General features: G+C 62.6%; 57 protein-coding genes and 1 riboswitch (1 of these 58 running past the window's edge). Of the genes, 24 read left to right on the top strand and 33 right to left on the bottom strand.

Annotated features, from left to right (window positions below):
- The 3 genes in view from J2Y41_RS12540 to J2Y41_RS12530 are tightly spaced (each overlapping or abutting the next) and all read right to left on the bottom strand, a layout consistent with a single transcriptional unit that may run on beyond the window.
- On the bottom strand, positions 1-1,170 hold the 5' end (the start) of the coding sequence (locus J2Y41_RS12540; protein ID WP_309928731.1) for an ATP-dependent DNA helicase. The gene continues 2,361 nt to the left of window position 1, outside the view; only the first 1,170 of its 3,531 coding nucleotides appear in the window; the start codon lies at positions 1,168-1,170; its stop codon lies off the left edge, out of view.
- Positions 1,167-4,484 carry an ATP-dependent DNA helicase gene (locus tag J2Y41_RS12535; protein WP_309928727.1) on the bottom strand — a complete coding sequence of 1,106 codons (3,318 nt, stop codon included), beginning with the start codon at positions 4,482-4,484 and terminating at the stop codon, positions 1,167-1,169. The genes J2Y41_RS12540 and J2Y41_RS12535 overlap by 4 nt, the downstream gene beginning before the upstream one ends.
- Positions 4,481-4,897: an MGMT family protein gene (locus J2Y41_RS12530; RefSeq protein ID WP_309928724.1), complete on the bottom strand. Its 417-nt coding sequence runs from the start codon at positions 4,895-4,897 to the stop codon at positions 4,481-4,483. The genes J2Y41_RS12535 and J2Y41_RS12530 overlap by 4 nt, the downstream gene beginning before the upstream one ends.
- Before the next feature lie 66 nt (positions 4,898-4,963).
- On the opposite strand from J2Y41_RS12530, the gene J2Y41_RS12525 reads away from it, so the two are divergent.
- From J2Y41_RS12525 to J2Y41_RS12510, 4 genes are all read left to right on the top strand, one after another.
- A complete protein-coding gene (locus tag J2Y41_RS12525; protein ID WP_224164819.1) occupies positions 4,964-5,674 on the top strand; it encodes a 3'-5' exonuclease in 711 nt (236 codons plus the stop codon).
- Between the two features lie 323 nt (positions 5,675-5,997).
- Positions 5,998-6,948 (top strand): ABC transporter substrate-binding protein, encoded by a 951-nt coding sequence (locus J2Y41_RS12520; protein WP_224088146.1) that lies wholly within the window; start codon positions 5,998-6,000, stop codon positions 6,946-6,948.
- A 12-nt stretch (positions 6,949-6,960) separates the two neighbouring features.
- On the top strand, positions 6,961-7,725 hold the full coding sequence (locus J2Y41_RS12515) for an amino acid ABC transporter permease (RefSeq protein WP_224164821.1): 765 nt from the start codon (positions 6,961-6,963) through the stop codon (positions 7,723-7,725).
- Positions 7,722-8,459 (top strand): amino acid ABC transporter ATP-binding protein, encoded by a 738-nt coding sequence (locus J2Y41_RS12510; RefSeq protein WP_309928719.1) that lies wholly within the window; start codon positions 7,722-7,724, stop codon positions 8,457-8,459. The genes J2Y41_RS12515 and J2Y41_RS12510 overlap by 4 nt, the downstream gene beginning before the upstream one ends.
- A gap of 134 nt (positions 8,460-8,593) precedes the next feature.
- Here J2Y41_RS12510 and J2Y41_RS12505 read toward each other — a convergent pair whose 3' ends face one another.
- The 10 genes from J2Y41_RS12505 to hemE form a co-directional block, all read right to left on the bottom strand.
- Positions 8,594-9,874, bottom strand: coding sequence for a glycoside hydrolase family 3 N-terminal domain-containing protein (locus tag J2Y41_RS12505; RefSeq protein WP_309928717.1), 1,281 nt, complete (start codon positions 9,872-9,874; stop codon positions 8,594-8,596).
- A gap of 126 nt (positions 9,875-10,000) precedes the next feature.
- Positions 10,001-11,320, bottom strand: coding sequence for a glutamate-1-semialdehyde 2,1-aminomutase (gene hemL, locus J2Y41_RS12500; RefSeq protein WP_224088161.1), 1,320 nt, complete (start codon positions 11,318-11,320; stop codon positions 10,001-10,003).
- 54 nt (positions 11,321-11,374) lie between these two features.
- Entirely contained in the window at positions 11,375-12,490 is a 1,116-nt protein-coding gene (locus tag J2Y41_RS12495; protein ID WP_309928714.1) for an LLM class flavin-dependent oxidoreductase, read from the bottom strand.
- A complete protein-coding gene (gene hemB, locus J2Y41_RS12490; protein WP_224088163.1) occupies positions 12,490-13,470 on the bottom strand; it encodes a porphobilinogen synthase in 981 nt (326 codons plus the stop codon). The genes J2Y41_RS12495 and hemB overlap by 1 nt, the downstream gene beginning before the upstream one ends.
- Positions 13,467-14,360, bottom strand: coding sequence for a uroporphyrinogen-III synthase (locus J2Y41_RS12485; RefSeq protein WP_309928712.1), 894 nt, complete (start codon positions 14,358-14,360; stop codon positions 13,467-13,469). Before J2Y41_RS12485 ends, hemB begins: the two co-directional genes overlap by 4 nt.
- Position 14,361: 1 nt before the next feature.
- Entirely contained in the window at positions 14,362-15,348 is a 987-nt protein-coding gene (hemC, locus tag J2Y41_RS12480) for a hydroxymethylbilane synthase (RefSeq protein ID WP_224088165.1), read from the bottom strand.
- Entirely contained in the window at positions 15,345-16,568 is a 1,224-nt protein-coding gene (locus J2Y41_RS12475; protein WP_224088166.1) for a ferrochelatase, read from the bottom strand. Before J2Y41_RS12475 ends, hemC begins: the two co-directional genes overlap by 4 nt.
- Entirely contained in the window at positions 16,565-17,266 is a 702-nt protein-coding gene (hemQ, locus tag J2Y41_RS12470) for a hydrogen peroxide-dependent heme synthase (RefSeq protein WP_216924089.1), read from the bottom strand. The genes J2Y41_RS12475 and hemQ overlap by 4 nt, the downstream gene beginning before the upstream one ends.
- Positions 17,267-17,338: 72 nt before the next feature.
- Positions 17,339-18,832: a protoporphyrinogen oxidase gene (hemG, locus tag J2Y41_RS12465; protein WP_309928710.1), complete on the bottom strand. Its 1,494-nt coding sequence runs from the start codon at positions 18,830-18,832 to the stop codon at positions 17,339-17,341.
- Positions 18,833-18,837: 5 nt separating this feature from the next.
- Positions 18,838-19,965, bottom strand: coding sequence for a uroporphyrinogen decarboxylase (gene hemE, locus J2Y41_RS12460; protein ID WP_309928709.1), 1,128 nt, complete (start codon positions 19,963-19,965; stop codon positions 18,838-18,840).
- Positions 19,966-20,124: 159 nt separating this feature from the next.
- On the opposite strand from hemE, the gene J2Y41_RS12455 reads away from it, so the two are divergent.
- Positions 20,125-21,444 (top strand): glutamyl-tRNA reductase, encoded by a 1,320-nt coding sequence (locus tag J2Y41_RS12455; protein ID WP_309928708.1) that lies wholly within the window; start codon positions 20,125-20,127, stop codon positions 21,442-21,444.
- Between the two features lie 10 nt (positions 21,445-21,454).
- Here the strand turns inward: J2Y41_RS12455 and J2Y41_RS12450 are convergent, their stop codons facing one another.
- Positions 21,455-22,444 carry an SDR family NAD(P)-dependent oxidoreductase gene (locus tag J2Y41_RS12450; RefSeq protein ID WP_309928706.1) on the bottom strand — a complete coding sequence of 330 codons (990 nt, stop codon included), beginning with the start codon at positions 22,442-22,444 and terminating at the stop codon, positions 21,455-21,457.
- Between the two features lie 40 nt (positions 22,445-22,484).
- Positions 22,485-23,684: a molybdopterin-synthase adenylyltransferase MoeB gene (gene moeB / locus J2Y41_RS12445; RefSeq protein WP_224088174.1), complete on the bottom strand. Its 1,200-nt coding sequence runs from the start codon at positions 23,682-23,684 to the stop codon at positions 22,485-22,487.
- 6 nt (positions 23,685-23,690) lie between these two features.
- Here moeB and J2Y41_RS12440 point away from each other — a divergent pair, with 6 nt between their 5' ends.
- From J2Y41_RS12440 to J2Y41_RS12430, 3 genes are read left to right on the top strand one after another with little or no spacing between them, the layout of a single operon-like run.
- Entirely contained in the window at positions 23,691-24,425 is a 735-nt protein-coding gene (locus tag J2Y41_RS12440) for a TetR/AcrR family transcriptional regulator (RefSeq protein WP_223946458.1), read from the top strand.
- Between the two features lie 50 nt (positions 24,426-24,475).
- Positions 24,476-24,700, top strand: coding sequence for a DUF3107 domain-containing protein (locus J2Y41_RS12435; RefSeq protein ID WP_224088175.1), 225 nt, complete (start codon positions 24,476-24,478; stop codon positions 24,698-24,700).
- A 35-nt stretch (positions 24,701-24,735) separates the two neighbouring features.
- Complete coding sequence (locus J2Y41_RS12430; protein WP_224088176.1) at positions 24,736-25,038, top strand: hypothetical protein; 303 nt, start codon at positions 24,736-24,738, stop codon at positions 25,036-25,038.
- Between the two features lie 65 nt (positions 25,039-25,103).
- Here J2Y41_RS12430 and J2Y41_RS12425 read toward each other — a convergent pair whose 3' ends face one another.
- From J2Y41_RS12425 to thiO, 4 genes are all read right to left on the bottom strand, one after another.
- Complete coding sequence (locus J2Y41_RS12425) at positions 25,104-25,487, bottom strand: 4a-hydroxytetrahydrobiopterin dehydratase (RefSeq protein WP_309928702.1); 384 nt, start codon at positions 25,485-25,487, stop codon at positions 25,104-25,106.
- A 14-nt stretch (positions 25,488-25,501) separates the two neighbouring features.
- Positions 25,502-26,299, bottom strand: a complete 798-nt coding sequence (locus J2Y41_RS12420; protein WP_224164843.1) for a thiazole synthase — start codon at positions 26,297-26,299, stop codon at positions 25,502-25,504.
- A 3-nt stretch (positions 26,300-26,302) separates the two neighbouring features.
- Positions 26,303-26,539 carry a sulfur carrier protein ThiS gene (gene thiS, locus J2Y41_RS12415; RefSeq protein WP_224088178.1) on the bottom strand — a complete coding sequence of 79 codons (237 nt, stop codon included), beginning with the start codon at positions 26,537-26,539 and terminating at the stop codon, positions 26,303-26,305.
- Positions 26,536-27,792: a glycine oxidase ThiO gene (gene thiO / locus J2Y41_RS12410; protein WP_309928699.1), complete on the bottom strand. Its 1,257-nt coding sequence runs from the start codon at positions 27,790-27,792 to the stop codon at positions 26,536-26,538. Before thiO ends, thiS begins: the two co-directional genes overlap by 4 nt.
- Positions 27,785-27,902: riboswitch (TPP riboswitch) on the bottom strand. It overlaps the preceding gene by 8 nt.
- A gap of 27 nt (positions 27,903-27,929) precedes the next feature.
- Between thiO and thiE the strand changes: the two genes are divergently transcribed.
- Positions 27,930-28,613 (top strand): thiamine phosphate synthase, encoded by a 684-nt coding sequence (thiE, locus tag J2Y41_RS12405; RefSeq protein ID WP_309928697.1) that lies wholly within the window; start codon positions 27,930-27,932, stop codon positions 28,611-28,613.
- 44 nt (positions 28,614-28,657) lie between these two features.
- Here the strand turns inward: thiE and J2Y41_RS12400 are convergent, their stop codons facing one another.
- Positions 28,658-29,326 carry a ferritin-like fold-containing protein gene (locus tag J2Y41_RS12400; RefSeq protein WP_224088181.1) on the bottom strand — a complete coding sequence of 223 codons (669 nt, stop codon included), beginning with the start codon at positions 29,324-29,326 and terminating at the stop codon, positions 28,658-28,660.
- A gap of 41 nt (positions 29,327-29,367) precedes the next feature.
- Between J2Y41_RS12400 and J2Y41_RS12395 the strand changes: the two genes are divergently transcribed.
- The 3 genes from J2Y41_RS12395 to J2Y41_RS12385 all read left to right on the top strand — a co-directional run bounded on the left by J2Y41_RS12395 (position 29,368) and on the right by J2Y41_RS12385 (position 33,720).
- Positions 29,368-30,852 (top strand): RNB domain-containing ribonuclease, encoded by a 1,485-nt coding sequence (locus J2Y41_RS12395; RefSeq protein ID WP_224164849.1) that lies wholly within the window; start codon positions 29,368-29,370, stop codon positions 30,850-30,852.
- A gap of 286 nt (positions 30,853-31,138) precedes the next feature.
- Positions 31,139-32,848, top strand: coding sequence for a DEAD/DEAH box helicase (locus J2Y41_RS12390; protein WP_224088184.1), 1,710 nt, complete (start codon positions 31,139-31,141; stop codon positions 32,846-32,848).
- A gap of 8 nt (positions 32,849-32,856) precedes the next feature.
- Positions 32,857-33,720, top strand: coding sequence for a site-specific DNA-methyltransferase (locus J2Y41_RS12385; RefSeq protein WP_224088186.1), 864 nt, complete (start codon positions 32,857-32,859; stop codon positions 33,718-33,720).
- A 13-nt stretch (positions 33,721-33,733) separates the two neighbouring features.
- Here J2Y41_RS12385 and J2Y41_RS12380 read toward each other — a convergent pair whose 3' ends face one another.
- On the bottom strand, positions 33,734-34,096 hold the full coding sequence (locus J2Y41_RS12380; protein WP_224088188.1) for a hypothetical protein: 363 nt from the start codon (positions 34,094-34,096) through the stop codon (positions 33,734-33,736).
- A 153-nt stretch (positions 34,097-34,249) separates the two neighbouring features.
- The gene (locus J2Y41_RS12375) at positions 34,250-35,098 is read right to left on the bottom strand and encodes a PHP domain-containing protein (protein WP_309928693.1); all 849 of its coding nucleotides are present in this window, start codon (positions 35,096-35,098) and stop codon (positions 34,250-34,252) included.
- A gap of 80 nt (positions 35,099-35,178) precedes the next feature.
- Between J2Y41_RS12375 and J2Y41_RS12370 the strand changes: the two genes are divergently transcribed.
- Positions 35,179-36,762, top strand: a complete 1,584-nt coding sequence (locus tag J2Y41_RS12370; protein WP_224088191.1) for an aminopeptidase P family protein — start codon at positions 35,179-35,181, stop codon at positions 36,760-36,762.
- 112 nt (positions 36,763-36,874) lie between these two features.
- Here J2Y41_RS12370 and J2Y41_RS12365 read toward each other — a convergent pair whose 3' ends face one another.
- Positions 36,875-37,696, bottom strand: coding sequence for a general stress protein (locus J2Y41_RS12365; RefSeq protein WP_309928691.1), 822 nt, complete (start codon positions 37,694-37,696; stop codon positions 36,875-36,877).
- A 76-nt stretch (positions 37,697-37,772) separates the two neighbouring features.
- On the opposite strand from J2Y41_RS12365, the gene J2Y41_RS12360 reads away from it, so the two are divergent.
- Genes J2Y41_RS12360 through J2Y41_RS12350 form a run of 3 tightly spaced genes read left to right on the top strand, consistent with a single transcriptional unit; the run spans position 37,773 to position 40,902 of the window.
- Positions 37,773-39,053, top strand: coding sequence for a magnesium transporter MgtE N-terminal domain-containing protein (locus J2Y41_RS12360; protein WP_224164857.1), 1,281 nt, complete (start codon positions 37,773-37,775; stop codon positions 39,051-39,053).
- Positions 39,046-39,771: a DUF1003 domain-containing protein gene (locus J2Y41_RS12355; RefSeq protein WP_224088193.1), complete on the top strand. Its 726-nt coding sequence runs from the start codon at positions 39,046-39,048 to the stop codon at positions 39,769-39,771. Before J2Y41_RS12360 ends, J2Y41_RS12355 begins: the two co-directional genes overlap by 8 nt.
- Positions 39,772-39,774: 3 nt before the next feature.
- Positions 39,775-40,902 carry an Mrp/NBP35 family ATP-binding protein gene (locus J2Y41_RS12350; protein ID WP_309928688.1) on the top strand — a complete coding sequence of 376 codons (1,128 nt, stop codon included), beginning with the start codon at positions 39,775-39,777 and terminating at the stop codon, positions 40,900-40,902.
- A 31-nt stretch (positions 40,903-40,933) separates the two neighbouring features.
- Here the strand turns inward: J2Y41_RS12350 and J2Y41_RS12345 are convergent, their stop codons facing one another.
- From J2Y41_RS12345 to sigE, 3 genes are read right to left on the bottom strand one after another with little or no spacing between them, the layout of a single operon-like run.
- A complete protein-coding gene (locus J2Y41_RS12345) occupies positions 40,934-41,332 on the bottom strand; it encodes a Sec-independent protein translocase TatB (protein ID WP_224088194.1) in 399 nt (132 codons plus the stop codon).
- A 31-nt stretch (positions 41,333-41,363) separates the two neighbouring features.
- The gene (locus J2Y41_RS12340; RefSeq protein WP_309928686.1) at positions 41,364-42,320 is read right to left on the bottom strand and encodes a hypothetical protein; all 957 of its coding nucleotides are present in this window, start codon (positions 42,318-42,320) and stop codon (positions 41,364-41,366) included.
- Positions 42,321-42,327: 7 nt separating this feature from the next.
- Positions 42,328-42,951, bottom strand: coding sequence for an RNA polymerase sigma factor SigE (gene sigE / locus J2Y41_RS12335; protein WP_309928685.1), 624 nt, complete (start codon positions 42,949-42,951; stop codon positions 42,328-42,330).
- Positions 42,952-43,187: 236 nt separating this feature from the next.
- Here sigE and J2Y41_RS12330 point away from each other — a divergent pair, with 236 nt between their 5' ends.
- Positions 43,188-43,820, top strand: coding sequence for an O-methyltransferase (locus tag J2Y41_RS12330; protein ID WP_224088197.1), 633 nt, complete (start codon positions 43,188-43,190; stop codon positions 43,818-43,820).
- A 123-nt stretch (positions 43,821-43,943) separates the two neighbouring features.
- Here the strand turns inward: J2Y41_RS12330 and J2Y41_RS12325 are convergent, their stop codons facing one another.
- From J2Y41_RS12325 to J2Y41_RS12310, 4 genes are all read right to left on the bottom strand, one after another.
- Positions 43,944-44,111: a DUF3117 domain-containing protein gene (locus J2Y41_RS12325; protein ID WP_064721643.1), complete on the bottom strand. Its 168-nt coding sequence runs from the start codon at positions 44,109-44,111 to the stop codon at positions 43,944-43,946.
- Between the two features lie 229 nt (positions 44,112-44,340).
- Positions 44,341-45,531 carry a hypothetical protein gene (locus J2Y41_RS12320; protein WP_309929124.1) on the bottom strand — a complete coding sequence of 397 codons (1,191 nt, stop codon included), beginning with the start codon at positions 45,529-45,531 and terminating at the stop codon, positions 44,341-44,343.
- Positions 45,532-45,611: 80 nt separating this feature from the next.
- Positions 45,612-45,953, bottom strand: a complete 342-nt coding sequence (locus J2Y41_RS12315; RefSeq protein WP_309928683.1) for a DivIVA domain-containing protein — start codon at positions 45,951-45,953, stop codon at positions 45,612-45,614.
- Positions 45,954-45,971: 18 nt separating this feature from the next.
- Complete coding sequence (locus tag J2Y41_RS12310; RefSeq protein WP_309928682.1) at positions 45,972-46,811, bottom strand: TIGR00730 family Rossman fold protein; 840 nt, start codon at positions 46,809-46,811, stop codon at positions 45,972-45,974.
- Positions 46,812-46,974: 163 nt separating this feature from the next.
- On the opposite strand from J2Y41_RS12310, the gene J2Y41_RS12305 reads away from it, so the two are divergent.
- The 4 genes from J2Y41_RS12305 to J2Y41_RS12290 all read left to right on the top strand — a co-directional run bounded on the left by J2Y41_RS12305 (position 46,975) and on the right by J2Y41_RS12290 (position 50,295).
- Complete coding sequence (locus tag J2Y41_RS12305) at positions 46,975-47,730, top strand: amino acid ABC transporter ATP-binding protein (RefSeq protein WP_216924118.1); 756 nt, start codon at positions 46,975-46,977, stop codon at positions 47,728-47,730.
- 76 nt (positions 47,731-47,806) lie between these two features.
- Entirely contained in the window at positions 47,807-48,688 is an 882-nt protein-coding gene (locus J2Y41_RS12300; protein ID WP_224164861.1) for a glutamate ABC transporter substrate-binding protein, read from the top strand.
- Positions 48,689-48,784: 96 nt separating this feature from the next.
- Positions 48,785-49,435, top strand: coding sequence for an amino acid ABC transporter permease (locus J2Y41_RS12295; RefSeq protein ID WP_223933760.1), 651 nt, complete (start codon positions 48,785-48,787; stop codon positions 49,433-49,435).
- Complete coding sequence (locus tag J2Y41_RS12290) at positions 49,432-50,295, top strand: amino acid ABC transporter permease (protein WP_224164863.1); 864 nt, start codon at positions 49,432-49,434, stop codon at positions 50,293-50,295. Before J2Y41_RS12295 ends, J2Y41_RS12290 begins: the two co-directional genes overlap by 4 nt.
- A 96-nt stretch (positions 50,296-50,391) precedes the next feature.
- Here J2Y41_RS12290 and dapE read toward each other — a convergent pair whose 3' ends face one another.
- Entirely contained in the window at positions 50,392-51,516 is a 1,125-nt protein-coding gene (gene dapE, locus J2Y41_RS12285; RefSeq protein ID WP_309928681.1) for a succinyl-diaminopimelate desuccinylase, read from the bottom strand.
- A 107-nt stretch (positions 51,517-51,623) separates the two neighbouring features.
- Between dapE and dapD the strand changes: the two genes are divergently transcribed.
- Entirely contained in the window at positions 51,624-52,637 is a 1,014-nt protein-coding gene (gene dapD / locus J2Y41_RS12280; protein ID WP_224088202.1) for a 2,3,4,5-tetrahydropyridine-2,6-dicarboxylate N-succinyltransferase, read from the top strand.
- 13 nt (positions 52,638-52,650) lie between these two features.
- Positions 52,651-53,493, top strand: a complete 843-nt coding sequence (locus J2Y41_RS12275; protein WP_309928680.1) for a hypothetical protein — start codon at positions 52,651-52,653, stop codon at positions 53,491-53,493.
- A gap of 29 nt (positions 53,494-53,522) precedes the next feature.
- Here J2Y41_RS12275 and J2Y41_RS12270 read toward each other — a convergent pair whose 3' ends face one another.
- Together J2Y41_RS12270 and J2Y41_RS12265 are read right to left on the bottom strand one after the other, a co-directional pair.
- Positions 53,523-54,134 (bottom strand): hypothetical protein, encoded by a 612-nt coding sequence (locus J2Y41_RS12270; RefSeq protein ID WP_309928679.1) that lies wholly within the window; start codon positions 54,132-54,134, stop codon positions 53,523-53,525.
- A 177-nt stretch (positions 54,135-54,311) separates the two neighbouring features.
- Entirely contained in the window at positions 54,312-54,938 is a 627-nt protein-coding gene (locus J2Y41_RS12265) for a TetR family transcriptional regulator C-terminal domain-containing protein (protein WP_309928678.1), read from the bottom strand.
- An 80-nt stretch (positions 54,939-55,018) separates the two neighbouring features.
- Here J2Y41_RS12265 and galE point away from each other — a divergent pair, with 80 nt between their 5' ends.
- A complete protein-coding gene (gene galE, locus J2Y41_RS12260; protein WP_309928677.1) occupies positions 55,019-56,035 on the top strand; it encodes a UDP-glucose 4-epimerase GalE in 1,017 nt (338 codons plus the stop codon).
- Positions 56,036-56,240 lie beyond the last annotated feature (205 nt).

The raw sequence follows: 56,240 nt of genomic DNA, 5'->3' as shown, positions 1-56,240 counted from the left end.
GCCGTTGCGCCAAGCCGTGGTCAGGTACGACGTTGGCGCCACAGAATAGGAGTCTCCGCCAGATGCTTGATCGTTGTGCCTCACGGGGAACTCCTGCACAAAGTGGAAGAGCTGTCCTGCGGAAGCGCCGCGGAATCCGTAGATCGATTGGTTCGGGTCCCCTACCGCGGTGACGGCATGACCGTGGCCGAAAAGGCGCGAAAACAAGACAAGCTGGGCATGCGAAGTGTCTTGGAACTCGTCCAGCAGCACCACCTTGTAGCGTGCCCGCTCAGTGGCCGCAGCCAACGGTATTTCCCGGGAGATGCGGGCCGCAAGTGCCACGAGGTCCCCGAAATCCAGCACTCCCCTTTGACGTTTGGCATCCTGGTAGCGCAGAACCATATCTGCGACGCTGGCCCGGGTGCGCAGCATGGCAGCGAGCTCCCCTGCCGCCTGCGTGGGGCTCTTCTTTGCACCGGCCACATAAGGCAGTTGCTCGAAGGACTGAACGCGTTCCAGCACCCAGTCCCGGACGGTGGCGGGGTCCTGCAGGTGTTCCGCGCACTCGCCGGCCAGCTGGATGACGGCATTGACGAGCGTCGACTTTGCCGCGGTGAAATGCTCGTATTCGCCGTCGTAAGCCTCAACAACCTCGCTTGCCAACTGCCACGATTGGGCACCGCCGAGCAGGACGACGTCCCGCTCGATGCCCAACCTCAATCCATAGTCCGAAACAATTCCGCTCGCGTAAGAGTGGTAGGTGGACACTTTGGGCTCGAGGTCGTCGGCACCCAGAAGCCCTTCCGGGAAGCCGATGCTGCCATCGTCTTCGTTGGCTATGCGCTGGAGGGTGGCCAGTTTTGCCCGGATTCTGCTGGCCAACTCGCCGGCAGCTTTACGGGTAAATGTCACACCCAGGACTTCCTCGGGCCGGACCCAACCATTGGCCACGAGCCACACAACGCGGTCTGCCATGGTGGCCGTTTTTCCCGACCCCGCGCCGGCAATCACCAGCCGTGGCGTAAGGGAGGAAGCGATGATGCTTGCCTGCTCTGCGGTGGGGTGGTTCTTTTCGCCAAGGATGTCTGCCAGTTCCGACGGGGAGAACCTGGGAACGGGCAGCCCGGACTCCCCTTCCAGGATTCCGGCATCCCTGCTGCCGGATCCTTCAAGAAGATCGGTAGTCATTCAGTGACCTGCTTTCCTCTGGCGCACAGTGGGCAAATATCGGGCAGACGGCAGCCATGTCCGCCGTGTCCCGCTTTGCTCGGATCATGCCGGGCTTCGAACGTTGCGCCGGCCATGAGTTCCGCGGCCTCATGGACCAAAGCCTCTGCCCAGTTGTCGTCGGGCTCGAGTGGATCCTGCTGTTGAACCCCCGGGCTCTTGGTCTTGGTTCCCAGCTGTGCAAGGACGGCCCCACCTGGAACAGGGTGGCCGGACTCCCCAAGTGCGCCCGCATCCTCGAATGCACCTTTGAGCACCGCTGCCTGGTACGCCCCCAGCTGGGGGTGCCTGGCTACTTCGGCCTTGCCCGGCTGGCGTTTTCCGGTTTTGAGATCGACGATCACCAAACGGCCTGCGGCGTCGATTTCCAGGCGGTCAACCTGTCCGCGGAGCACAGCGTGCCGAGTGGCGGCCGAATCATCTGCATCCTCATTCAGACGTGCAGAACCCAGGTGGACGTCGGGAAGTTGGACTTCGAAGTCGTGCTCCACCGCCAGCAGGCTCCTGCCTTCGCTTCGCATGATGAGCACGTACTGGGCCAATTTGCGAACCATCTGTTCCGCACGCTGGTAATCGAGCTTTCCTTCCCAATTGTCTTTCATGCCAAGGGTGGGCCAGCGGCGAACGAGTTCCGCAACGTACTGCGTCCCTGAAGCGTCCGGAAGCTCCTGTGCAATGCTGTGCACCAGTGTGCCAAGGCTCCGTGCGAAGTCCGTGGCAGCTTCTCCCCCGGCCGCTTGCACAAACCAATCCAGTGGGGACTTGTGGACGGTCTCCACCTTGGATGGCGATACCGCAACAGTGCCTCCCGGTGGGACAACCGCTTCCTCGGAGCTCAAGGGCGCCAAGCCCCACCAGGTATCCGGATGGGCTCCGGCCACGGGTGGATCAACAGAAGCAAGACGAGCCAGCACACGTGCTGCCTCGCGCGCCGTGGGTGTTTCGCCGTTGGCGTCGTGGTCTTCAGCCTGGGCATGCTGCCTCAACTCGGCCACCAGCGCGCGAAGAGTCATGGGTCGATCCACCGGTGTGTAGTCGCGCCGGTACTCGCCGGAAGCCAACGGTGCGACATAATCCAGGAAGGCCGAAGGTTGTTCGTCCTCCGAAGAGACAGCCGTGCAGATGAGGACCTCCCTGGCGCGTGAGACCGCAGTGGAGAAACTCCTGAGTTCGTCGTAGCGGATGTCCCTGAGCCTGCTGAGGGGTCCGCGGCCCAACGCGTAGTCGACTCCATGCTCCACGGCGTCCGCAAACAGGGTGCTGCCCAGGAGTTCCCCGCGTAGACGGGTATTCGGCCAGACACCTTCCTGCAGGCCGGCCACGATCACCACAGGCCATTCGCGGCCAGCCGCACTGGCAGGAGTCATGATTTCCACGCATTCCTCAAGCTGGGCCCTGGCCGCAAGGGTGTCCATCGGAAGTTCCTGGTTCAACAAGTAATCGAGGAACTGTTCCGGGCCTGAGCCGGGCAGTTGATCCACAAAACGCTCCGCCGTGTGGAACAGCGCCATCATGGCGTCAAGGTCGCGGTCAGCGCGCGCCCCTGCACTCCCTCCTTCCAGCGCAGCGTCGGACCAGCGTGGCGCCAATCCCGTGGCGTGCCATAGCGCCCAGAGGACGGATTCCGCGTTGGCCCCGGGTTCGGCTGCTGCGGCAGTGCCGGCAGCAATCATCCGTGCAAGTCGTCGGGCAGGGTTTCCTTCAATTCCCAACGAAGCCAGCGCTCCCGGTTCAAGCAACGCTTCCACCAGCAAAGCGTCACTGGAACGTCCGCCGCCGCCAAGTAGCTCCTCGCGCCGGAGAGATTGACGGAGGCGGCGGAGCTCAATGGCAGACGCTCCACCAATGCGCGAAGTCAGGAGAGAAACAGCGGTTTCGGGAGTGAGCTTGGCCGGATCAAGGATGACAGCGAAGACTTCCAGGAGGGGCCGGACGGCCACCTCATCCCGGACTGCGGAATCAGCCACAGGAACGCGCACGGGAATTCCCTGTCCATTGAGGTACCGCTGGAGTTGCGAGATCAATCCACCATTTCGGACAATGACGGCAATATCACTGAAGTCCCGGCCCTCACGCAACTGCGCTTCCAGAATCCGCTGTGCAACGTATCGGAGCTCATGGACAGGCGAAGGCAGCACGTGTCCTTCCACCCGCCCGTCGTTGCTGATTTCCTGGGCGCCTTCGATGGACTCCGGCTGTTCGAGTCGCCTCGCCTTTTGGCCCCCCGATCGTTGTGAGATACGTGCGGCAACCCTTGTCCAGGCCCGCGCCACCTCGGGGCGATGACGATGCGTGGTCCACAGTGGCCGCTCAAGAACCCCGTGGCTTCCCTCGAGAAGCACGGGCAGCTCCGCGACAAGGTCCGGCCGCGCTCCACGAAAGCCCTGCACCACCGTGTCAGGCGAATAGGTAACTATGGCGTCCTTGCCCTCGGCAATATCCGCCAGGAGTTCAAACACGGCAGGATTGGATTCCTGGGCATCGTCCACGAGAATCAGCTGCAGCCGGTCACGCTCAGCGGCCAGGAAAGCCGGCGAGTCCTGGAAAATCTGGCGCGCCGTGGTGATGATCCCTGCGGGATCGAAGGCCTCGGGCATGCGGAGGTCCAAAACATCCCGATACTCGCTGTAGAGCTGGGCGGCCGCCATCCAATCCGGACGCCCACATTCATAAGCGAGCCCCACCAGGTCCTCTGCAGTGCGGCCGGACTCGATAATGCGATCAAACAATTGGCGGATCTCGTGGCGGAAGCCGCGGGTGGGCAGTGCTGCGGAGAGGTCCTCCGGCCAAGGCAACTGATGCCCTGGGCGGGAATGGCCTTCCAGCAGCTCCTTGATGATCAGATCCTGTTCCGGTCCGGAAAGGAGCTTCGGCGGACGGGGCAACGGCAGGACGCCTTCCGCTTTGGCTCGCCGGATGACGTCGAAGGCGTACGACGCCCAGGTGCGCGCCGGCGTCGTACTGAGGCTTCTGTCCAGGCGACCGGTGAAGGTGTCCCGCAAGGCGGCTGCGGCGTGTCGGCCAGGAGCGAGAATAAGTATCCGTTCGGGATCCACGCCGTCTTCATTAACACGGCGGACCGCCGATTCGACCAGCACCGTGGACTTTCCGGTGCCCGGACCCCCAGGGACCAGGACAGGTCCGCCTCCTTGCCTGACTGACACAACCGCACGCTGGTCCGGAGACAGGTCAGGCGCCGCGTAGTGAATCTCGCGCGGCGGAAGCAGGCGGAGGGCTGCCGGGGCTTGGCGGGTTTTGGTAGCTGTTGCGGTCACACAGTCATTTCATCATCGGGCACCGACAAATTATGGAGCTGACGCTCCAACTGGTCCGAGATCACATCAATACGATCGAATTCAGCATCAGTTGGCGCCCATCGTGCAGCTCCAAGGTCCACGCGCCATCGCCCCTCGCCTGTCCGCAGGAATTCCTCAAAAGCGCCGTGCAGGGGTGTGGACTCCTGCACATAATGGCGCAGGGCCTCTGCCTCGTGGCCGGGCGGGGCATCCCCGCTTGCCCGTAGGACACGCCACCAAGGTACGGAACTGCCGTAGTGGCTCATCACCGCGCCCACCTGCCTGGGTCCGCCGGCTCCAAGGAGTTCTGCGACGTCACCATATGACAGGGCCGTGCCGGGCGGAACAAGGTCCACGACAGCCAGCACCGCCGTCACATACTCCATCCGCATGTGCTCCAGCGTAGCCGCAGGAGTGTCGCGCCCAGTACTGTCAGTGCCAGCCGGTAGCGTGAAAACATGAGCTCCTGGAACACCCTCCCCCGCGCTGCCTTCGACCTCGAAACCACAGGTAAGAATTCCCGTTCCGCCCGCATCGTCACGGCTTCAATCACTGTGGTGGATGCGCACGGACAACTCATCAAAGAGCATGAATGGCTGGCGGACCCCGGGGTGGAAATTCCCCTGGAGGCCAGCGAGGTCCACGGAGTAACTACGGAGAAAGCCCGCGCGGAGGGCCGCCCGGCGGCCGAGGTCACGCGCGAGGTGGCAGCGGTTCTTCAGGAATTGTTCGACGACGACACCCCGGTCATTGCATTCAACGCCAGCTACGACTTCACGGTGCTCGCTGCAGAGTCGGCACGGCATGGTGTCCCGCAACTGACCCGTTTCCCCGTTTTGGACCCCTACGTGATGAACAAGCAGGTGGACCGGTACCGCAAGGGCAAGCGGACCCTGACCGCTTTATGCGAGGAATATGGCGTGATCCTGGACAACGCCCACACCTCCGCTGCGGACGCCTTGGCCACCCTGCGCGTTCTGGATGCCATGGCTGGCAAATTCCCCAAGTTGCAAATGCCTGCCTCCAAGCTGCACCATTTGCAGGTGGACTGGGCCGCTTCCCAAGCGGCTGACTTCCAGCAGTATCTGCGGCGGAGCAAACCCACCGCTGTCATCGAAGGCGAGTGGCCCGTACTGCCACCCGAGGATGCCAGCCGAGGCGGCTTCTGAGGCAGGTTTCGGCCCGGACGGCCCACAGTTGGGACGCAAGTCACAAGAATTTCGAAGGTCCCCGCGCACCAGCGTGGTGCGCAGGGATTTCATCACTCAGGCCATCACCGGAACACTTCGGGGAAGACAGGGCTCAAGGTAGGAACTTTCTTCGGAAAAAACGAGCCAAGGCAATCACTTGTTCGATTCACCAGCCGTTCGGGGGCTGGTGACATAATTAAGTTTGGCGGGTTGAAGTCTGCTAGGGCAGCCATCCCCATACTTGCTGCCACGTTCCCCGCCCACCGCGAACGTCTCTGTGACCCGACGAAAGTGATTTCTTCATGAAATTCAAAGCCCTCAAGTGGCTGTCTGCTGCTCCCGTAGCAGCGGCCCTGGTGATCTCCTTGGCAGCATGCGGCGGAGGAACCTCCCAGCCCAGCGGCTCGCCCACCGATGCCCTCGCCGGCAGTGACCAGCAGACCCTGGACAAGTACACCACCGCGGACGTCACGGCGCTGGACAAAATCGACAAGTCGAAGCTCGGACTCATCACGGACGGCACCCTGCGCGTTGGAACCCTGTCCGATGCACCGCCGAACATCTTCATCGACCCTTCGGGCAAGTTCACGGGTTATGACAACGAACTCCTTCGCGCAATCGGCGACAAGCTTGGCCTGAAGGTGGAGTTTGCATCGACTGACTTCTCCGCCCTGCTGTCGCAGGTAGCAAACAAGCAGTTCGACGTCGGATCCTCCTCGATCTCCACCACGGATGCCCGTCGAAAGACCGTCGGCTTCACCAACGGCTACGACTTTGGCTACATGGCCGTCGTGACCAAGAACGACGCCAAGGTCACCGGCTTCGCCGACCTCAAGGAAGGCGTCCGGATCGGCGTCGTTCAGGGCACCGTTCAGGATGACTACGTCACGAACACCCTCAAGCTGGAGCCCGTTCGCTTCCCTGACTACAACACTGTTTATGGCAACGTGAAGAACGGTCAGATCGACGCTTGGGTTGCTCCGTCCCAGCAGGCTTCGGGCCAGGTCAAGGACGGCGACGGTACCAAGATCGCCGAAAAGGTTGTCAACACGCAGAACTTCACGGCCTACGCCGTGAACAAGGACAACCAGCCCCTCCTCGATGCACTGAACGCCGGCCTGGATGCCGTTATCGCTGACGGTACGTGGACCAAGCTCACCTCCCAGTGGTACACCGACCGCCCCACCGCGGCCGAGCAGACTCCCCAGGGCTGGAAGCCGGGCAGCAAGGCCGTCCAGATCCCGGCCAAGTAACCCGGGCGTTCCATGGATATCCTCAAGCAACTGGCTGACACCTTCCTTGACTGGGAGGCGATGGGCGAAGTCATTCCCAAGATGTTCGCCGTCGGCCTGCCAAACACACTGGTGCTCGCTGTCATTTCGGGCATTATCGGGACCCTGCTGGGCATGGCCCTGGCCCTGATGGGGATTTCCCGGAACGCCGCGGCCCGGTGGATTGCACGCATTTACACGGACGTCCTGCGCGGACTTCCGCCCGTGCTGACCATTCTGGTCATCGGATTCGGCTTTGGCCCCATCATCCGTGAACTGACCGGTTCCACGAGCCCCTACCCAATGGCCATCGCAGCACTGTCTTTGATGTCGGGGGCGTACATCGGCGAGATCTTCCGCTCCGGTATCCAGAGCGTGGACAAGGGACAGCTCGAAGCGTCCCGCGCCCTGGGGTTCGGCTACGGCGCTTCCATGCGCCTGGTGGTGGTTCCCCAGGGCATCCGCCGGGTGCTTCCTGCGTTGGTCAACCAGTTCATCGCCCTGATCAAGGAATCCTCCCTCGTCTTCCTCCTGGGCCTGCTGGCCACGGAACGCGAGATCTTCCAGATCGGCAAGGACGCGGCTGCGACCAGCGGCAACCTCTCGCCCTATGTGGCTGCGGCCGTCTTCTACCTGGTACTCACGATTCCGCTCACGCACTTCGTGAACTGGATTGATGCCCGCTTCCGTTCAGGCAGGCCTGAAAAGAAAGAACCGGACGATGCTGCGGCGGTCGTCGGGAAGGGAGCTCACGCATGAGTGAATTCACATCCGGCACGTTGACGGCAAAGAACATCCATTTGTCGTTCGGCACCAACCACGTCCTGCGGGGAATTGACCTGCACGTTGAGAAGGGCACCACGGCTTCGGTCATCGGACCCTCGGGTTCAGGCAAGTCAACGCTGCTCCGCGTGATGAACCGGCTCATCGAACCGGACCAGGGCGACATCCTGTTGGATGGCCGTTCCGTCCTCAAGGACAACCCCGACGAGCTCCGGCGCCGGATCGGAATGGTGTTCCAGCAGTTCAATCTCTTCCCCCACAAGACGGTGGCCGAGAACATCTCCCTGGCGCTGCGTAAGATTCGCGGAATGTCCAAGGAACAGGCGCGTGAGGAGGCCTTGGCCCAACTGGACCTGGTCGGCCTCAAGCACAGGGCCGATGCCCGCCCTGCCAACCTTTCAGGTGGCCAGCAACAGCGCGTAGCCATTGCCCGTGCGCTTGCCATGAAGCCCGAGGTCATGTTCTTCGATGAAGCCACCTCCGCGCTGGACCCGGAACTCGTCAAGGGCGTACTTGCCCTGATGACCGATCTCGCGCAGGGAGGCATGACCATGGTGGTGGTTACCCATGAGATGGGCTTCTCGCGCAACGTCTCAGACGTCGTGACGTTCATGGACGCTGGCGTGGTTGTGGAATCCGGTCCACCGGAGCAGCTTTTCAACAGCCCCCGGACAAAGCGGCTCCAGGGTTTCCTCTCGGACGTCCTCTAGTCCGCGTAGGGCAGCCAAACAGCAGACCCCGCCTCCGGACGATCGCCCTAGTGGTGAAAGTCAGGAAGCGGGGTTTCCTGCATTAAGCGCAACTGCGGTTGGGCACCAGCCAGTCCCTTGTCTTGTTTCCAGCATTACTTCCCGAGTTTCACAGACAACACTGTCAACGCCGCTGCGTCCACCTTGTTGCGGAAATCCGGCTCGGATTGCGCCTTCTGGAGTACGGCGTCATACATGGCGGGGATGCTTCCCGGGTCCGCGCAAACCAGCATCGTGCCGCCCGCTGCGAAGAAGTTGGTGGCGCGGTCCGCAGGGGTCCACGGCTTCAGCTGTGCTGCACTACAGACGTCATCCGAGAGGATAATGCCTTTGAAGCCAGCGTCCCCGCGAAGCATCTGCCCCATCACCACGGGCGAGAACGGCGCGATGTTGGCGGGGTCGATTTGGTCGTAGTAGGCATTGGACACCATGACCCATTGCACGCCGTTCGCAATGGCTGTGCGGAACGGTTCCAAGGCAGGATCATTCCGCGTGGTTTCAGTGTCCCTGACGTTCTGGCTGACATCGGTGTTGGGAACTACCCTGCCGAGGCCTGGGAAGTGCTTGACGACGGGTGCAACGCCCGCCTCCTTCATGCCTTGGGCAAAAGCGTTTCCGAGGTTGGACACCTGCCCTGGTACGTATCCGTACTCGCGTTGGAATTGTCCGATGGGTGCATTGGACGGCGCGAACCCAGGGCTCGTCACAGTATCCAGGACCGGAGCCAGATTGACGTTGACGCCGGCGCTACGGAGTTCCTTCCCCCAAACTGTGGCGTCTGCCTTAAGCTTCGCGGGACCAGCTCCGGCTTGCACCAATGCGGCAGGGATGGTGGAGAAATCCGGGCCGGCCAGGACCTGGACGTATCCACCTTCCTGGTCCGTGGCCACGAAGAGAGGGAGCCCACCGGTAGTTTCGGCGGAAACTGTCCCGGTAAGGGAGGCCACAACGGCAGCTGTGGCAGCAGTCCCGGCCTTGCTGCGACCGCTCAAGTAGACGTTGCCTGCGTGGTATTTGGTGAGTGCTTCCATGGTGCCCGGCTCCGCACCCGTCGCCTTCGCGGCAATCATGAAGAGTTGCCCGACACGTTGCTCCAGGCTTAGCCCGGCAAGCTGTTGTTGCGCCGCGGACAGTGCTTCACGGGTAGGTGGTGTGGAAGGTGGCTGGGAGACCTTGGGCTCGGTTGAAGCCCCGGAAGTGGACTTGCCCGGAACAGGGGTGGTCGTCGGCGAAGGGGTAGTTACAGGCGGCGAAACCGGTGCAGTTGTTGGGCCAGCGGTTTCATTTCCACTTGAGCAACCAGGAACCATTGTGACCAGGATTCCGGCCGCCGCGGCCCTCACGCCAAGGGATGCAATTGACTGGATCTTGCGCATGGTAAACCGTGAATTCGTTGGGGTTGGGTTTCCCTTACGAGCCTACCCCGGGAAGTCGCAGTGCCCCAGACTGCTTCGACCAGCCGGCTGGGGCACTGCGTTGTCCTTGACCTCGGGATCGCGGACCTAGGCGATTGCGGCGGCCGCTGCCTTCGCAGCAGCCGGGAGTGCGTCAATGATCCTGTTCATGGCAGCGTCGTCATGCGCCGCGGACAGGAACCAGGCCTCGAAGACCGACGGCGGCAAGTAGACGCCGGAATCCAGCATCGAGTGGAAGAACGGTGCGTAGCGGTAAGCTTGCTGGCCCTGGGCGTCGTCGTAGTTGTGCACGCCGTGGGTGGAAGTACCGAACGCAACCGAGAACAGGTTGCCTGCACGCTGGATGGAGTGGTCCACGCCTTCGGCATCAAGTGCGGAGGAAAGAGCTGCGGACAGCTCCAGCGAACGGGCGTCCACATAGGCGTAAACGTCAGGCGTGGCATGGGTAAGCGTTGCGACGCCGGCAGCCATGGCCACAGGGTTTCCTGACAGCGTGCCTGCCTGGTACACCGGGCCAACGGGTGCGAGGTAATCCATGACGTCGGCGCGTCCGCCGAGGGCCGCCGTCGGCATTCCGCCTCCAATAACCTTGCCGAAGGTGAGCAGGTCCGGGGCCCATCCTTCCTGACGGCCTGTGAGCCCCCAGTAGCCGGCGTAACCGGTCCTGAAACCGGTGAGGACTTCGTCGAGGATGAGGAGCGCCCCGTGGTCCTTGGTGATGCGGGACAGCCCGGCATTGAAGCCCTCGCCCGGGGTGACGACACCCATGTTTGCCGGGGCAGCTTCGGTAATCACGGCCGCGATGTTGTTGCCGTGCTTGGCGAAGGCAGCTTCGACAGCTGCGAGGTCGTTGTAAGGCAAAACAAGTGTCTCAGCTGCGGTGGCTGCCGTGACGCCGGCCGACCCGGGGAGGGCCAACGTCGCGAGGCCGGAACCTGCGGCTGCCAACAGGCCGTCCAGGTGACCGTGGTAGCAGCCGGCAAACTTGATGATCAGGTTGCGGCCGGTAAAGCCGCGGGCGAGGCGAACCGCCGTCATGGTGGCCTCGGTGCCCGTGGACACCATCCGCAGGCGTTCGACGGCGGACACGCGCTCCTTCACGATCTGGGCGAGGTTGGCCTCATCCGGGGTGGATGCTCCGAAGGACAGACCGCGGTCCACGGCAGCGTGCACGGCATCGAGCACGGCGGGGTGGGCATGGCCGAGCAGGGCCGGGCCCCACGAGCAGACAAGATCTACGTATTCCTTGCCATCAGCGTCAGTGAGGTAGGCGCCCTTGGCCGAAACCATGAATTTCGGTGTGCCGCCAACGGACCCGAACGCACGCACGGGCGAGTTCACTCCGCCGGGCATGAGGGACCGGGCTCGATCGAAAAGCTGGTCGGACACAGGGGTGTTTGAAGTCATGGTTCCTATTCTTTCAGTCATTCAGAAGCGTCTTTCGGTGATTCAGCATCGCAGCTATGAAGCGTCCGCCAGCAGCTCCGCGACCCGTGGGGCCACTTCAGTGCCGTACAACTCGATGCAACGCATCATGGATCCGTGCGGGAGGGTGCCGTTGCTGTATTTGAGGTCGAAGCGGTCCACGCCGAGGTTGCGCTTGAGCAGGACGATTTTGCGGGCCACCGTCTCGGGAGAACCCACATAGAGAGCGCCCTCCGGGCCGCACATTGCGTCGAATTCCCCGCGGTTTCCCGGACCCCAGCCGCGCTCTGCCCCGATTCTGTTGCGCTGCTCCAGCCAATGCGGAAACAGTTCTTCCCGGGCATGCTGGTCAGTGTCTGCAATGAAGCCGGGCGAGTGCGTTGCGATCTGTCGCATGGAGTGACCGTATTTGGCCATTGCGTCGCGATAAAGATTTACCAACGGAGCGAAACGGCGGGGCTCTCCCCCGATGATCGCGAAGATAATCGGATAGCCATATTCCGCGCACCGCAACACGGATTCAGGTGTACCGCCCACGCCTATCCATGCCGGCAGCAAATGGTGCTGCAAACGCGGGTAGACCTGGAGTCCGTTCACGTTGGGGCGGGTGCGCCCTTCCCAATGAATCGGTTTTTGGGCCCGCACTTTGTCAAACAGCTCAAGCTTTTCTTCGAACAGGACGTCGTAGTCCGCCAGGTCCAGTCCGAACAACGGGAAGGACTCAATGAATGAGCCCCTGCCCAACATGACCTCCGCCCGGCCATTGGAGATTGCGTCTACAGTGGCGAAACGTTGGAAGACCCGGATCGGATCATCCGAACTAAGTACCGTCACGGCCGATCCGAGCCGGATCCGGGATGTCACTGCGGCAGCTGCCGCGAGGAAGACCTCGGGAGCAGATACAGCAAAATCGCGGCGGTGATGCTCTCCCACGCCAAAAGCATGGATGCCCAGGGCGTCAGCCAGCTTTGCTTCCTCAAGCAACTCCCGCAGGGCCTGGGCGTGCTCCTTGGGATTGCCGTCGGCATCGAGGCCCGCGTCCCCGAAAGTGTTCAGGCCGAGCAGGATTTCGGCGGCGCCCACCGGTGCGGTGGGGTCGGATTCAGCCCTGGATGCAGACGGAAATCCCGGTTCGGAAGGCACTGCGGTCATCAGGACTCCTTCAGCCAGCCTGCCAGTTCGGAGGCCCAGTAGGTCAGGACAGTATCGGCTCCGGCCCTTTTGATGCCCAGCACTGACTCGGTGATGGCGCCCCGCCGATCGATCCAGCCGTTGGCAGCGGCGGCTTCGATCATGGCGTACTCCCCGGAGATTTGGTAGGCCGAGACGGGTACGGGGCTCATGGCCGCAATATCCGCGAGGATGTCGAGGTAACTCATGGCCGGCTTGACCATGACCATGTCGGCGCCTTCTTCAAGGTCCAATTCAACTTCGAGAATGGCTTCGCGACGGTTGGCTGCATCCATTTGGTAGGTCCGGCGGTCACCCTTCAGCTGGGAGTCCACGGCTTCACGGAAAGGACCGTAGAAAGCTGAGGCGTACTTGGCGGCATAGGCCAGGACAACGGTGTTCTTGTGGCCCGAATCCTCCAACGCCTGGCGGATGACGGCGATTTGTCCGTCCATCATGCCCGAAGGTCCCAACACATGGGCGCCCGCCTCGGCCTGGGCAACCGCCATCTGGCCGTAGATCTCCAAAGTGGCATCGTTGTCCACGTATCCTTCGGCATCCAGAACGCCGCAATGTCCGTGGTCAGTGAATTCGTCCAGGCACACATCGCCCATGATCACGAGGTCATCGCCCACCTCGGCCTTGACGTCCCGGATGGCCTTGTTCAGGACACCTTCCGGGTCCAAGGATGCGGTGCCCCGTGCGTCCCGGACCTCTGGTACGCCGAACAGCATCATGCCGCCCACGCCAAGTTCCACGGCTTCCGCAGCCGCGCGCTTGAGAGTGTCGGTGGTGTGCTGGACGACGCCGGGCATTGAACTGATCGGGCTGGGCTCGCTGAGGCCTTCACGGATGAAGGCCGGAAGTATGAGGTCTGCGGGGGCCAGGCGTGTTTCTGCCGTGAGCCTGCGCATCGCCGGGGTGGTGCGCAAGCGGCGGGGACGGTGGTTCGGAAAGCTCATCTGGGGTTCCCTTCGTTGACGAATACTGTTTCCAAGGCGGCCGCGATGCCGTCCGAGGTAGGTTCTTTGGCGGTGGCTGCGACGGTGATTCCGAGGTGGGTGGCCTCTTCCGCCGTCGGACGCCCAATGGCTATGAAGCGGCACCCGCCCAAGGGCAGAAGGGTCTCCGCAATACGTCGCGCGGCGCTCGGGGAAGCGGCCACAACGGCGTCGAGAATCCCGGCGTCAATGGCCGCACGAGCTTCCGAGGGAGTCATTTCCTGCGGCTGTCCGGTACGGGAACCCGCACTGCCGGAGGCAGCACTGCCGGAATGCACGACGACGGCGGGTAGTTCCGCTTTCAGGCGCAGTCCCGTCCGGGCCGGGTAGTCCACCGTGTGATAGGCGGTCACCGATGTTACCTCTGCGCCCTTGGAGGCCAATCCGTCCCGCAGGCCGGGGCCCGCGATATCGGCTTGCGGGAGGAGAACCCGTGCAGGTTCCGGTTCCCATAGGGTGACGAGGCCTTCGGCAGATTGAAGGTCCGTGGGTGCCAGTGAGACGGTCAGGCCGATAGCTTCCAGGATCCGCTGTGACGATGGACCGATCGTTGCCACCCGCGTCCGTGATGGCACGAGGTTTGCCGGAAGCGTGCCACGCTCGGCAGCCTTTTCGAGCAGGACGCGCACGGTGGTGATGCTGCTGACCACCATCCAGTCAAAATATCCAGCGGCGAGCTGATCCAGGGCGGCGTTGAGGGAAGCCTGGTCCTCCGCCCGTTCGAAATCGATGAGGGGAAGCACCAAGGGCTCCGCTCCGAGCGTGTGCAGGAGCGAAGCAAGTGGCCGGGCACGGTCGGCGCTCCTGGTAATCAGGACCCGCCGACCGACCAAAGCCGATGTTTGAGTCACATCAGGACGCTGCAAGGTCCGCGATCTCCGCGGCACCGGCAGCGAGCAGGAGCTCCGCAACTTCGATGCCGAGCAACGTCGCCCCTACTTCGGTCAGCCCATCGGTGGCCTTCTTCTCGCGCACGGTCTTGGTACCGTCAACGGCGCAGACAACGGCTTCAAGGTGCAGCATGCTGCCCTTCCTGAACGCGTAGGCACCTACCGGCGCGGCGCAACCAGCTTCGAGCCGGGCCAGGACGGCACGTTCGGCTGTCACGGCAAGCCGGGTGTCGGCGTCGTTTAATGCGGCGAGAGCCTGGGCGAGAACGCCTTGGGAGCCTTCCAACTGCGGGGCGTCCTCCGTACGGCATTCGATGGCTAGCGCGCCTTGGCCCGGGGCAGGCAACATGACATCCGTCTCGAAGAACTCGCTCACAGTGTCCAGCCGGTCCATCCGTTCCAGCCCGGCCGCAGCGAGCACTACGGCGTCCAGGTCGCAGGACTTGCCGGGAACAACTTCGTCGGTGACGTTGCCGGGAAGCCCGGGGACGCGTCCCAGGCGCGTGTCCACGTTGCCACGGATATCCAGCACCTCAATGTCAGGCCGGGCCGCCCTTAGCTGTGCAGCACGACGAGGTGAACCCGTACCTACCTTGGCACCACCGGGCAATTCGGCAAGGGTTAGTCCATCCCGTGCACACAGGACGTCCCTGACATCCACGCGCTTGGGGGTAGCGGCGATGCTCAGTCCAACTGCAGCCCCCGTGGGCAGATCCTTCAAAGAATGGACAGCGACATCGCAGGTTTCGGCAAGCAAGGCATCCCGCAGGGCCGCCACGAAGACACCCGTGCCACCCATCTGCGACAGCGAGCCGGTCTTGACGTCGCCCTCGGTCTTGATGTGCACCAGCTCCACCGGGAAGCCACCAACAGCCGCCAGCTGATCGGCCGTCTGCTGGGTCTGGGTCAGCGCGAGCTTGCTGGCCCGGGTGCCAATGCGAATGGTCACTTGCTGGCCTCCGTGGAGGAGTAAGCGTCATGGCCAACACCGATAGTGGAACCGACCTCGGCAATAGCCGGCTTTGCTCCCCGGAAGTTTTCGCAGCAATTGGGGCGGCAGACATCGTACCAAGGACCAAGGTCCGTTACGTGGGGGCGATCGGCGATGTTGTTATCCACCGTGCGTTCACAGATCAGGTCAACCAGCCCGGAAACAAAGGCAGCGTGCGTTCCCGGGGTGGGGACGCGGGTGGCTTCCATCTCCAGGTTCCTGCAGGTCTCCAGGGCCTCGGTGTCCAGGTCCCAAGCAACCTCCATATGGTCACTGACAAAGCCAAGGGGAACGATCACGACGCCGCGTACGCCTTCGGGGGCGATTTCTTCGAGGTGATCGTTGATGTCCGGTTCCAGCCAAGGAATGTGCGGCGCGCCGGAGCGGGATTGGTACACGAGGTCCCAGGCCACATTCGGGGCAACGGCATCCATGATGGCCTGGGCATTTGCCAGGTGCTGTGCCGCGTAGGCCGATCCTTCCGCGAATTCGCGCGGCTCGTCCTCGGACCGGCCGGCTGCTTCGGCGTCGCGCGTGGGGATGGAGTGGGTAGCAAACAAGACCCGGATTTTTGAATCGGGATCGGATTCACCGGCGGCTGCCAACTTGCCGCGGATCTCTTCCAGCCCGGCGGCGGTCCCCTCAAGAAAGGGCTGGACAACACCGGGGTGGTCGAAGTACTGGCGGATCTTGTCCACCTCGAGCTTGCCGTCCAGTCCTGTTTCGGTCAGGGCGATGCCAATGTCTTCACGGTACTGGCGGCAGCTGGAGTAGCAGGAGTAGATGCTGGTGGTGAGCATCAGGATGCGGCGGTGGCCGGCGTCGTAGGCGTCCTGCAGGACCGGAGCGATGTACGGGTCCCAGTTCCGGTTGCCCCACAGGACCGGAAGCTCGATGCCGCGTTTGGCCAATTCGGCTTCGATTGCGGCCTTCAGTTCGCGGTTCTGCTGGTTGATGGGGCTGATGCCCCCAAACGCGCGGTAGTGGTGTGAGACCTCTTCAAGGCGCTCATCCGGGATGCCACGGCCCCGGGTGACGTTGCGAAGGAAGGGAATGACATCTTCCTGGCCTTCAGGACCACCAAAGGACGCAAGAAGCACGGCATCGTACTGCTTTGCTTCCTGACGGCCACGCCCGGTGACTTCGTTGGGGGTGGTGGAGACGGCAAGGCCACTCATGCGAGGACCTCTGCAATCTCGGCAGCAGTCACGCGGCGGCCGGTGTAGAACGGAATTTCTTCGCGGACATGGTTGCGGGCGTCGGTTGCGCGCAGGTGGCGCATGAGGTCAACGAGGTCAACGAGTTCAGGTGCCTCCAGGCCCAGGATCCATTCCCAGTCACCCAGCGCGAACGAGGAAACAGTGTTGGAGATGACCTGCGGGAACTCCCGGCCCAGCATTCCATGGTCACGCAGCATCTTTCCGCGTTCTTCCGCGGGAAGCAGGTACCACTCGTAGGAGCGGACGAACGGGTAGACGCACAGCCAGGTGCTGGGCTCAACGCCCCGTGCGTAGGCCGGAACGTGGCTCTTGGCAAACTCGGCTTCCCTGTGGACGCCCATGGCGGACCAGACGATCTCAGTGCCGGCAAAGAGCTTGCTGCGGCGAATGGAACGGACGGCTGACTGGAGGTCTTCCGGCTTGGATCCGTGGAGCCACACCATGATGTCGGCATCCGAGCGCATGGCCGAAACGTCGTAACTGCCCCGCAGGGTCACGCCTTCTTCGGCGAGCTTCCCTTCAAGGGCTTCGAATTCCTGGGCAGCATCGCCGCTGCGCAGGACATCGGCCGAGCGTTTGAAGACGGTCCAGAGCGTAAAGAACTGCTCTTCGGTTCCAGCAGTTTTAGTGACAGATTCGGCAGAAGTGTGGCTCATGGTTCAAGTTTGCCCCGTGCCAGCCACTAAGTCGAAACGGATCACTTCTACAAGGCGTAGAAGTGACATAAATCACGAAATGGGGCGAATATCGCCGATGCCCTGGGCGAGCTGCGAGCGGGTATCCGCCACCACGGCGGCAAGGCCATTACCTGCCAACCAGCCACCAACGACCATTAGGCCATCGGCTGCGGCGCACAGTTCCCGCACCCGGGCTACGCGCTGTTTATGACCGACGGCGGCAAACGGCAGGGCGCCTGCCCAGCGCACCACATCCCAATCAACAATGTCTGCGCGCGTAACGGGCACAGTCAACAACGCGGAAGCATCATCAAGTGCTGCGGCCAGCAACTCTTCATCGTCCATGACAACATCCGGCACTCCCCCATCGGCGTCCTCACGGCGGCCATAGGAAAGGCGCAGGACGTGCGTTCCCGGTCCGGCCTCCTCTGCCAGCCAATCCCATTTGGCAGTGGCGTGCGTCAGTGCCTTCGCCCGGATGCCCGGGGTCTGGGGGGCCACCAGGATTCCGGTGCCGCGGGGCCGTCCATCCAGTTCGGGAAGATCAACAACCAGTGTCACCAAGCTCACCAAGGGTCCGGGCGCGGGGCGCAGGCCGGACAGTTCCGGTAAAGCCCTTTCCAGGAGCCCCACGGCAGCGGGACCGTCCAGCGCTACTACCAGCCGGCCGGCGTCGTACGTGGTTTCTCCGGCGGCGACCCGCCACCCCGTGGCGGTTTTAGAAACGGTGTCAGCGCTCTTTCCACTCAGCATGTCCACGCCCCGGCGGCGCAGGTCGTTAACCAGCGCCGTGACCAGTGTGTTCATGCCGCCCTTCAAACCCGCGACGGCGGAACCCGCCTTGGCGGACCCGGAACCAGGACCGGGGGCTGCCTTGCGCTGGGCAGCAACAGCCGCAGCCAGGGACCCGTGTTTCTTCAGGCCGGAGCGGAGGCCCGGAGCCACCATATCGACGTCCAAGAGCCCGGGATCGGCGGAGTGCACACCGCCCACCACAGGAGCAACCAGCCGTTCCAGGACCTTCTTCCCCATGCGGGCGCGGACCAGTGAGGACACGCTTGTGACCTCGGATGTTGTGCCAATCGAAGCGGGCAGCCAGCGGTCCAGGGATGCACGCAGGGCGCCGGAGAGCCCAAGCGATCGCATGACCTCGGGGTCCCAAGGATTGGCCGGGATACCAAGAATTCCAGTCTTGGGCAGCTCTTGCGGTCCATTCGGTAGCTGCACCCAGGCGCCGCCAGGGTGCGGGGAAACGATCTGGCCCTCCAGCCCGAGTTCGCGCGCCAGATCGGCCACGGCCGTGGACCGCGTAGCAAAGGACTCGGCCCCGCTGTCCAATGACAGGCCGGCCACCACGTGCCTTCCGACGCAACCACCCCAGGCTTCGCCCGCCTCAAGGATCGTCACCGAGGTACCCGCCATGGCCAGTTCCCTCGCAGCCAGAAGGCCGGAAATGCCGCCACCGATCACAACAGCGGTAGGCCCAGGCGATGGTTGCGTTGTGGCTGCTTCCTTCGCCTTGCCATGGACGTGTCCCCCGCGCATGCGTCCTACTCTGCCGGGATCGAGTGGATGAGCTCCACAACCCGCGTCAGGACAGCCGGGTCCGTCTCCGGGGGCACGCCGTGGCCCAGGTTCAGGACGTGGCCTGGAGCGTGCGAGCCCGCGGCTATGACGTCGCGGACATGGGCCTCCAGGACCTCCCACGGAGCCGGGAGGAGGGCGGGATCGATGTTGCCCTGGAGCGGCACCGTGCCACCCAGGCGGCGGTTGGCCTCATCCAGTGGCAGCCTGTAGTCCACCCCAACAACGTCCACGCCGACGTCGCGCATGGCGACAAGGAGCTCCGACGTGCCGGTACCGAAATGCACCAGCGGAGCACCCAGCCCGCGCACATGGTCCAGCGCCCGCGCTGACGCAGGAGCGACGTACTTGGTGTAATCAGCCAGGCCCAAGGAACCGGCCCAGGAGTCAAAGAGCTGTCCGGCTGACGCCCCGGCCTCAAGCTGTGCCTGAAGGAACATTCCGGAAGCATCCGCTGCCCAGTTGGCGAGGGCGGTCCAGGTTTCGGGGTCCGCGTGCATCATGGTCCGGGGGCCGAGGTGGTCCCGCGAAGGCTTCCCCTCGACCATGTACGCGGCGAGCGTGAACGGCGCACCGGCGAACCCGATGAGTGGAGTCTTGCCCAGTTCCGCAACCGTCAGGCGGACGGCTTCGCGGATGGGCTCAAGTGCTTCCCAGGTCAGCTTGGGGAGGGCAGCGACATCGGCGGCCGTCCGGACCGGCTTGTCCAGGACCGGACCCACGCCCGGAACGATGTCCACGCCAACGCCTGCGAGCTTCAGCGGGATAACGATGTCGGAGAAGAAGATGGCTGCATCCACATCATGGCGGCGAACCGGCTGCAGGGTGATCTCCGCGGCCAGCTCGGGACGCAGGCACGAGTCCAGCATGGCAACGCCCTCGCGGACCTTCAGGTATTCCGGCAGGGACCGGCCGGCCTGGCGCATGAACCACACCGGCCTGCGCGAGGGCTTGCCGCCCCGGTAGGCGGTGATGAGCGGGGAGTCCGACGTACGGCCGTCCATCAACGGGTGATCCGCGCCAAGTTTGCCGGCAGGTTCGCCTGCAGTGGCGTTGGTGGCCGTACTTTTGGATGCTGCCGCGCTAGAAGTCATGCCTTTGATTGTGCCGAAAATCCCGGCCAAAAGATAACGACAGGCTGTCACGTCCCACCCCTCCAACCGGTGGCGTGGCGGGGATCACGTAACCGCGTGTGAATTCCCACTGCGCCGCATTGTTCTACCGGCCTGCGAAAAAGCTATGATTGGGGTGCTGTGGTTCTTTTCTCATTGGTGGCTACACACGCCGACATCGATCTCGAAACCGTTGCTCAGCTGAGCAACGGTTCCTCTGAGCTTGCCTCTTCGGCCCTCTCCGGATCCCCGCTGGTCTCCGGCGCCGTCGTCCTGGCAACCTGCAACCGCTATGAGATCTACGGCGAAACAGCCAACGGAGCAGGCCTCGAAGCTGCCCGATCGGCCCTTGTCTCGCAGATCAGCGAATTGAGCGGCCTCAACGAACAACTCGTGTCCCGCTCTTTCAGCACGCACACGGGACCTGACGTCACCCGGCACCTCTTCGCTGTAAGCGCCGGCCTGGACTCTGCGGTGGTGGGCGAACGCGAAATAGCGGGCCAGGTCCGCCGGGCCCTGATCACCGCGCAGCAGGAAGGCACTGCAAGTTCCGGACTCGTCCGCCTGTTCCAGGCTGCATCCAAGACCGCAAAAGACGTTGGCGCCCAGACGGCCCTCGGCTCCCGCGGCCTTTCCATCGTCTCTGTAGCCCTGGATCTGGCAACGGACCTCTCTGACAGTGACGATTGGTCTGCCAAGAAGGTAGTTGTCTTCGGAACGGGCGCCTATGCCGGGGCCACCATGTCCCTGCTCCGCGAACGCGGATGCACCGATGTTTCCGTCTACTCCTCCTCCGGCCGCGCCGAGGGTTTCGTCGCTACCCGGGGTGGGACAGCACTCGACACCGACAGCCTTCCGGCGGCGGTTGCCGCAGCCGACGTCATGATCGGGTGCAGCGGTTCGGACACGCGCGTTGAAGCCGATGATCTTGCGCGGGTCAGGGCAAATTCAGGTAAGCCACTAATCGCGATCGATCTTGCGCTAACCCACGACTTCGACCCCGCAGTAGGCGAGCTCGACGGCGTCGAGCTCCTCACGCTTGAATCCGTACGTCTCGCTGCACCCCAGGAACAGGCAGAATCCCTGTCCCATGCCAGCGAGATCGTCAATGGGGCTGCGTCCGCATTCGAAGCGGAACGCGAATCCCGCTCCGTCGACTCCGCGATCGTAGCCCTGCGCCGCCACACCATGAACGTACTGGATGCGGAGATGGAAAAAGTCCGCGCCCGCCACGGATGCACCGCTGCCGCCGAAGAGGTGGAATTTGCGCTCCGCCGGATGGTCAAGCAACTCCTCCACATTCCAACGGTGCGCGCCCGCGAACTTGCAGCCAACGGGCAGCAGGACGACTACGTGGCCGCACTGGAAGCCTTGTACGGCATCCAGGTGGAGCAGCCCCAGGCTCCTGCTGCTGCAGAATGCCCCGTGGACCACGAGCAACTCCGCTCCGAAAGCGCCTAGCCAACCGGAATCAGCTGAAGGCGTTCACGCCCGTCAGCTCGGCCGATAGTTCCCACAACTTCCGCGCATCTGCCCTGTCAATCGCGTGCGCATCGACTCCCCTGTACCTTGCCAGGGGCGAATCCTTGTCCGTGGGTTCGGCAATGTCACAATCCTCGCAGTAGACACCACCCATACCGGCCAAAGCCGGAGACGTTGCAGCCCAGACAGACGTCGCGGCGCCTTGCTCCGGCGTCTTGAAACCCTCACGGAGGTTTCCTTCCGCGTCCATCCATCCCGCAGCCACCATTTCTTCCTGAGGCAGGTGGCGTTGAAGTTCGGTCATGATTCCGCCGGGGTGGACCGCGAAAGCACGGACGCCCGATTCCCGGCCCAGGCGGTCCAGCTCCACGGCGAAGAGCGAATTCGCGGTTTTGGCCTGCCCATAGGCGCGCCATTTGTCATAGCCGGACGTGAAATTGATGTCGTCAAAGCGGATGGGTGAGAGCTTGTGGCCGGTGGAGGAAAGGGACACAACCCTCGCGTTACCGGAGGCGGCCAGTGCAGGCCACAACAGGTTGACCAGCGTGTAATGCCCCAAGTGGTTCGTGGCGAACTGCGCCTCCCAGCCCGGCCCAACGCGATGCTCCGGGCTTGCCATGATCGCCGCGTTGTTGATCAGGATGTCCAGGGTGTCGTGCTGGTCCAGGTAGCGAGCTGAGAACGCCTTGACGGCCGCCAAGTCGGCGAGGTCCAGGGCGTCCGCTTCCACGGTGTCCGCCAAACCTGCCTCTGCCAGCACCTTCCGTGCGTGTTCGAGCCTGCGCGCCGGAACGGTAACCGCCGCCCCGGCCGAGGCCAAAGCCCGCACTGTCTCCAGTCCAAGCCCGGAGTAACCACCGGTGACAATTGCCGTCTTACCCGTCAGGTCAAGGCCTTCTACCACTTCCATGGCGGTTGAGCCGTGCCCAAAACCGGAGCCGATGGGGCGTTGGGGCGTTGCTGTGGATTCTTCGCTCATGCTTGAGCTTTGCACAGATCAGGACCGATGCAGGCAACGACTAGTAGACAGGCTTTTCGGGCTCGACGTCGCGGACCCAGGCGAGGATACCGCCGTCGAGATGGCTGACGCGCTTGTAGCCTGCCTTCTGCGCGGCCTCCAGGACCGCAGCAGAGCGCGTCCCGGCCTTGCAGTGGAACACGATGTCCTTGTCCTGCGGCAAGTCGACCCAGGCCTCGCCTGAAAGAATCCTGCCCTGCGGGATAAGGACCGATCCATCGATGTTCACGATGCTGTGCTCGCCGGACTCGCGGACATCCACCAGCTCAAAGTCGCGTTCACCCGCCTCCCGCTCGGCCAACATCCGCGCGAGGTCCTTGGCAGTGACCGTGTGCTCCTGGTCAGTGGCCGCAGCCGGAGTCACCCCACAGAATGCCTCATAATCCACGAGTTCAGTGATGGGCTCCGCCTCAGGATCCTTGGAGACCTTGATTTCGCGCCAGCTGCCACCAAGCGCATCGAACAGCGCAACCCGGCCAAGCAAGGAACGGCCGACGCCGGTAATCAGCTTGACTGCCTCAGTCACCATGAGGGATCCAACGGCAGCACACAACATACCGAAGACTCCGCCCTCACCGCATGAAGGCACTGAGCCGGCAGGCGGGGCTTCAGGGTAGAGGTCGCGATAGGTGGGGCCGTGCTCGGCCCAGAAGACGCTGACTTGCCCGTCGAAGCGGAAGATGGAGCCCCAGACGTACGGCTTGCCGAGAATCGCGGCGGCGTCGTTGACCAGGTAACGGGTGGCAAAGTTGTCCGCACCGTCCAGGATGAGATCGTAATCCGCGAACAGCTCCAGGGCATTCGAGGAGTCAAGGCGGACGTTGTGGAGGACAACATCCACCAAAGGGTTCAGCTCCGCAATGGCCTTCCGCGCAGATTCGATTTTGGGCGTGCCCACATCGCTGACGCCGTGGATGACCTGCCGCTGCAAATTGCTGAGGTCTACGTCGTCATCGTCGACGATTCCCAGGGTTCCAACGCCCGCCGCGGCGAGGTACAGCAATGCCGGAGATCCCAGCCCGCCGGCACCTATGACAAGAACTTTCGCATTCTTAAGCCTGCGTTGGCCCAGAGCGCCGATTTCCGGAATGATGAGATGCCGGGAGTACCGTTCCACCTCGGCCGACGTTAGTTCGGCGGCCGGTTCAACGAGGGGCGGCAGGACGGCGGGCGCGGGGCGGGCAGCAAGAATTGAGGCCATACCCCAATGTATGCCTGCCGATGCCGCCCGGTCATATTACCCACCGGTACAGTGGTCATAACTGCAAAGGAAAGGCGGCAGACTGTGGCTGACGGCACACGGGCAAACGATGGAGCACCAGCGAAGCAAGAACGGACTGGTTCGACGCGTTCAGCAAGGTTGCCCCGGGACGAGCGCCGCGCGCAGTTGCTGAACGCCGCCTTGGAAGTTTTCGTATCCAACGGCTTCCACGGTGCGGCCATGGACGAAATTGCCGAGACAGCACATGTGAGCAAGCCGGTCCTGTATCAGCACTTCCCTTCCAAGCGCGAGCTGTACATGGCACTGCTGGACAGCCACCTGGCCGCCCTGACCGATTTGATGCTCAATGCCCTGAACTCCACCACGGATAACAAAGAGCGCGTGAAGGCAGTCATGCGGGCCTACTACAGGTTCATCGCCGACGACGACCAAGCCCACCGCCTGGTTTTCGAGTCTGACCTCATCAATGACCCCGATGTCAGCTCGCGCTTGGAAACGTTCAACAAAACGTTCGCCGACGCCGTGGCCCACGTCATCGCCGAGGACACCAAGTTGCCCCCTCTGGAGGCGCAGCTCCTTGGCCGCGGACTGGCAGGAATGGCGCAGGTCAGCGCCCGCTACTGGCTCGAAACCGATGGAAATCTCGACCTCGATGTAGCCAGTGATCTGATCTATCGTTTAGCTTGGCGCGGAATCAGTCGATTCCCCAAAGAGTCCTAGGCTACAAATAGAGGACTGACTTAAAACTTGATTGGCTTGGAGGCCTTGCTGTGGAAGTAAAGATCGGCATTCAGAATGTTGGCCGTGAAATTGTGCTCGAATCCGCACTCGATGCTGATGCTGTCGCCAAGATTGTCGGAGAGGCCATCTCCAAGGGATCGGATCTGCGGCTCACGGATGAGAAGGGCCGCCAGATCATCGTTCCCGGCAATGTGCTGGGCTACGTTGAAATTGGTGCCGAGGAAGTGCGCCGCGTCGGTTTCGGCGCACTCTAGCGGTTCCCGGTTACAGCTGCCGCTAAGGAGTCTCCATGCTTTCACTCGTTGTGGTGGTTCTTGCCACGATCGCTACAGGATTCATCGTGTGGGCAAATGACAAGCGACACGGCAAGTACGGGATCGCATTGCCGGCGGGCGTTTCGGCAACCGTCGGCGTGCTCAGCTGGATAGCTTTCATCATGGCAGGCTTTGGTTACCAGCCCGGCCTGACCTGGATCCCCTGGGTCCTCCCCATCGTGTTGGGGACGGTCATCGCGATTGCCGTTGTGGTCTTTCTGGGCCGCAAACGCACCCAGCATGACACCGCCGCCCTCACCAAAGCCCTGAGGCTCTAGGCACTGTTCACTCAATAAACGTCGCTGGCCATCACCCGTGGGTGATGGCCAGCGAAGTTTAACGTTCAATCCCGTTCAAGCCCCTGGGTAGCGATCCGGCTGCTGGGTAGCGATCCGGCTGCTGGGTAGCGATCCGGCTGCGCCAAGGCACCGGATGCCGCTGCCGCCTCGCTCACGGCAGCCGCAGCGGCGATGTCGCGCTGGGTCACCTGGCCCCCGGCGTCATGGGAAACGTACCGCAGGAACACCTTGTTGTAACGCCAGTCAAGATCCGGATGGTGGTTCTGTTCCTCGGCGATCCGGCCAATGGCGGCGATAAGCGCCAAGGCGTCGGCCGCCGTCGAGGTTTTGAACACCGTCACGAGGCCGTCCTGGAGCCTCCAGTCCGGGAGGTCCTTGAGGGCGGCCTCCATGGCGACCTGGGTCAATTGCTCTTTCCTGTCAGCCACCACGGCTCCTTCATTCAGAGGAACTCTGCCCGGCCTTCCATGGCCGACGACGCGAGGGCGTGCTCCCGGCGCGGAATACGGCCAGCCTGCTTGGCCAGCCTACCGGCGATCACCGCGTGTTTGAAGGCTTCGCCCATCTGCACCGGATTCTGCGCACGGGTCACGGCTGTTGCCAGCAGGACAGCATCGCAGCCCAGCTCCATCGCAAGCGCGGCATCGGAGGCGGTCCCGATGCCGGCGTCGAGCACTACCGGTACGGAGGCCCGGGACACGATCAGTTCGATGTTGTGCGGGTTCAGGATGCCCAGCCCCGTTCCAATAGGCGAACCGAGGGGCATGACAGCTGTGGCGCCCAGGTTTTCCAGGCGCAGCGCCAGAACGGGATCGTCATTGGTGTAAGCGAAAACCTTGAAGCCGCGGTTCACCAGCTGTTCCGTGGCCTCAACGAGTTCCACCGCGTCCGGAAGAAGCGTGTGTTCATCGGCAATGACTTCCAATTTCACCCAGTCCGTCTCCAGGGCCTCCCGGGCGAGCTCCGCGGTCATCACGGCGTCCTTGGCAGTAAAACAGCCAGCCGTGTTCGGCAGGACGCGGATGTTGTGGTCCACCAGGAGCTGGAACAATGAACCTGTCTCGGCCGGTGAGTATCGGCGCATCGCAACAGTGGTCAATTCCGTTCCTGAAGCCAGGAGGGCTGCTCCCAACCCGTCCAGGCTCGGCGCACCACCGGTACCCATGATCAGGCGGGAGCCGAATTCGACGCCGTCGATCACCAAAGCGTCAGTGCTCACGTCAGTTTTTGCTGCGGTCATTTTTCAGCCTCCCTGGACTGCGGTTACGAGTTCGAGTTCGTCTCCATCGGCGAGCGCAGTCGCTGCCCATTGGCTGCGCGGCACAACCTCGGAATTACGTGCGACGGCGACACCCAGCTTGCCGCCGTCGGCTGCCTGTCCCCGGTGGTCCAGCGCGCGGCCTGTGATGGCACTGACGAGTGTGCTCACGGACGCGTCGTCCGCCACGGCGTGTTCGGAGCCGTTGAGTTTGATGTTCATGGTGTGTCCTTGATTGCTGGTTGGAGGAGGTGATCCTGAGTTGCCGTAAATCGATCAGGCCGGAAAATGGACCATCGGGGGTCGGCTGGGCCGCTGATCAGTCCGCCTACGATTTTGGCGGCCACAGGCGTCAAGAGAACGCCGTGGCGGAAGAACCCGGTGGCGATCACGAGACCGTCGATGGTGCCCCCGGGCCCGGTAACTCGTCCAAGTAGGGGTGCGTTGTCCGGTGTGCCTGGCCGTGCACGGGCTGTCGCTTCCAACAGTTCCAGCTCCGCCACGGCAGGAACCAACACTTGGGCGTCACGCAGGAGTTGATAGACGCCCCCGGCGGACACTGCGTTGCTGGACGCAGACAACCCGTCCTCCCGCTGGGTGGCTCCAATCACCACCGTTCCGTCGTCGCGGGGGACGATGTAGACCGGCACCCCGCGGACCATGCCCCGGATGGTGGATGTGAGCAGCGGCTGGAGGTGTTGGGGAACGCGCAGCCTGAGAATGTCGCCGTAAACGGGCCGCAGGGGCAGGTTGAGACCCTCGGGGAGACCGCCGATCCTGGCTGCATCCAGCCCGCAGGCGAGCACAGTCTCTGAGGCCCAAACAACGCGCCCGGCGCCCGAATCGAGCTGGACCCCGCAGACGCGTTCCCCGTCCCAGAGCAAACGGGACGCTTGGAACGGCAGGGCGAAACCGTCCTCCGCTCCGGAAACCCAGGTTGCGTCACTTGGTCCGTGGGCTGATAACCCGTCCAGGAGGCATCGTGCAAGGCGCCGCGGATCCACTTGGTGATCGGCCGGTATGTCGAAGGCACAGGAAATCCCGGGGCTGAGCAAAGGCTCGCGCTCGCGCGCTTCACGCAAAGACAGTGGCTCCACGCGCAGCCCCGCGGCCTGCTGGACTGTGCGGAGGTCTGCCAGCGCACGGCGGTCGGCGGCGTCGGCACCAACGGCGATGGTCGACGTCGTGCGGTATCCGGCGGCTGATTCGCTGCCGTGGACGCTCCGGACGAAAGCCGGCCACAGTTGGGAGGATTCCAACATGAGTTCCAGGAGGTCTTCCTCCTGGTAGTGGAGTTCACTGACTGGAGCCAGCATTCCGGCGGCAGCGAACGTCGCACCCACTGCGGGGGTGGGATCAATGAGGACCACAGAGCGGCCCTGACGGCGGACTTCGTGGGCGATGCCAAGGCCGATGACGCCGCCACCAATGACCGCAACGTCTGCCTGCAAGGGGTTTTGGCGGGATTCTGCCATATGTTTCCTTCCCTACGCCGGTATTAGCCGGATCAGGTCAAGCGGTCGGCGCTGAAGCCCTCTCAGCCGGACGGTCATATGACGCTGTCACGGCTCCCGCAGTACGTGCCCAGTTTAGAGGAACTACTCTGGTTTCCATGACCCAGCATGATGTCCACACCACTGCCCGCCTTTACTTGTGCACTGATGCCCGCAAACGCCAGGGCGATTTCGAAGACTTCGTCGACGCCGCGTTTGAGGGCGGCGTCGACATCATCCAGCTTCGCGACAAGACGCTCGAGGCCGCCGAGGAGCTTGAGGTCCTGGAGGTCCTGCACAACGTTGCCCAACGGCACGGAAGGCTGTGGGCCGTCAACGACCGCGCCGATGTTGCCAGTATTTCCGGGGCTCCGGTGTTCCATATCGGCCAAAAAGACATCCCGTTACGCGCTGCACGGCACCTCCTCCACGACCGCACGGTCATCGGCCTGTCCACCCATACACTGGACCAGGTTGACGCCGCGATAGCTGCCTCCCCCGGCAGGAGCGGACTGGATTATTTCTGTGTTGGCCCGGTGTGGGCAACACCGACAAAGCCAGGCCGTGAAGCAGTTGGGCTGGACCTGGTCACATATGCCGCGGAAGCCGTAAAGCGCGCGGATGAGGAGACCGTAGGCGGCGTCCTCCTCCCCTGGTTCGCCATCGGCGGCATAGACCTCACCAATGTTGAACAGGTGGTTGCGGCCGGAGCCAGCCGGATCGTGGTGGTACGTGCCATCACTGAGGCGGAGGACCCGACGGCGGCGGCCAAGACTTTGCTGGAAGCGCTCGACGCCGGATAACCACCCCGGCGCCCTGGCTGCTGCGGAGGATATTCGAAAGTGTCCTAAGCCGTGAGCCCCAGCCCGGACATGCGTCGCCCATGCCGCTCCGCCAGCTCAGCGGTGAGGGCCTTGACTGCATTGCGCGCGTCCCCGCCGCCCTTGAGCAGCGGTCCCAGCTGGGGATGTTCCATGCCTACGCGTTGTGCTTGCGTCAGGGCTTCACCGACCAGGCGGCGGCCCCACAAAGCCAGGCGCGACGCCAGGCGGGGGTCGTCAGCCAGGGCCCTGCGCAGGAGGATGCGTAAAACTTCCGTGGCTTGGTCGGCGGAGGCCACCTTCTGGACAAAGAGTTGCGTCCCGCCGTCAAGGAACGACGCGACCATGCGGTAGAAGTCCGATGACACGGTGTCGATCACATAGGCCTTCATGACGGATTCAAACCAGTCCGCTGGCTTTGTTCGCTCGTGGAAGTGGTCAAACGAGCGCTGGAACGGAAGCATGGCTTCTTCGGCATCGAGTCCCATCTCCGAGAGCCGGCTGCTGATCAAGGCGAAGTTTCCGTAAGCGCCGACGGCGATCTTTGCCAGCACTGCCCTGTCATGGAGGTTGGGAGCGTACCGCGAGTCGAAAGACAGCCGGCCAAACGCGGAGAGCTCGCCGTACGCCATGGCCCCCAGCAGCTCCGAAGAGAGTCGCTGGATGCGAGCATTATCGTCCAAGGAAGTGCTCATGGTCCAAGACTATCCAGCGATTTCGGGCTAACCTGATTTTCGTGTCACATCATCGGATTTCGCCCAACGTCGACGACTCGTCGGACCAGCTCGCGGCGGCATTTGCAGCCCTCCGGACCGAACTGGAGCTCCCGGGCGAGTATCCGGCCGAAGCCGTGGCGGAAGCCCGCAAAGCGGTGGAAAACCATACGCTGCCGGACCGCGACCTCAGGGACATTCCCTTTGTGACCATTGATCCCGCCACGTCCACCGACCTGGACCAAGCAGTGTTCATTGAACGTGCCGGCGACGGTTACAAAGTCCTCTACGCAATCGCGGACGTGCCATCCTTCGTTGCTCCCGGCGGGGCGCTCGATGCCGAAACCCGGCAACGGGGACAAACGTTTTACGCTCCTGACGGGAGGATCCCGCTGCACCCGGAGGTCATCAGCGAAAACGCCGGCAGCCTGCTGGCCGGTCAGGACTGCAGCGCCTTCGTGTGGGACTTCGAACTGGACCGCAATGCGGAGGTAACCGCCACGTCCGTGGCCCGTGGCACTGTCCGTAGCCGCACGAAGCTCAGTTACAAAGGTGCCCAGGAGCAGATCGATGCCGGCACAGCCCCGGAGGTCCTTGAGCTCCTCAAAGAGGTTGGCCTGAAGCGGGTGGAGCTGGAACGACTCCGCGGTGGCGCCAACCTGAACATGCCGGAGCAGGAAATCGTCCAGGCGACAGGTGGCGGAGGCTACAGGATTGTGGCCGCGCCGTCCTTGCCTGTGGAGGACTGGAATGCGCAGATATCCCTCATGACCGGGATGGCGGCCGCCCAACTGATGCTTGACGGAAAAGTGGGCATCCTGCGCACCATGCCGGCACCGGATGAGCGGTCACTGCTCCATTTCAAACGCCAGACAAAGGCCCTCGGGAAACCCTGGGACGGCGAGATCACCTACGGTGAGTACCTTCGGACACTTGACGCTTCGGATCCCAAACAACTTGCGATCCTGCACTCGGCAGGCACACTCTTCCGCGGCGCTGGATACACGCCTTTCGATGGCGAACTTCCCCCCAACATCATCCAGTCAGCCATCGGCGCACCCTATGCCCACACCACTGCCCCTTTGCGTCGCCTCATCGACCGCTTTGTCCTGGTGATCTGCGAGGCCCTCAGCAACGGCCACCAGATCCCCGCCTGGGCGCGGGAAGCACTTCCATCCCTGCCTGAGATCATGGCCTCATCCGACCAACTGGCCGGCCGGCTTGAGCGTCTGGCCATGGACACAGTGGAAGCTGCACTCGTGGCCAACCACATCGGCGAGGAGTTCGACGCGGTCGTCATCTCCGGTTCCAAGCCGTCCAATGGCACGATCAATGGCAATGGAAGGGCAAACGGAAACGGCAATGGGCCGTTCGGCATCATCCAGATAGCCGAACCCGCGGTGACAGCCCGATGTGACGGCGAAATGGAATCAGGCACCAAGGTCCGGGTGCAACTCCTGAAGGCCGATATCGCCAGCCGCGAGATCCGCTTTACGCTGCTCCCCTAAGTCCCCGCAGGACCCGAACTGCCGCCGATCCGGGCTTTAGCGCTCCCAGAGGATAGACTGACCCTGTAGTAATGGATGCCCGGTCGTTGATTCAGTTAATTTTTGAACTCAACAAGCCCGCCCCTACGCGATCTTGAGATGTGCCCGCTGGTCACCAGTGCCAGTACTTAGATAGCCCGCGATCGGCTTCCACTGGATTAGCTTGCGCGCCGGTTCGTGCTCCGGTACGGCTCCGCCACCCGTTGAGCATGCAGCGCCAATGCCCAAATGAATAAGGAAACTCCCTGTGAGTGAATTGCACACCCATGAAGTCCTGACGGACGCCACCGGCACCGAATCCATCGAGCCCGAGGAAACGATCATCTCTGATGAGACGCCCCACGAGATCGAAGAGAAATCGTTCGCTGACTACAACGTCCGCGCCGACATCGTCGAATCCCTCGCCGATGCCGGTATCACCCATCCCTTCCCCATCCAGGCCATGACGCTGCCCGTAGCCCTTAGCGGCCACGACATCATCGGCCAGGCCAAGACCGGTACAGGCAAGACCCTCGGTTTCGGTATTCCGGCACTGCAGCGCGTGGAAGGCCGCGATGACCCCGGCTACGCCAAGCTGGCCGTCCCCGGTGCCCCGCAGGCCCTGGTCATCGTTCCTACCCGTGAGCTTGCGGTCCAGGTAGCCAACGATCTCCAGACGGCATCCCGCAAGCGCAACGCACGCATCGCCACGATCTACGGTGGCCGTGCGTATGAGCCGCAGATTGACGCCCTTCAGAAGGGCGTCGAGGTAGTGGTTGGCACCCCGGGCCGTTTGATCGACCTCTACAAGCAGAAGCACCTCAGCCTGAAGAACGTCAAAATGGTGATTCTGGACGAGGCCGACGAAATGCTGGACCTCGGCTTCCTGCCGGACGTGGAAACACTGATCGCCGGCACGCCGGCCGTTCGCCAGACCCTGCTCTTCTCCGCCACAATGCCCGGCCCGGTCATCGCGATGGCCCGCCGATACATGACGCAGCCCACCCACATCCGCGCGGCCGACCCGAACGACGAAGGCCTCACCAAGCGCGACATCCGCCAGCTCATCTACCGTGCCCACAGCATGGACAAGACCGAGGTAGTGGCCCGCATCCTGCAGGCCCGCGGACGTGGACGCACCATTATCTTCACCAAAACCAAGCGCACCGCGGCCAAGGTCGCGGAGGAACTGGTGGACCGCGGATTTGCCGCTGCTGCAATCCACGGCGACCTCGGCCAGGGCGCGCGCGAGCAGGCTCTCCGCGCGTTCCGCAACAACAAGGTGGATGTACTGGTTGCCACGGACGTTGCCGCCCGGGGCATCGACGTTGATGACGTTACGCACGTCATCAACTACCAGTGCGTGGAAGACGAAAAGATCTACCTGCACCGCGTGGGCCGTACCGGCCGCGCCGGCAACAAGGGAACAGCCGTCACCTTCGTCGACTGGGACGACATGCCCCGCTGGGGCCTGATCAACAAAGCACTGGGGCTCAGCGTTCCGGAGCCGGTTGAAACCTACTCTTCTTCCCCCCACCTCTACAGTGACCTCGACATTCCCGAGGGCACCAAGGGCCGCCTCCCGCGCAACAAGCGCACCCTTGCCGGCGTCGATGCCGAGGTCCTTGAGGACCTGGGCGAAACAGGCAAGAAGAACTCCCGTTCCGGCGGTTCATCCCGTGAAGGCGGACGCGATGGCGGCCGCGGCAGGGACGGCGGCCGTGGCCGTGGAAACGCAGCCAAGTCCACCGAAGCCAACTCGGAATCCAAGGGCGAGGGCGGACGCAACCGTACGCGCCGCCGTCGTACATCCGAAGCCGATGCGGCCCCTGCTGCCGGTTCCTCCGAAACCCGTACCGCTACCGGCGAAAATGCCGAGAAGCCGGCCCGCACGCGCCGTACGCGCACGCGCCGCCGTAACGGCGAAGTGGTTTCCGGCGGGACCGCTGGCGCCCAGTCCGGTACCTCCGAGGCCTAAAATCCTCAATGACTGAAACTGTTTGGGCGCCGGACGGCGGCAATCTGGTGGTGCACGCGGACAACGCGGAATTCCTCCCGACGCTGCCGGACGGCGCCTTCACACTCATTTACGTGGACCCGCCCTTCAACACGGGCCGGGTCCAACGCCGCCAGGAAACGCGCATGGTCCGCAACGCGGACGGCGACGGCGACCGCGTCGGGTTCAAGGGCCGCTCCTACGACACCATCAAGGGTGCCCTTCACAGCTACGATGACGCCTTCAGCGACTACTGGTCCTTCCTGGAACCCAAGCTCGTAGAGGCCTGGCGGCTCCTTGCCGACGACGGCACGCTATACCTGCACCTGGACTACCGCGAGGTGCACTACGCCAAGGTGATGTTGGACGCCATCTTCGGCCGGGAGTGTTTCCTCAACGAAATCATCTGGGCCTACGACTACGGCGCCAGGGCCAAAAACCGATGGCCCACCAAGCACGACAACATCCTGGTGTACGTAAAAAACCCTGCGAAGTATCACTTCGACAACGCCGAAGTGGACCGCGAACCCTACATGGCCCCCGGCCTGGTCACACCTGCCAAACGCGAGCGGGGAAAGCTCCCCACGGACGTCTGGTGGCACACCATTGTTTCGCCCACCGGCAGGGAAAAGACCGGCTACCCCACCCAGAAACCCGAAGGCCTGGTGCGCAGGATCGTCTCTGCCTCAAGCCGCGAGGGCGACTGGTGCCTGGACTTCTTTGCCGGATCAGGAACCCTCGGCGCCGTTGCCGCCAAGCTGGGGCGCAACTTTGTCTGCGTGGACCAGAACGAGCAAGCCATTGAGGTCATGCGGAAGCGGCTGGGCGCCAAGGCGTCGTTCCACTGCAACTAGAGGCGTCGTTTGGTCAACCGCACCCGTGCATCAATTGGATTCCGTGCTCGCCCTGCCTATTGTCCAGGGCTGCCCCATAGGAATCACACAATGCGTTGACCAGCAGTGCGAAGCCTTGACCGTTCTGATAATTCCCTTCACCGCCGGGCACATCAGGCACCGTGCCTGGAGGAAGGAACACCCAGGCGCCCCAGGCTTCCACATAGCCCCAGTTTCCGCTGAAGTGGACGTTGCTGCTGATATCCGGCACAAATACCCACTCGGTGCCTGTGTAGGCCGGGCGGCTCACGTTATTGCAGTCCAGGGCATTTGCTGTGGCAGGGATGAACATTAAGGCGGCTGCAAGGGCTGTTGCAGCCAAGGATTTCTTGAACATGATTGCTCCATCGACGGGGTGAGTCATTGGTTGCGATGAGACCTTCAGTGGTGCGGCCCAGCCCGCCTCCCCCACGAGCGCCAGACTACTCTTCCCCCGCAGCACGTCAACCTATTTTCCGAACCCGTGGTACTGGGCAGCGGTGGTCCTCGTTTATTGCCGCACAACCGTGCTGCCGGTTGCCAGTTCCTCGATCCTTGCCAGGACGTCCGGGGATGTCAGGTTCTCTCCCAGCAGATTCGGTTTGCCGGCTCCGTGGTAGTCGGATGATCCGGTGATGAGCAGCCCATGCTCGGACGCCATGGTGCGAAGAAAGGCACGTCCTTCTTCAGGGTTGTCGCGGTGATCGACTTCCAGGCCCAGCAGTCCGGCGTCGATCATTTCCCGGTACGTCCGCTCCCCCACGATCCGTCCCCTCGCTGAAGCGACCGGGTGCGCGAAGACCGGCACGCCGCCAGCGGCACGGACAAGTTCGACGGCGGTGGCGGGGTCGGGTGCGTAGTGCTGCACGAAGTATCGCGAATGGGAGGTAAGGATGGACGTGAAGGCCTCGGAGCGGTCCGCGACCACGCCGGCAGCGACCAAGGCGTCCGCGATATGCGGGCGCCCTACTGTGGCACCAGGAGCTACATGGTGGATGACGTCGTCCCACGTCAAGGGGTAATCCTCGGACAGCAGGGTGACCATGCGCTCAGCGCGAGTAAGCCGGGCGTCCTTTGACTTGGTGATCTCTTCAAGAAGCCCGGGGTGGGAAGGATCATGCAGGTAGCTCAACAGGTGGACGCTGATTCCCTGCTCCGTCCGGCACGAGATCTCCATTCCCGGAACAAAAGTGACTCCATGTTCCTTAGCGGCGGCAGCAGCAAGCTCCCAGCCATCAGTGGAATCGTGGTCCGTCAACGCAATGACGTCCAGGCCTGCAGCTGCGGCCGAAATGATCACCCCGGCCGGGGTCTCGGTTCCGTCGGAAACATTCGAGTGCGTATGCAGGTCTATCCTCACTTTCCCAGCCTATGGGATGCGGACCGGCTTGGGGTGTTGCGCCGTTGGCCTCCTCACGAAACTGGTGGGACGATGTAACGGTGAATGATGCCGAAAACACCCCGTACGCGGAATCCACAGATTCCCAGCCCCTGCAAGAACGCGTCAACAACCGTTCGCAGCGGCCCACATCCGATGCCTTCAAGGCATTCATGGCCAGCAACTGGGCGCCCTCACCGCAGGTGAACCCCGCTCGTGACGCCGTCGCAGACCACGCTGCCCGCCGCCGTCGCGCAATTTCCGAACTGTTCAAGGGTGAACGGCTCGTTATCCCGGCCGGTCCGCTCAAGGTCCGCTCAAACGACTGCGACTACCGCTTCCGCCCGCACTCCGGATTCGCCCACCTCACGGGGTTGGGCCTGGACCACGAGCCGGATGCCGTTTTGATCCTGGAACCGGCCGGTGAAGGAAAGGGCGACGACGGCGGCCACCACACTGCCACCCTGTACTTCCGTCCCCTGGCTGGCCGCGATACCGAACAGTTCTACGCCGACTCCCGGGCCGGTGAATTCTGGATTGGCGCACGGCCCACACTGGCAGAATTCAAAGCCCGCCTGGGTCTGCCCACGGCGCACATTTCCGAACTTGAACTGGCCATCACGAAGAACGTGGGCGCGCCGGAAATCGGCGGCATCTCCATCCGTCTGGTCCGCAAGGTAGATGAGAACATCGATGCTTTGGTGGACACTGCCCGTTACAACACGGCCAAGGATCCTGAGAACCTTGATCTGGGCGAACTCGATGCTTTGGATGAAAAGCTCAGTGAAGCACTCTCCGAACTCCGCCTGATCAAGGACGAGTGGGAGATCGAGCAGATGAAGATCGCCGTTGCCGCCACCGTGGAAGGCTTCGCCGACGTCGTGCGGGCCCTCCCGCGTGCTTTGACGCACAAGCGCGGCGAACGCGTGGTTGAAGGCGCTTTCTTCGCCCGTGCCCGCGAGGAAGGCAACGAACTCGGCTACGACACCATTGCGGCTTCAGGCAACAACGCCACGGTGCTGCACTGGACCCGCAACTCGGGCCCCGTCAACGCTGGTGAACTCCTGCTACTTGACGCAGGCGTTGAGGCTGATTCGCTGTACACAGCGGATGTCACGCGGACCCTGCCGGCAAACGGCGCGTTCACCGAGGTGCAGCGCAAGGTCTACGAAGCTGTCCTGGACGCCGCCGATGCGGGGTTTGCCGCCGCACAGCCCGGCGTGAAATTCCGGGACATCCACACTGCAGCCACCACGGTGCTTGCCGAGCGCCTTGCTGAATGGGGTCTGCTGCCTGTCTCTGTCGAGGAAGCCATCAGCCCCGAAGGCCAGCAGCACCGCCGCTGGATGCCACACGGAACCAGCCATCACCTCGGCCTGGACGTCCACGACTGTGCCCAGGCCAAGCGTGAGCTTTACCTGGATGGAATCCTCACTGAGGGCATGGTCTTCACGATCGAGCCCGGCCTGTACTTCAAGAACGAAGACCTCGCCATTCCCGCCGAATACCGTGGCATCGGTGTCCGCATCGAGGACGACATCCTCATGACCGCGGATGGCCCCGTGAACCTGAGCGCGGCATTGCCACGCAAAGCCGACGACGTCGAGTCCTGGATGGCCGGCATCTACCAGGAAGCTGCGGGCTAGCCTCCAGCCAGGGGACCCGGTCCGGCAGACAACAGCACAGCCGACATCAGAACAAAAGGAAGGCCACCGGATGTATGCATCCGGTGGCCTTCCCTTTGTGCTTCTTATACGACTATTGCTTGTGGGAATCGCCGTCCCCGGGCCGCTGTTCCTCTTGCCGGTGTTCCTCGGGCCGGGGTGCATTCTGGCCCTCAGTGACCCGGACACCGTACTGGGGGCGGCCATCGGGCAGGTCCGGATAGCGCACGGGTGACGGCGTCGGGTTCTGTACTGGCTGTGCAGCAGGAGCCTGCACACCAGAGGCAGCGGATTCGGTGAGCTCCGGTCCGCGCTGGCCATAGGGATCGTTCCAGGTGGCAGGACGATCAGGGGCCTGGCCGGGCTGCTGGAAGGGCGCGTTTGGCTGACCGTAATTTTGTGCTTGCCCGGTGGCAGCCTGTGCGGAATTCATGGGCAATTGGTGGAGCAACCTGCGGGCTTCGTGGGCTGCCTCGATGGCAACAATGACATCGTAATTGGTGGCGACCACCTGGCTTGTGGACGTGAAGTCGCGCTTGCCGCGCTGGGTGGCGTACGTGGCGATGCCGAACAGCATGAAGAAAGCTGCACCCATAAGCACGGATGTGATGATGGAGAAGGTGCCGCCAGCGGGCGTGAAGAAGGAGAGCATGACGCCGACGAAGAGGCCGAACCACATGCCGCTCAAAGCACCGGACAAGGCAACGCGTGGGTAGCTCAGCCGCCCGGTGACCCGCTCCACCATCTTGAGGTCGTTGCCCACGATCGACACCAGGTGCACGGGGAACTGCTGGTCTGCGAGGTAGTCCACCGCCTTTTGGGCATCCAAATATGAGGTGTACGAGCCAACAGTGTCGCCTTGGGGTACGCTGCGGGACTCCTCAACGGCTTTAGGAGCACCAAAAATGTTTGACATAGCCCCATTGTGTCGCATGTAGATGTGAAGCGGCTGGAATTCAGCTAAAAGAGAGCAGACTCGGTAGCCTGTAAACATGAGCACACATCCCTCACGCGTCTTTGTCGCGCGTCTGCTCGGCTTGGACGTTTTCGACCCCCTGGGCGATCGTTTAGGCCGGTTGCGCGACGTCGTCGTGCTCTCCCGGGGGACCCGCGGCGCCCCGCATGTCGTAGGCATCGTGGTGGAAGTGCCCGGCAAGAAGCGGGTCTTCGTACCGATGACGCGAATCACCTCCATCGACCAGACCCAGATCATTTGCACGGGCTTGGTGAACCTGCGTCGTTTCGAACAACGGGGCGCTGAAACGCTGGTGGTAGCGGAAATGTTTGATCGCCGCGTCACCCTTGCCGATGGCAGCGATGCAACGATCGAGGACATCGCGATGGACCAGCACCGGTCCAAGGACTGGTTCGTCAGCAAACTCTTCGTCCGTCGCGGGCATTCCTTGTCCCCCCTGAGCAGGCTCCGCCGCAACGAAACCCTGATCATTGACTGGGCGGACGCGCAGACCGGCGGGCATAACGAACCCCAGGCCGCCACACAGTTCGTTGCCACGCACGAGGACCTCAAGCCTGCCGACTTCGCCGAAGCCCTGCAGGAGATGAGCGACAAGCGCCGCTTTGAAGTGGCAAGCGAACTTCAGGACGAACGATTGGCAGACGTCCTCCAGGAGCTTCCCGAGGACGACCAGGTGGAGATCCTGTCCGCCCTGGACGTGGAACGGGCCGCCGATGTCCTGGAAGAGATGGATCCCGACGACGCCGCCGACCTCCTCGCCGAACTCCCCTCCGCCCAAGCGGAAGAACTGTTGCAGCTCATGGAGCCCCAGGAAGCCGAAGATGTCCGGCGTCTCCTGGAGTACGACGAAGACACTGCAGGTGGCCTCATGACACCTGTGCCCGTCATCCTTCCTCCTGAAGCCACGGTCGCCGAAGCACTTGCCCATGTCCGCCGCGAGGAACTCTCCCCCGCGTTGGCGTCCTCCATCTTCATCACACGGCCTCCGCTGGAAACGCCCACCGGCCGCTTCCTGGGCGTTGTACATATACAACAACTCCTGCGCTTCCCTCCGCCGGAGCCGCTGGGAAACCTTGTTGACAAGAACCTTGAGCCGTTGTCGGACCAGGCGCACATCAGCGAAGTAGCCCGGACCCTGGCCACATACAACCTGAACTCCCTGCCCGTCGTCGACGACGACGGCCGCCTTGTGGGGGCGGTGACTGTTGATGACGTGTTGGATCACCTGTTGCCCGATGACTGGCGCGCTCACGAGGACGACGCCCCTATAAGGAAACTCGGAGGCCGCATTGGCTGATAACAACGCCCCCCGATCCCCCAGGTCCACTGGACGTACGAACAGTCCCGGCAGCCTGGACACGCCGCTGAGCGGGCGTCAACGCATACTGCCCAAGTTCTCCCCCAACCCTGACGCATTCGGCAATGCCACGGAGGGTTTTGCGCGCTTCATGGGTACGCCGCAGTTCCTCGTGTACATGACGGTCTTCTGTCTCTTCTGGCTGGCATGGAATACGTTTGCGCCCACGGAGTGGCAGTTCGACCGCGTGGAACTCGGCTTCACGCTCTTGACGCTCATGTTGTCGCTGCAGGCTTCATACGCGGCACCGCTCCTGCTGCTGGCCCAGAACCGTCAGGACGACCGGGACCGGGTGTCGCTGCAGCAGGACCGCCAGCGGGCCGAGCGGAACCTGTCAGACACTGAATACTTGACCCGTGAACTGGCTTCCCTGCGAATCGCACTCCGTGAAGTAGCCACCCGCGACTACGTCCGCGCCGAACTCCGCAGCCTGCTGGAAGACATCATCGATGCCCAGGAGGAACTGCGGGAGAGCGAAGCGGCAGCAGAGGGCAACGAGTCTTCGGCCGACAAGGTCAAAGAGAAGCTCAAGGAGAAACGGGACAAGTCGCGTGGACCACGCACGCAACAGATCCCCAAAGTACGCCCGCAACGTCCAGGGCCCCAGCACTCCAGCGCGAAGCCGGCCCCTACCGAAAATCCTGAAAGCCGAGCGTAACCCATGACCACCCCATCGGCCGAGGCACTTCACGCTGCCCTGGCAACCGTCATCGACCCCGAGTTGCGGCGTCCAATCACCGAACTTGGCATGGTGGAGTCGGTGTCAGCCACCGACGACGGCAACGTCCATGTAGCAGTACTGCTCACGATCGCCGGTTGCCCGCTCCGCGACACCATTACGGCGGATGCGACCACTGCGTTGTCAGGCATCGCAGGCGTCACCGGTGTTGACGTGGAGCTGAAGGTCATGACCCCCGCCCAGCGCGAGGCCCTGAAGGAACAACTGCGCGGTCCGGGTGGCCAGCGGGGCATCCCATTTGCCAAGCCTGGCTCCTTGACGAAGGTCTACGCAGTGGCCAGCGGAAAAGGCGGCGTAGGTAAGTCTTCCGTCACCGTCAACCTCGCCTGTGCCCTGGCCGCACAGGGCTTGCGGGTGGGTATCGTGGACGCTGACGTGCACGGCTTCTCCGTCCCGGGGCTCATGGGCATCACGCAGAAACCGACGCAGGTGGATGACATGATCCTGCCTCCTGTGGCCTACGGGGTGAAGGTCATATCCATTGGCATGTTCGTTGCGGGAAACCAGCCCGTGGCGTGGCGTGGTCCCATGCTGCACCGCGCTTTGGAGCAGTTCCTCACGGACGTCTACTTTGGTGACCTCGACGCCCTGTTCCTGGACCTGCCTCCCGGAACAGGCGATATCGCGATATCCGTGGCCCAGCTCCTCCCGAACGCCGAAATCCTCGTGGTAACAACCCCGCAGGCTGCCGCTGCGGACGTCGCCGAACGGGCCGGAACCATCGCAACCCAAACCGGCCAGAAGGTTGCCGGCGTCATCGAGAACATGTCCTTCCTGGAAATGCCCGACGGCGGTCGCATGGAATTGTTCGGAAGCGGCGGCGGTGCAGTCCTCGCTGAGCGTCTGAGTGTTGCTGTGGGCAGCGACGTGCCCCTGCTCGGCCAGATTCCCTTGGACATCCGCTTGCGTGAGGGCGGTGACGCCGGAAAGCCTGTAGTCCTTGCCGCGGGCGAAACTGCTGCTGCGAAGGCGTTGGAAGGCATTGCAGGGATGTTGGCAACGCGTCCGCGCGGATTGTCCGGCATGCCGCTGGGGATCCAGCCGCGCTGAGCCACCGCGTTTCGAAAGAGACCCGGAAAGTTTACGTAGCTTCGGTATCGAAAGGCGCGGCCTCGCCTTCGGCGAGCCGCTCAATGATGCGGGCCGGAGCCTTGGGCTTCGTGTCCACTGCTGCGGCTGCAACTGTCGCCGCAGCAGCCGGCGCGCCTGCGTTGACGGGCTTGGAATCATCGTCAAGCAACGCATCCTTGATGATGCGTCGCGGATCGTATTGGCGGGGATCGTACTTCTTCCAGTCGACCTCATCGATGTCGATGCCGACTTCTTCCTTGATCTGCTCGCGTGCCCCGGAGGCCATCCGGCGGACTTCCTTCACCAGGTTTGCGAGCTTTTGAGTGTATTCGGGCAAACGGCTGGGACCGATGACGAGTACGCCGATAATCAGAAGGAGTATGAACTCCGGGCCGTTGATTCCAAGCACGCTACGAAGATTACCTTGTCTGTGGTGCCGGTCATAAACCAGCGGGACGGAGCAGTGTCCGGAGGCCGCGGATCATCCGTTCGGACCACGTCTCGGAGGCTTGCGGAGCTTTGTTGCTGACCATGGAGTCCCCTGCACGAACCAACTCGGGAACGGCGTCGTCGGCTACATCAGCCGGGAGGTCCGACGAGTAGCTGAGGACTGCTGCGGAGGTCCGGTATACAGCCTCCCACGGCGTCCCCTGCGTGAGGGAGAGTTGCGCCGATGCCGGGCGTCCAGTGACGGCGATGTCCGAACCCTGCAGGTGCTCTTCCAGGACAGTGGCGTAATGGCCGTTGCTTTCAAGCCGGAGTTCCACTGCCGGGTGACCGTTATGCATGGTGGCCTTGGCGGCTACGACGTGGAAGCCCATACCGCCAAGTTCAGGACAGGCCCATCCCTGGTCCCGCAGGGCATCCAACTGTTCGGAACTCAAATTCACGGGCCCGGTGGGGCGGAAGTCCGGCGTCGCGACGGATTCCGACGTCATCATCAGCTCCGCGGGGCCGCCGGTAAATGCACTGGAAAGGGATGAAGCGCCGTTGCCTGCACCGATGGCTGCTTTCGGCGCGGTATCTCCTGCCACCGCATATGCGGCAAGGCCCAGCGCACCTGCACTTGCCGTGAGAGTGCCCGCGGCCACGCCGGCGATTCGAAGGGCCCGCCATGCACCACGCCTGGTCCGTGGATTTGCGACCGGCGCGGCCTGCTCATCCGCGAGTCGTTGTGTGTGCTGGAGCAAACGCGCGGTCAGGTCCTGGCTGGCTTCGGGCACCGCTGCTCCGCGGAGCCGTTCAAGATACTGCCGCTCCCTGTTCAGGGCAGCACGGCACTCCGGGCAATGCCGAAGGTGCTCCGGGTTCCGGGTGTGGCGCAGGGTAGCCAGTTTGTAACGTGCAGCCAGTTTGCGACGTGACAGGGCACCCGGACGGATGTGGCGTCGAGGCATCGACTACCTAAAGAATGCTGGCGATGCGAGGCATCTTCAGGCGGGGCTTACGGGCCTCAGCCGGACGGGGGTCACGGTGGGCGAGCTTCTCCCGCAGCATGGTGCGGCCACGGTGGATACGGGACCTGACGGTGCCCAGCTTCACGCCCAGCGCCTCCGCCACCTCGTCATAGGACAATCCTTCAAGATCGCACAGAACAACGGCAGCCCTGAAATCCGGTGGCAGTTCTTCCAACGCACGCTGGACATCAAGGTCCAGGTTGTTGTGTTCGAAGCTCTGCTCGGGGCCTGGCTCACGGCCGGGCAGGCGTGACTCGGCGTCCTCGGCGAGGGCGTCAAAGCGGATCCGGCTCTTACGACGTGCCTGGTCCAGGAAAAGGTTGGTGGTGATCCGGTGCAGCCACCCGTCCAGGGTGCCCGGCTTGAAGTTTTCCAGCGAACGGAAAACCCTGACAAACACCTCCTGGGTGAGGTCCTCGGCGTCGAACTTATTTCCGGTCAGGCGGTAGGCAAGGCGGTACACCTTGGCGGAGTGGTTGGCGACCACGTCCTCCCAGCTGGGCGCAACCCAGTCCGTAACGGCCTCAAGGCTCTCCGATGTCTGGACTGGCGCAGCATGCGATGCCGGCATCGTCCACTCCCCTCAAACTGTGGTTCACCGGACTCCTCCGGTGCCGCCCACCACGTGGATGACCGGATCAATATCATCCCAAGTTTGTCTGGGAATTTCCTGACTAAGGCACATTTTCCACGCAAGGCGAAATCCTGCCGCAGACACAATCCCGGGACGGGTGCGAACAGGGGGTTTGGATCACCGGACACAGTAGGCTGGTACAGACACCCCTACGCGCGGAAAGCGAACCCTTCATGAGTGCCGACAAGTCAACCAGCTGGTCCTATGCAGAAGATCTGCCTGCTGAAGATGACGTGTTGTTGCGCGCCCGGGAGAGGTCCTTCGAGCTGGGAGTCAAGCCCATCAGCCCCGGCGTTGGCGCGGTGTTGACAGTCCTTGCCGCGGCTTCAAAGGCACAGACAGTAGTTGAGGTTGGTTCGGGCGCGGGGGTCTCAGGCGTTTGCCTGTTGCGGGGCCTGGGTCCACAAGCCGTCCTGACCACCATCGACGTCGATGTCGAACACCTCAAGGCCGCCCGCGAAGCCTTCCTGGAGTCGGGCAGCCCCGCCAACCGTACCCGGACCATCTCAGGAAGGGCCGCCGACGTCCTCCCACGCCTCACGGACTCCGCCTATGACCTTGTTTTCATCGACGCCGACAAGCCGAACTTTCCCCGCTACGTTGAACAGGCTGTCCGGTTGCTCAAGACCGGTGGCACCCTGGTGATCAACGACGCCTTGGATAAGGACCGCGTCTCAAATCCGGCAGCCCGCGACGCCACCACTGTGGTTCTTCGGCAAGTTGGCAAATCCATTCGCGACGACGACCGCCTGGCCTCTGCGATGCTTCCCACCGGCGACGGACTTCTGGTGGCTGTCAAAAAATAGGCAATTGCCATTTAGCGGACATTCTTAAAGAACGGCCCCCAAGAAACACGCTGCTGCTTAAACAAAAGCAGGGCTCCGGCTCCCGCCGGGCCCTGGTCTTTTGAATCCAGCCTGCCTATGAATCTATTCGGTAACACCTACGAGGCATTCCTTGAGGTTCTCCGCCTCCGCGGCATTGAGCTCGACTACAAGCCGTCCTCCGCCTTCGAGCGGCACACGCATGATCAGGCTGCGTCCCTCTTTGGTTACTTCCATAGGGCCGTCGCCAGTACGTGGTTTCATAGCCGCCATTAGGAAAATCCCCTCCATTTGTCCCAAGTCACGCCCAACCCGGCCGGGCTGGATCCGCTTCGCAATTGCAGCCGGCGGCACCGCTTGGGAGGCCGCCTTGGCCGGGCACTTTTAGGTGCTTTTGTCCTTGCTCGTATTCCATTATCCCGTACTTACTGCTCCGTAGCGAATCAATGGACTAATTACCCCCACACGGAACAAACACACTTCCCGACAGCGGGCGGTCCGGTTATGGCGGATAGTCTCCGCCTCCAGGCAATGGCGCCCAGGCCCAAAGCCAAACCACCCAGACGATCTGGAGGAGGACAAACATGACGACGACGGTTCCCCTGTATGCCTTGGACCTGGACAGCAGCGCCGCACCGAGGGCAAGCGGGAAAAGAGGAAGCAACATCCGGAAAGTACTGGTCTGGGGATGCAGGAATACCAGCAAGTAACCCATGTAGCAGGCGCACCAAAGGCGCATTTCCGTTCCCAGTGCGCGAACAGGCTTTGAAATCATCAGCAGCACGAACAAGGCGACGAAAACGAAGGGCGCCAACACGCCAAGAACCGGACCGAACAGCATCCGTCCGGTATCGAACCACGGCTTGAAAGGCACCAGGTCGTGTCCTCGCCAGGCAGTTTCCGTCCGCGTATAGGCGCTGGGGTCCCCCGTAACTGCCCAGGCTATGGCCGGCCAGGCCAGGGCTCCGAGTCCCGTTGCCAGCACCAGGGTGCCCAGGGACAGGAGTTCCGGCGCGGACGAAGCCATTGCCCGGGGCTGGTCACCATTTTCTGATGGCCTGAAGCGCTGCCAGAGCCGCCAAACCAGGAGGAGGCCCAGCATGGCAGCGAAGGGGACTCCCGTGGGCCTGGACAAACACGTCAACAGCACTACAGGTATGGCTGCCACGTAGCGTCGCCGGACCACCAGAAGCAATGAGCCGGACAGCAGCAGGAGGTTCAGGGATTCTGCGTAGGGCACCTGGAGAATTGGGGACACCGGGAATGTGGACACGAAGATGACGCCCCACATCGCAGTGCGCCGGCTGGCTGCTTCCCTGAATAGTTTGAAGATCACCAAGGCAGCACCGAGGCCCGCAACCATGGCTATGGCAGTGAGGGCCTGAAGAGTCCCGAGTCCCGTAATGGCGGAGAGTCCCCGTCCAAGAAACGGGAACAGGGCATAAAAGGCCCAGGCGTTCTCCTTGACTACCCCGTTGGCATCCACCGGGAGCACGGAGGGGTAGCCGTTGTCCGCTGCCTGGGAATACCAGCGCCCATCCCAGATAGTGATGAAGTTCCAGTAGTCGGGGGCGGGCGGGAACCAAGGATTCACTCCCTGATGAACGGCAGCCGCCATAAAGATGCAGGCACTGACCACCCGGGCCACCACAAAAACCAACGAAACCTGCAGCCACCACGGCCACTGTGCCATCCGGGCTCCCGCGGCGGAGATACCGCGCGACAGGCGGGCAGTAGGTCCTTCCCCGCCAAAACGGATACGTGGAGTTGTACTCACGGCGTGGTCCGCTGGGCGCCGCCATCCTCAAGCTTTGATTGGACCAACGCGCTGAGTCTCTCGATCTCACGGTCCTTGGCCACCAGTTGGTCCCGTAGCTCATCAAGGACCTGGTCCACCTGGTCCATGCGGTAACCGCGCAGCCCCAGTGCAAAGCGCACGGCGTCGATGTCTGTGGCTGCAGCCTTCTCCGGGAGCAGCACCGGAGGCAAGTTGGGCACCGGGTCATCCAGGCCCGCTCCGACGGAGCCGCCACGGATGATGGCGGCCCCAAAATACAATGCGGCACCAATGAGGACAATCGCGACAAACACCAGGAAAAAGCTCACAGCCACCATCGTGCCAGAAACAGCCGCCTACTCCGGGCGCTGGTTTCCATTGGTGGTGGCCGGAAGCGGAGCACCGTGCAAGACTCGGTGGACGGCATCGGCAGGGTCATCCACCAGTTGGATCAGGTCCAGGTCCTTTTCGGACACCATCCCTTCAGCAACCAAAGTGTCCCGGATCCACTCAATCATTGGACCCCAGAAGCGGACACCCAGCAGCACGATCGGGAACGATGTCACCTTTCGTGTCTGTACCAGGACCATTGCCTCGAACAGCTCGTCCAGGGTTCCAAGTCCGCCGGGCAAGACGACGAAGCCCTGGGCGTATTTCACGAACATGGTCTTGCGGGCGAAGAAGTACCGGAAGTTGATGCCCAGGTCCACCCACTGGTTCAAGCCCTGCTCGAACGGCAACTCAATGCCCAGCCCGACGGATACGCCGTTGCCCTCAACAGCACCCTTGTTGGCGGCTTCCATGGAGCCCGGACCGCCGCCGGTGATCACTGCGACCCCGGCTTCGGCGAGCTTGCGTCCTACATCCACTGCCATCTCGTAGTACTCGGTTCCCGGTTTGGTACGGGCAGAACCGAAAACACTGACCGCCGGACCAATATCGGCCAAGGCCCCAAAGCCCTCAACGAATTCGCTCTGAATCCTCAGGACGCGCCAGGGATCGGTGTGGATGAATTGCCCGGCACCGCTCGTGTCCAGCAAATGCTGATCGGACATTCCCGTGTCTGCCTGTTTGCGTCGCAGTTCCAAAGGACCCTTGTGCTTGGCCGGTGGAATCTCCGAAGGCAGGGGCACATGGACGCCCGCGACGTGGCCATTCGCGTCGGGGCCGGGAATCGGGTGCTGGCTAATGCTCATTGCCCAAGGCTAGCGCGGATGAATGCAAGCGAAGACGCTACGACGCGGTTCTTGCATTGCAGTCTGGTATATCGCTGGAGGGCAGGTTTCTGTTCAGTCACGATCTGGAGGAACTTGCCGTGACCGTGGTCATAATTGTGTCTTTGTTCGCTAGATTCGTCCTATGACTACTCAAGTGTCCGGCGATGCGCTCGTCTCCCTGAACAGCGTCAACAAACACTACGGTCAATTGCACGTTCTCAAAGACATCAACCTCCAGGTTCGGAAGGGTGAAGTCGTCGTGGTCATCGGGCCATCCGGCTCCGGAAAGTCCACGTTGTGCCGTGCCATCAACCGTTTGGAAACGATCGACGACGGCGACATCGCGATCGACGGGAAGAAGCTCCCGGAAGAAGGCAAGGAACTCGCCCACCTGCGTGCAGACGTGGGGATGGTCTTTCAGTCCTTCAACCTGTTCGCCCACAAGACGATCCTTGAGAACGTCACGCTGGGACCGATCAAGGTGAAGGGCGTCGCCAAGGGCACGGCGGAAAGGGAGGCCATGGCCCTCCTGGAACGTGTCGGCGTCGGCCACCAGGCTCCCAAGCTCCCCGCGCAGCTCTCCGGTGGCCAGCAACAGCGTGTGGCCATTGCCCGCGCACTTGCCATGAAGCCCAAGGTGATGTTGTTCGACGAGCCAACCTCGGCTCTGGACCCCGAAATGATCAATGAGGTCCTGGACGTCATGATCCAGTTGGCAAAGGAAGGCATGACCATGATCGTGGTTACCCACGAGATGGGCTTTGCCCGCAAGGCAGCCGACCGCGTCGTGTTCATGGCCGATGGCCAGATCGTGGAAGATTCAACACCCGAGGAATTCTTCACCAATCCGCAGAGCAACCGCGCCAAGGACTTCCTGTCCAAGCTTCTGACCCACTAGCTCCCTGCTGACCCGCATCCAGGCCCGCACGGACCGCACCCAGGCCGTACGACGGCCAACCAATGAAAGGAATGTCATGAAGAAGGCTTTTATTACCCGGAGGAAATCTCTCCTGGTGGCCGCTTCGGCTGCACTGGCCCTCTCGCTGAGCGCCTGTGGTGGAGGCAGTGGCACCACCACTCCGCCTGTTGCCTCGGCGAGCTTCGAGGCCGGTACCACGATGGCGAAGTTGAACCAGGCCAAGAAGATCACCATTGGTACCAAGTTTGACCAGCCGCTGTTCGGCCAGAAGGGCCTTGACGGCAAGCCTGTCGGCTTCGACGTCGAAATCGGCAAGGCCATCGCCGCCAAGCTCGGCATTGAACCTGACAAGATCGAATGGGTTGAAACTGTTTCCGCCAACCGTGAACCGTTCATCGAGCAGGGCCGCGTTGACATCGTCATTGCCACCTACACGATCAACGATGCTCGCAAGCAGAAGGTCGCCTTCGCGGGTCCGTACTACGAAGCCGGCCAGGCTTTGTTGGTGAACAAGGACGACAACTCCATCACCAAGCCCGAAGACGTGAAGGGCAAGAAGGTCTGCTCTGTTACGGGTTCCACGCCAGCCAAGACCATCGTTGAAAAGTACGGCGCCGAACTGGTTCCGGCCGCCAACTACACCGCTTGCCTGGAGCCGTTGCGCAACAAGCAGGTTGTCGCCGTCACCACGGACAACGTGATCCTCGCCGGTTACGTTGACAAGGAACCGGACGCCTTCAAGCTCGCTTCGGACCAAACCTTCACAAAAGAGCCTTACGGCATCGGCCTGAAGAAGGACGACACGGTCTTCCGCAACTGGATCAATGACCAGTTGGAGGAATTCGCCAAGGACGGCACCTACAAGAAGGCTTGGGAAGCAACAGCAGGAAAGGTCATCAAGACCGCTCCTGAGCTGCCCAAGATCGACCGTTACTAGTCGGAAGCCGGTGGCTGCCGCCCTCCCCTCGGGGGAAGGGCGGCAGCCACCGACCTTGAGGACTCCCTACCTTTCCGCAGCAGCCGAAGGAAGCCAATGGACGCCATCTTCGAAAGCCTCCCCCAATATTGGGACGGATTTCTCCGAACCCTGTTTCTAGCCGTCGTGTCCGGCGTGATCGCGCTGGCAGCAGGTACTCTGCTCGCCGCAATGCGTGTCTCGCCCGTGGCAGCCTTACGGGGCTTCAGCACGTTTTATGTTGAAGTCGCCAGAAACACCCCACTCACAATTATTTTCTTTTTCTCCGCAATCGTGCTTCCCCGGCTTGGCGTCAAGTTTGAACAATTTGAAGTGGCCGCCATCATCGCGTTGAGCAGTTACACCGCAGCATTTGTTGCTGAAGCTGTGCGATCCGGCGTCAACAGCGTCCCGGTCGGACAGGCCGAGGCAGCCCGCAGCATTGGCATGACGTTCACGCAGGTTTTGGGCCTGGTGGTCCTGCCCCAGGCCGTTCGCACCGTTGTACCCCCGTTGATCAACATCATGATTGCGCTGGTCAAGAACTCATCCGTGGCGGGTGCCTTCTTTGTCCTGGAGCTCTTCGGCTACGGCCTGCAGTTGTCAAACAGCCATGGTGACGCAGTCATGTGGATCTTGATCGGTGTGGCATTCTTCTACCTGCTGATCACAGTGCCCCTGGGCTTGTTGGCCCACTTCGTCGAGAAAAAGGTGGCGATTGCCCGATGACTTCGGTTCTCTATGACGTACCAGGCCCCAAGGCCCGCCGCGTTTCCCTCATTGGTTCAGTTGTCGGGTCCATCATCATTGCCGGTGGCGTGGTGGGAGCCATTGTCATCCTGTCTTCGCAGGGCATATTCAACGCCTCCCGTTGGGAAGTCTTTGTTAACGAGTCTGCAAAGGACGTATGGACGCAGCTCGGCTACGGCGTCCTTGCCACCCTGCAGGCAGCCGGCATTGCAGCCGTCATTGCCTTCCCCCTCGGAGTCGCACTGTGTTTGCTCCGTATCTCGCTGATCTCGTGGATCCGGGTGCCCACGCAGGTGGTCCTTGAGTTCCTCCGCGGTATGCCAGTGGTGCTCATGATCCTCTTCGTGCTGCTGGTGTTCGCCACCAGCCCCTTCATAGCAGTTGTCAGCGGCCTGGTCCTCTACAACGCGGCGATCTTTGCCGAAATTCTGAGGGCAGGCATACAGTCACTTCCCAAGGGACAACGCGAGGCAGGTTTGGCCATTGGCCTGCGCAGCTTCCAGTCCAGGATGAGCATCGAGTTCCCCCAGGCAATCCGCCGCATGCTCCCCTCACTCATTGCACAGTTGGTCGTCCTCCTCAAGGACACCTCGCTTGGCTACATCGTGGCCTACGAGGAACTGCTGCGTAAGGTGAAGCTGATCTCGGACCTGGAACCCAGCCTGCTGTTCTCCGCCTTCTTCGTTGGCGCCGCGATCTACATCCTGATCAACCTGTCAGTTTCCCGACTTGCGATCTGGATCGAAAGGCGTGGCTCCAAGAAGGCCGCAGGAGGTATGGCTTCGGCCATCAAGACCGTTGACCTTGAGGTAAACGTCCCGGGATCTGAAGCGAAGTAGAACCGGGAACATTCCGTTAGTCATGAAAAGAAGGTCCGCAGCCGTTCATTCGGCTGCGGACCTTCTTTTTATGTGCTTGCAGAGTGCATTTGGACCTTAGCGAACCAGCCACGACCGGAGAACACGAAGGCATTCCCGGACGGCACCGGCGTCGACGTGTTCATTGTCCTTGTGCGCCAGCAACGGATCCCCGGGTCCGAAGTTCACGGCCGGGATGCCCAGCTCACTGAAACGCGCGACGTCGGTCCAACCGTATTTGGGCTTTGGTTCCGCGCCGACTGCGGCCACGAAAGACGCAGCTGCAGGGTGGTTCAGTCCGGGCCGGGCGCCGGCAGCAGCGTCCGTACGGACGACGTCGAATCCCTCCAGGAGCTCCCGCACGTGGGCCTCAGCCTGGTCCGGCGTCTTGTCCGGAGCGAAGCGGTAGTTGATCTCTACGACGCAGCGGTCCGGGATGACGTTGCCTGCCGTGCCGCCATTGATCCTGACCGCATTGAGGCTCTCCCGATAGTCGAGGCCGTCCACGTTGATGGTCCGCGGCTCATAGGCTGCGAGGCGGGCGAGGATTGGTGCAGCAGCGTGGATGGCGTTGCTTCCCATCCACGCACGGGCGGAGTGGGCCGCTTCGCCGATGGTGGTCGCTTCGAATCGGCTGGTTCCGTTGCAGCCCCCTTCAACTGTGCCGTGTGTGGGCTCGAGGAGAATGGCGAAGTCCCCCAGGAGCAGGTCGCCATGGTTGCGGCCCAGCCTGCCCAGGCCACTCTTGACTGCCTCCACTTCCTCGTGGTCGTAGAAGACAAAGGTGACATCCTTGTCCGGCTCCTTGCCGTCGTCGAACAGGGTCGCCGCGAGTGCGAGCTGCACGGCAACGCCGCCCTTCATGTCGGTAGTCCCGCGGCCATAAAGCACACCCTCCCCGGGGATGCCCGACTCCCACGTCGCCGGAACGGTGCCCAATGAGCCTTCCACTGTGGGCAGTGGCACGGTGTCCAAATGTCCAGCGAGGATGACGCGCTCGGAGCGGCCAAGTTCGGTTCGGGCAATGATGGCGTCGCCGTCGCGCACCACGGTGTATTCGGGGATGGCGCGCAGGCCGGCCTCGACGAGATCGGCGAGCGTAGTCTCGTTGCCGGAGACACTGTTGATATCGATGAGCGCGGCGGTCAGCAAGGCGACGTCCTGGCGCAGGTCCAGCAGGGCGGGGGCAGGGTTAAGGGTCACCACTCCACCTTAACGCTCCGGGCCGCTGTGTTTCGGGCAACAAATGCGACCTACCCCGGGGTGAGACGGGTTTCAGCCGTGCCATGGGCGGTCGATACACTGGGGCCATGACTGAAACTGCTTCCTCTGCTGTGCCCGCAAACCACCGATCAGCCTACGGATTCGGCCTCGCCACCATCGCAACCTCGCCTTCCGGGGAAGCAACCGTGCTGGATGTCTGGTACCCGGCGCCTGCCCTGGGTGTAGCCGCTGAAACCCTTCGCGACGTCGAGAATGCCGATCCCGCACTCACCGCCCTGGCCGACGACGGCAAAGACGCCGATCGCGGTACCGAGCAAAAAGTGGTCTTCGCCCAGATCGACCTCGACGCCGCGCCGGCCGACACCGCCGATGCTTACCTGCGTCTTCACCTCCTTTCGCACCGCTTGGTCAAGCCCAACAGCATCAATCTGGATGGCGTCTTCGGCAAGCTCCCCAACGTCGTATGGACCAACTTCGGTCCAGCCGCCGTCGAAGGTTTTGAAATGACGCGTGCGCGCCTGCGTAAGCGCGGCAACGTCGTGGTTTACGGCGTTGACAAGTTCCCGCGCATGGTTGACTACGTGGTCCCCACAGGCGTGCGGATCGCCGACGCTGACCGCGTCCGTTTGGGTGCGCACCTCGCTGAGGGCACCACTGTGATGCATGAAGGCTTCGTGAATTTCAACGCCGGAACCCTCGGCACGTCCATGGTGGAAGGCCGCATCTCCGCTGGAGTGGTGGCCGGTGACGGCACGGACGTCGGTGGCGGCGCCTCCATCATGGGTACGCTCTCCGGCGGAGGCAAGGAAAAGATTGCCTTGGGCGAGCGCGTTCTGCTTGGTGCAAACTCCGGCGTCGGCATCAGCATCGGCGACGATTCCGTGGTGGAAGCCGGCCTCTACGTCACCGCCGGCACCCGCGTCCGTGTGCCTGGTCCCAAGGATGAGAACGGCGAAGATACCAGCAAGATCATCAAGGCCGTCGAGCTTTCCGGTGTTCCCAACCTGCTGTTCCGCCGCAACTCCACAACCGGTGGCGTGGAAGTCCTGCCCCGCAAGGGCCAGACCGTGGAGTTGAACGAGGCACTCCACGCCAACTAGCAGAAGACAAGCAATGCGCCGGTTCCGCCGCGCCATTGTTGCGGTGCTTGCGCTGGCCCTCGCGGCCGGTGCTATCTACGCGATAGTTGCCATACTGCAGCGCTCCGAGACCCTGGTCTCGGAGCGCTGCCTCGCCGTCATGGGTTCCGAAAGCTACGAGTTGGCTACCGACCAGGCGGCCAACGCCTCGCTCATCACGGCTATCTCCGTACAGCGCGGACTTCCACCAAGGGCTGCAAGCATCGCCCTGGCCACCGCGATGCAGGAATCCAAGCTACGGAACATCAATTATGGTGACGATGCAGGACCTGATTCCCGGGGGTTGTTCCAGCAGAGGCCATCGCAAGGCTGGGGAACCGAGGCACAGGTCTTGGACCCCGTCTATGCGACAAACGCCTTCTATAACGGCCTCATCAAAATTCCCGGTTACGAGACCATGGAAATTACCCAGGCAGCCCAGCAGGTCCAGCGCTCCGCGTTCCCCCGGGCCTACGCCCAGCACGAGAACATGGGGCGCGCCTTCGCTTCCGCCCTCACCGGTCATTCCGAATCCGCGCTGACCTGTGAACTCCGGATGCCTGAAGCAGCTGGTGACCCTGCCGCCGTCGTGGAAGAACTGACGACGGCGTTCGGCCCCCAGCGCGCCACAGTCCAGGGCCGCTCGGTGCAACTGGATATCACCGGTACGCAAGCGTGGGCAGTTGCCCATTGGGCAGTGGCCAATGCCAAGTCCCTCTCCATCACGCAAGTGGATGTTGGCGGCCAGACGTGGAACAGGGAAAAACGCAGCGGGTGGATTGCTTCGGCGGCACCGTCTGAGTCAGTGACCATCACGGTCTCGGCACCCACTACCTAACTGGTACATAGGGGGTGCAAAGCCGTTACCTAGGCCAGTATCTCCACCACAGGCTGGACATAACTGCGGAAGACATCGGGCTCGGACAGCAGCTTGTGGCTCATGATCATGGTGCTGGGCTCCAAGTACCAGGCACGGGGTTCGTTGAGCGGCAACTCGATGATGGTGAGATCAAAGTCCCGCGAACTACGCCCGACTTCCAAAAGCCGGTCCTCCACCATCTCGTCCAGGACTCCCGTGACCCCGTTGGCTTCACGCTCCGCCTCGATCTTGGCGTATTCATCGATCCTGTCCGTTGCCCATCCCAAAGCTGAGCCAAAGTGTGCCTGCAGGACACGCTGGAGGGCAGGCGAATTGCCGAAGGCCTTGAAACTGGGTGGCGCGAGCTCAAGTGCGGGGTCGGGATAGGTCTTCACGAGCTTTTCCCACCAGGCCTCCCACTCGGTTTTCAGGGCGTTGATTCCGCCCACATCCGAGGTGAGGTGACTATGGTCGGCATGGCGGACCTTGGGAGCAGCGTGCGACAGCAACGGCTTTCCGGCACCGTCGAGTCCAGCTACATCGCGCAAGTACAGGGCGATGAGCATCGGCCCGGACGTGTCCATGGTGATGCGCCATCCCGGGCCGCCTGACTCATGCATCCGAATTCCTCCCTTGGCAGGTTCCCGACATGTCCCAGTCTATTCCCGTTGGCTTGCTACGGTAACGGTGCGGGACGCACTGCTTGCCGGGCGGCACATTGGTCCTCCTGCGGACATCCGCGGGACGCCGGGACAGTCAATGGCGTGGCTGGACTGCCTATGGCGTGGCCGGTCAGTCTATTGCGTGGCCGGCGCCGGAGCGAAAGCCGCGAGATGAGCCGTGAGGACGTCACTGCACATCTCGGCCGTCATCCATTCCGGCTGGAGCAGGGCGTGCATGCAAAGGCCGTCCATGGTGGCCAGGAGCCGCTCAGCCTCTGTGACGAGGCTTTGCCGGGCTGCGGCCTCGCCGGGGCTCAGCAGCATGATGAGGCGTCCCACAATGGCAGCGACTGCGCGGTGGCTACGTTCGGCCTCGGCAGCCAGGGCGGGTTTGATTCGCGCAGCGTGGCGGAAGGCCATCCAAACGCAGGCGTCCATAGCGAGCTCTTCGTCCAAGGGAAGGAACTGACCCAAGAGGTTCAACACCGCGGCGTGCTGCCCGGCGCTGCCCGGGCTTTCGCTTTCAACGGCAAGAAAAGCTGACTCCAGCCGGGCGCTGATGCGGTCGATGACGGAGGCAAAGGAGAACGCGAGTAGCTCGTCGCTGCTGGCAAAATAGTGCCGCACTGAGCCGACGGCCAGCCCGGCTTCGTCAGCTACTTCACGAAGGGATGCCCGCTCCAAACCGTCGCTTGCGATGATCCTGAAGACAGCTTGGACAACTTCCTGGCGCCGGACTTCGGCATCAACAATTTTGGGCACCAGTATTTTTTAGCACGAACGTGCTTCAACACCGCTCAACACTGAGCGGCGTGGCTCCGATTTCCGATAGCGTAGACACCATGAAAATTCTTGTCACGGGTGGCACCGGCTACATCGGTTCACACACCGTTCTGTCCCTTCAGGAAGCCGGCCATGACGTCGTCGTGCTCGATAACCTTGTGAACTCCAGCGAAGAGTCCCTGCGCCGGGTTTCCGAGCTCACTGGCAAGACAGCGGCCTTCCACAAGGTCGACCTGGTGGACGAGCCCGCCGTCGAGGCCGTGTTCGACCAGCACCAGATCGACGCCGTGATCCATTTCGCAGGACTCAAAGCCGTGGGCGAATCCGTTCAGGAGCCATTGGCGTACTACTACAACAACATCGTGGGGACCCTGAACCTGCTCCGGGCCATGGACAAGCACAACGTCCGTTCCATCGTGTTCAGCTCCTCCGCAACCGTCTATGGCGAGCACAATCCCATCCCCTACATCGAGAAGATGGAAATCGGGGCCAACAACCCGTACGGCCGCACCAAGGAACAGATCGAGGACATCCTCTCGGACCTGGGCAATGCGGACGACCGCTGGCATATCGCACTGCTGCGCTACTTCAACCCGGTTGGCGCGCACCCGTCCGGACGCATCGGCGAGGACCCCCAGGGCATCCCCAACAACCTTGTCCCCTTCATCGCCCAGGTTGCCGTGGGACGCCGCGAGAAGCTGATGGTTTTCGGTGGCGACTATGACACCCCCGATGGAACAGCCCAGCGCGACTACATCCACGTCGTGGATCTCGCTGAAGGCCACGTAGCGGCACTGAACTTCATCGCTGACCGGGCGGGAGTCCGCCGCTGGAACCTTGGCTCGGGTCGCGGTTCGTCCGTTCTGGAGGTCCTGCGTTCCTTCGAGAAGGCCGTAGGCCGGCCGATTCCATACGAGATCACCGACCGCCGCGCCGGCGATCTCCCCGCCTTCTGGGCTGATGCTTCTTCCGCCCTCGCAGACCTCGGATGGTCCACCACGAAGACGGTGGACCAGATGTGCGAGGACCACTGGCGCTGGCAGAAGAACAACCCCTACGGGTACAACCCTTCCTAATAGCAACGCGGGGTCACTTAGGGCCCATTTCGGCCTGCTTTATGGGCCCTAAGTGACCCCGCGTTGCTTTATCACAGGCGGAACCAACGACGGCGGGCGCCCCCCCCCCGCCGGGGGGGGGGGGGCCGGCGCGGGGTGTTGTGGGGTGTAGCGCCGCAAAAAAAGAGCGGGGGGGGGGGGGCGGCCGCGCCCCGGAGTGAGGGCG

Source organism: Arthrobacter sp. 1088 (assembly GCF_031455315.1).
Lineage (GTDB): Bacteria > Actinomycetota > Actinomycetes > Actinomycetales > Micrococcaceae > Arthrobacter.
Note: the sequence above shows the minus strand (reverse complement) of the source record. Positions and strands in the feature narration are given on the sequence as shown.

Bases quoted from the DNA above. Each gene is read 5' to 3' on its own strand.
- J2Y41_RS12530 (WP_309928724.1), bottom strand. From the start codon at position 4,897: ATGCGGATGGAGTATGTGACGGCGGTGCTGGCTGTCGTGGACCTTGTT.
- J2Y41_RS12525 (WP_224164819.1), top strand. From the start codon at position 4,964: ATGAGCTCCTGGAACACCCTCCCCCGCGCTGCCTTCGACCTCGAAACC.
- J2Y41_RS12520 (WP_224088146.1), top strand. From the start codon at position 5,998: ATGAAATTCAAAGCCCTCAAGTGGCTGTCTGCTGCTCCCGTAGCAGCG.
- J2Y41_RS12515 (WP_224164821.1), top strand. From the start codon at position 6,961: ATGGATATCCTCAAGCAACTGGCTGACACCTTCCTTGACTGGGAGGCG.
- J2Y41_RS12510 (WP_309928719.1), top strand. From the start codon at position 7,722: ATGAGTGAATTCACATCCGGCACGTTGACGGCAAAGAACATCCATTTG.
- J2Y41_RS12505 (WP_309928717.1), bottom strand. From the start codon at position 9,874: ATGCGCAAGATCCAGTCAATTGCATCCCTTGGCGTGAGGGCCGCGGCG.
- hemL (WP_224088161.1), bottom strand. From the start codon at position 11,320: ATGACTTCAAACACCCCTGTGTCCGACCAGCTTTTCGATCGAGCCCGG.
- J2Y41_RS12495 (WP_309928714.1), bottom strand. From the start codon at position 12,490: ATGACCGCAGTGCCTTCCGAACCGGGATTTCCGTCTGCATCCAGGGCT.
- hemB (WP_224088163.1), bottom strand. From the start codon at position 13,470: ATGAGCTTTCCGAACCACCGTCCCCGCCGCTTGCGCACCACCCCGGCG.
- J2Y41_RS12475 (WP_224088166.1), bottom strand. From the start codon at position 16,568: ATGAGTGGCCTTGCCGTCTCCACCACCCCCAACGAAGTCACCGGGCGT.
- hemQ (WP_216924089.1), bottom strand. From the start codon at position 17,266: ATGAGCCACACTTCTGCCGAATCTGTCACTAAAACTGCTGGAACCGAA.
- hemG (WP_309928710.1), bottom strand. From the start codon at position 18,832: ATGCGCGGGGGACACGTCCATGGCAAGGCGAAGGAAGCAGCCACAACG.
- hemE (WP_309928709.1), bottom strand. From the start codon at position 19,965: ATGACTTCTAGCGCGGCAGCATCCAAAAGTACGGCCACCAACGCCACT.
- J2Y41_RS12450 (WP_309928706.1), bottom strand. From the start codon at position 22,444: ATGAGCGAAGAATCCACAGCAACGCCCCAACGCCCCATCGGCTCCGGT.
- moeB (WP_224088174.1), bottom strand. From the start codon at position 23,684: ATGGCCTCAATTCTTGCTGCCCGCCCCGCGCCCGCCGTCCTGCCGCCC.
- J2Y41_RS12440 (WP_223946458.1), top strand. From the start codon at position 23,691: ATGTATGCCTGCCGATGCCGCCCGGTCATATTACCCACCGGTACAGTG.
- J2Y41_RS12430 (WP_224088176.1), top strand. From the start codon at position 24,736: ATGCTTTCACTCGTTGTGGTGGTTCTTGCCACGATCGCTACAGGATTC.
- J2Y41_RS12420 (WP_224164843.1), bottom strand. From the start codon at position 26,299: ATGACCGCAGCAAAAACTGACGTGAGCACTGACGCTTTGGTGATCGAC.
- thiS (WP_224088178.1), bottom strand. From the start codon at position 26,539: ATGAACATCAAACTCAACGGCTCCGAACACGCCGTGGCGGACGACGCG.
- thiO (WP_309928699.1), bottom strand. From the start codon at position 27,792: ATGGCAGAATCCCGCCAAAACCCCTTGCAGGCAGACGTTGCGGTCATT.
- thiE (WP_309928697.1), top strand. From the start codon at position 27,930: ATGACCCAGCATGATGTCCACACCACTGCCCGCCTTTACTTGTGCACT.
- J2Y41_RS12400 (WP_224088181.1), bottom strand. From the start codon at position 29,326: ATGAGCACTTCCTTGGACGATAATGCTCGCATCCAGCGACTCTCTTCG.
- J2Y41_RS12385 (WP_224088186.1), top strand. From the start codon at position 32,857: ATGACTGAAACTGTTTGGGCGCCGGACGGCGGCAATCTGGTGGTGCAC.
- J2Y41_RS12380 (WP_224088188.1), bottom strand. From the start codon at position 34,096: ATGTTCAAGAAATCCTTGGCTGCAACAGCCCTTGCAGCCGCCTTAATG.
- J2Y41_RS12365 (WP_309928691.1), bottom strand. From the start codon at position 37,696: ATGTCAAACATTTTTGGTGCTCCTAAAGCCGTTGAGGAGTCCCGCAGC.
- J2Y41_RS12360 (WP_224164857.1), top strand. From the start codon at position 37,773: ATGAGCACACATCCCTCACGCGTCTTTGTCGCGCGTCTGCTCGGCTTG.
- J2Y41_RS12350 (WP_309928688.1), top strand. From the start codon at position 39,775: ATGACCACCCCATCGGCCGAGGCACTTCACGCTGCCCTGGCAACCGTC.
- J2Y41_RS12340 (WP_309928686.1), bottom strand. From the start codon at position 42,320: ATGCCTCGACGCCACATCCGTCCGGGTGCCCTGTCACGTCGCAAACTG.
- sigE (WP_309928685.1), bottom strand. From the start codon at position 42,951: ATGCCGGCATCGCATGCTGCGCCAGTCCAGACATCGGAGAGCCTTGAG.
- J2Y41_RS12330 (WP_224088197.1), top strand. From the start codon at position 43,188: ATGAGTGCCGACAAGTCAACCAGCTGGTCCTATGCAGAAGATCTGCCT.
- J2Y41_RS12325 (WP_064721643.1), bottom strand. From the start codon at position 44,111: ATGGCGGCTATGAAACCACGTACTGGCGACGGCCCTATGGAAGTAACC.
- J2Y41_RS12320 (WP_309929124.1), bottom strand. From the start codon at position 45,531: ATGGCACAGTGGCCGTGGTGGCTGCAGGTTTCGTTGGTTTTTGTGGTG.
- J2Y41_RS12315 (WP_309928683.1), bottom strand. From the start codon at position 45,953: ATGGTGGCTGTGAGCTTTTTCCTGGTGTTTGTCGCGATTGTCCTCATT.
- J2Y41_RS12310 (WP_309928682.1), bottom strand. From the start codon at position 46,811: ATGAGCATTAGCCAGCACCCGATTCCCGGCCCCGACGCGAATGGCCAC.
- J2Y41_RS12305 (WP_216924118.1), top strand. From the start codon at position 46,975: ATGACTACTCAAGTGTCCGGCGATGCGCTCGTCTCCCTGAACAGCGTC.
- J2Y41_RS12300 (WP_224164861.1), top strand. From the start codon at position 47,807: ATGAAGAAGGCTTTTATTACCCGGAGGAAATCTCTCCTGGTGGCCGCT.
- J2Y41_RS12295 (WP_223933760.1), top strand. From the start codon at position 48,785: ATGGACGCCATCTTCGAAAGCCTCCCCCAATATTGGGACGGATTTCTC.
- J2Y41_RS12290 (WP_224164863.1), top strand. From the start codon at position 49,432: ATGACTTCGGTTCTCTATGACGTACCAGGCCCCAAGGCCCGCCGCGTT.
- dapD (WP_224088202.1), top strand. From the start codon at position 51,624: ATGACTGAAACTGCTTCCTCTGCTGTGCCCGCAAACCACCGATCAGCC.
- J2Y41_RS12275 (WP_309928680.1), top strand. From the start codon at position 52,651: ATGCGCCGGTTCCGCCGCGCCATTGTTGCGGTGCTTGCGCTGGCCCTC.
- J2Y41_RS12270 (WP_309928679.1), bottom strand. From the start codon at position 54,134: ATGCATGAGTCAGGCGGCCCGGGATGGCGCATCACCATGGACACGTCC.
- galE (WP_309928677.1), top strand. From the start codon at position 55,019: ATGAAAATTCTTGTCACGGGTGGCACCGGCTACATCGGTTCACACACC.